The following is a 56930-nucleotide window of genomic DNA, read 5'->3' on the forward strand; positions in this document are numbered from 1 at the left end:
AATGTGGACTCAGCGCGTTCACAACCCGTACTGGAAGAAATTACACGATCACATTGATTCCCGTACCGTCGACAACTGGTGCGACGATCACGATCAGATTCTTAAAGCACTGATTCGTAAAGACCCGCATGCCGCGAAACTGGCAATGTGGCAGCATCTGGAAAACACCAAGCTGATGCTGTTCAACGAAACCAGTGATGACTTCGAATTTAACGCCGACCGCTATCTTTTTGCTGATAATCCGGTTGTTCATCTCGATACCGCATCCAGTCAGGCAAAATAAGTCCCCGCAACGCTGGCAGGCGCACCGCTGCGCCTTCCGGCTCGCTGTGGGTCAGTAAACATATATAGTGTCAGCCTGTGTAAATACCCTCGCGTCAGTTCCTCTCCATAGGCCAAAATCATTTCCCCGGCCGATCGCAAATTCTGTGACGCATTACCTCGGGCTTTGTTACAATTGGATGCAAATTGCATTTTTTAGTTAGTGCTTGCTTACCTAGCCATTTAACAGGGATCAGTTCTGGCCACCACATTGTGTCCGCGAGCGACCATAATGAAATCATAAACGATGTCGCTGAGCTGTTTACCCCGAATAACAGGCGAGACGTTAACCGATTTCCAGGAACACTGAATGGAACTTTTGACCCAATTACTGAATGCCTTATGGGCCCAGGATTTCGAAACCCTGGCCAATCCGTCCATGATCGGCATGCTCTATTTCGTCTTGTTTATGATCCTGTTCCTTGAGAACGGACTGCTTCCTGCTGCCTTCCTGCCCGGCGACAGCCTGTTAGTGCTGGTCGGTGTGTTGTGCGCTAAAGGAGCGATGGCCTTTCCACAAACGGTGTTACTGCTCACTATCGCCGCAAGCCTTGGCTGCTGGGTGAGTTACATTCAGGGACGATGGCTTGGCAATACGCGCATCGTGCAGAACTGGCTTTCTCATCTTCCGGCCCACTATCACCAGCGCGCGCATCACCTGTTCCATAAGCACGGTCTCTCTGCGCTGCTGATCGCCCGCTTTATCGCTTTTGTTCGTACCCTGCTGCCAACCATCGCCGGTCTTTCTGGCCTGAGCAGCGCCCGTTTTCAGTTCTTCAACTGGATGAGCGGCCTGCTGTGGGTGCTGATTTTAACCACCCTCGGCTATCTGCTGGGCAAAACGCCGGTGTTCCTGAAATACGAAGATCAGCTGATGTCCTGCCTGATGCTGCTCCCGGTGGTACTGCTGGTGTTCGGCCTGCTCGGTTCGGTGTACGTCCTGCTGAAGAAGAAATACGGGGCGCGCAATTAATATGGTGATCACGCCGCGTTCCCTGCGCCGCCTGTCTTACGCCCTGATTGCGCTGACGATCCTCAGCGCGATGGTGCTGGTATGGACGGCAGTTCAGCATCAGGAATCGACGCTCGCCATTCGCCCGATGAGCCAGGGCGCCAGCGTGCCGGACGGTTTTTCTGTCTGGCATCATCTGGATGCGAACGGCATTCGCTTCAAAAGCATTACGCCGCAGGACGACGTTTTGCTGATCAAGTTTGACTCCAGCGCCCAGAGCGCTGCCGCAAAAGAGGTCCTCGACCGCTCCCTGCCGCGCGGGTATATCGTGGCGCTGCAGGACGATGAGAGTCAGACAGCACTGTGGTTAACGCGGCTGCGAGACACCTCGCATCGGTTTGGTTAATTACCAGGATTCTGAATCTTTTCACTCACTTTGGTGATTACCCCGTTTACTTACTATGCTTAAGTACGCGGAGCACCCCTCAGAAGTTCTCCGCATGACACTGGAAAAGCGGCATACTCTTTACAAGTGCCGTAACACAATGGAAGGTTTCTATAATGAAATACCGCATCACTCTGGCTTTGGCCCTTTTTTCTTTGAGCACCGCGTCCTTTGCTAACACTCTCTGTCAGGAGAAAGAAAAGGACATCCAGCGCGAGATCACTTATGCCGAGAAGCATAATAATCAGCACCGTATCGACGGTCTGAAAAAAGCGCTGAGCGAAGTGAAAGCCAACTGCTCGGATAGCAAGCTGCGTGCCGATCACCAGAAGAAAATCGCTGAACAGAAGGACGAGATTGCTGAACGCCGTCAAGACCTGAAAGAGGCGAAAGAGAAAGGGGATGCGGAGAAGATTGCTAAGCGTGAAGATAAGCTGAAAGAGGCCGAAGAAGAACTGAAAGCCCTTGAAGCTCGCGATTATTGAGTTAACGGAAATCTCAACAGGAGAGAATTATGTCTAAAGATACGACTTCAGAACATCTGCGCGCTGAGTTGAAATCCCTGGCGGATACCCTGGAAGAGGTACTGAACTCTTCTACCGACAAATCGAAAGAAGAGCTGAGCAAACTGCGCTCCAAAGCGGAAAGCGCGCTGAAAGAGAGCCGCTATCGCCTGGGTGAAACCGGTGATGCGCTGGCGAAACAGACCCGCGAAGCGGCTGCTAAAGCCGACGAATATGTCCGCGATAATCCGTGGACCGGCGTGGGCATCGGCGCGGCCGTCGGTGTGGTTCTGGGCGTTCTGCTGACGCGTCGCTGATTATGGAAGATCCTCGTCACGCACAAGGGCCGGCTAAAAACGTCCTCGGCATTGGCCAGCGTATGTTAACCACGCTGGTCGGGATTGCCGAAACGCGGGTCCGCCTGGCAGTGGTGGAGCTGGAAGAGGAGAAAGCCAATCTCTTCCAGATGCTGCTGATGCTGGGACTGACCATGCTCTTCGCCGCGTTCGGGCTGATGAGCCTGATGGTGTTAATCATCTGGGCTATCGATCCGCAGTACCGCCTGAACGCGATGATCGCCACGACCGTCGTGCTGTTGGTGGGCGCGCTCATTGGCGGGATCTGGACGCTGCATAAAGCACGCAGTTCAACGCTGCTGCGTCATACCCGTCAGGAGCTGGCCAACGACCGCGCGCTGCTGGAGGATGAGAAGCCGTGAGCAGCACAACGGAACGTCGTAAACGCAAAGCGTATCTGTTAAGCCAGATCCAGCAGCAACGGCTGGATCTGACGGCCAGCCGTCGCGACTGGCTGGAGGTCACGCGTTCCTACGATCGCGGCTGGAACACCTTCCTGAGCCTGCGCTCGTGGGCACTGGTTGGCAGCAGCGTGATGGCCATCTGGTCGGTTCGTCACCCCAGCATGTTAGTCCGCTGGGCACGACGCGGCTTTGGTGCCTGGAGTGCCTGGCGTCTGGTCAAATCGACGTTGCGCCAGCAGCAGTTACGGTCTTAGCGTCTGTGGTATTGCCGGGTGGCGCTCACGCTTACCCGGCCTACAAAACCAAGCCGTGCCCGTAGGCCGGGTAAGGCGAAGCCGCCACCCGGCACACTTCCCCGATACCACTCACTCAATATCTTTGAAGAAGATTGACAGTTTTCCTTGCTAACAATTGTCATTCGTCACGTTTATTATCCTCTCCATCGACAGCAAACACGCGGTATCTACCCGGATTTGCACACAAATAATCGTCAGCCGCGTAAGTGGTTTTCTGGAGAGTAAAATGAAAAAATTAGAAGATGTTGGTTTGCTGGTTGCGCGTGTATTGATGCCAATTCTGTTTATCACTGCGGGCTGGGGCAAAATTACCGGTTATGCAGGCACTCAGCAGTACATGGAAGCGATGGGCGTCCCGGGGTTCCTGCTGCCCCTGACTATCCTGCTTGAGTTCGGCGGCGGTCTGGCAGTGCTGTTCGGTTTCCTGACTCGCACTACCGCGCTGTTCACCGCTGGCTTCACCCTGCTGACGGCGTTCATCTTCCACAGCAACTTTGCGGAAGGTATGAACTCCCTGATGTTCATGAAAAACCTGACCATCGCAGGCGGCTTCCTGCTGCTGGCTATCACCGGTCCTGGCGCTTTCAGCATCGACCGTGTTCTGAATAAGAAGTGGTAAGCACGCTATACTGAATAAAAAAGCGAGGAGATTTCTCCTCGCTTTTGCTATCTGAAGTCTGAAGGAGGAAAGAATGGGACAATTAGTTGACGGCGTCTGGCAGGATATCTGGTACGACACCAAATCCACTGGAGGACGCTTCAAGCGTTCTGTTTCGGCTTTCCGTAACTGGCTGACCGCCGATGGTGCACCGGGCCCAAGCGGAGAAGGCGGCTTTGCGGCAGAAAAAGATCGCTACCATCTGTATGTTTCCCTCGCCTGTCCGTGGGCGCACCGCACGCTGATCGTGCGCAAGCTCAAAGGGCTGGACTCCTTAATTCCAGTTTCCGTCGTCAATCCGCTGATGCTGGAAAACGGCTGGACCTTCGACAGCGACTTCCCGGCAGCCACCGGTGACGATCTTTACCACCACGATTTCCTCTATCAGCTCTATCTGCGCGCCGACCCGCACTACACCGGTCGCGTCACCGTCCCGGTCCTGTGGGACAAGAAAAACCAGACTATCGTCAGCAATGAATCCGCTGAAATCATTCGCATGTTCAATACGGCGTTTGACGCCCAGGGCGCGCGGGCCGGGGATTTTTACCCGCCAGAGCTGCGCGATAAGATCGACGAGCTGAACAGCTGGATCTACGACAACGTCAACAACGGCGTCTACAAAGCCGGTTTTGCCACCAGCCAGGAAGCTTACGACGAAGCGGTCGGAAAAGTGTTTGAATCCCTGGCGCGCCTGGAGCAGATCCTGGGCCAGCATCGCTATCTGACGGGCGACCGCCTGACGGAAGCCGACATTCGCCTGTGGACTACGCTGGTCCGCTTCGATCCAGTGTACGTCACCCACTTTAAGTGCGATAAACACCGCATCAGCGATTACCTGAATCTTTATGGTTTCCTGCGCGATATTTATCAGATGGACGGCATCGCTGAGACCGTCGATTTCGATCACATCCGCACCCACTACTATCGCAGCCATAAAACCATCAACCCGACGGGCATTATCTCCATCGGACCGTGGCAGGATCTGGACGAGCCGCACGGCCGCGATACGCGTTTTCGCTAAATTTTAAGGGTATCTTCGGATGCCCTTTTTTAATTCAGAATCTGCGACTATCCTTACCTCGATCGCTTAAAAAACAAGAGATTGTCTGAATATCGAGGCAGAAAATGGATTGGTATCTAAAAGTACTGAGAAATTACGTGGGGTTCAGTGGTCGCGCCCGTCGCAAAGAGTACTGGATGTTCGTTCTGGTGAACTTCATCCTCACGCTCGTGCTGGGGATTGTCGATAAAATCCTGGGATGGGAGCGCGCGGGTGGCGAAGGTATTCTCACCACCATTTACGCGCTGCTGGTCTTTCTGCCGTCGCTGGCGGTGCTGTTCCGCCGACTCCACGATACGGATCGTTCGGCCTGGTGGCTGCTGCTGGTGTTGATCCCGATCGTCGGCTGGCTGATCATTCTGGCCTTTAACTGCCAGAGCGGCACGCCGGGCGAAAACCGCTTTGGGTCGGATCCGAAATTGCAGCCTTGATAATTGTGCCCGGTAGCGCTGAGCTTACCGGGCCTACAAAAGCTACTTATTGTGTGCGAAGAGTTTTGGGATTTCGCGCAGGCACCAGGATTTGGCCTCACCCATGCTGTCGCGACGCCACGCCATGATGATATCCACCTCGTTGGTGTATTCCGGGCTGACTACGCGCAGCCGCCCTTCGGCGATGTCTTTTTCCACAAACGGATAAGGCATCGTCGCCACACCCAGGCCCGCTAACAGCGCCTGACGCTTGTCTTCGAGGGAGGTCACCGTCAGTCGCGGCTGTTTATCCAGCAGCTGCACGGTGAGCACCGGGCGCTCACGGGCGGTATCCGCCACCGCCACGCCGCGATATTTCACGCGAGTCACCTCGGATAACGGCTCCGGCTCCTGATGGATCGGGTGATCCGGCGCGGCGACATAGACGTTCATCACGCTATACAGCTTGCGCGAATTGATTTCAGACGAGGAGCGGAAGTGCATGTCAGGCGCAATGACGATATCCGCCCTGCCCGTCTCCAGCCGTTCCCACGCGCCCGCCAGCACTTCGGTGATGACGGAGAGCTGGGTGTTGGCTTTCGCGGCCAGACGATCCACCAGCGGGAACAGCGCCGATGTCGGCACCAGCGCTTCGGTGACCAGCGTTAGATGAGTTTCCCAGCCGCGCGCCAGGGCTTCGGCGTCGGTGGTCAGCTTATCAGCCGCTTCCAGCAGAACGCGGCCGCGCTCCAGCAGCATGCGCCCGACATTGGTGAATTTTGTTCGGTGACCAGAACGGTCGAAAAGCACCACATCCAGCTCTTCTTCCAGTTTCTGCATGGTGTAGCTCAGGGCAGACGGAACGCGCCCCAGCTCGTCAGCCGCAGCGGCAAAGCTGCCACGCCGGTCTATCGCGTCCATGACGCGCAGCGCCTCAAGCGTCAATGCTCTCTCTTTTGCCATCTGGTTCTCATTCAGGAAATTTGAACATACCGGGCAGAATATCTGGCTAACAATGAAGCGTCCATACCTTTACCATTGTTTTAGTGTAAAGAGAGGTCAGTTTTATGATTACGACAAGAACAGCAAAACAGTGCGGACAAGCCGATTTCGGTTGGCTGCAGGCCCGCTACACCTTTTCCTTTGGACACTACTTTGACCCAAAACTGCTCGGTTACGCCTCACTGCGCGTGCTGAATCAGGAAGTGCTCGCACCTGGCGCCTCCTTCCAGCCCCGCACGTATCCGAAAGTGGATATCCTGAATCTGATACTGGAAGGTGAAGCAGAATATCGCGATAGCGAGGGCAATCATGTCCAGGCGAAGGCGGGCGAAGCGCTGCTGATTTCAACGCAGCCCGGCATTAGCTATAGCGAACATAACCTCAGCAAAGATAAGACGCTGACCCGCATGCAGCTCTGGCTGGATGCCTGCCCGGAGCGGGAAAATCCGCTGGTGCAGAAGATCAATCTGAGCGGCGATAAGCAGCAGCTGATTGCAACGCCGGATGGCAGCAACGGCAGCCTGCAGTTGCGTCAGCAGGTGTGGCTGCACCATATCGAGCTGAAAAAAGGTGAACAGGCGAGCTTCCAGCTCCACGGGCCGCGAGCTTACCTGCAATCTATCCACGGCACGGTGCATGCTCTGACGCACGCGGAAGAGAAAGAAGCGCTCACCTGCGGTGACGGCGCGTTTATCCGCGATGAAGCGAACATTACGCTGGTCGCTGATACCCCGCTGCGCGCGCTGCTGATTGATTTGCCGGTGTAAAAATGACTCTCTCCCGGGCGGGGAGAGAGCCTGCACGTCAGGTCACTTTGTTGGCCATAATCGCAATAATCTGTCGGTCCGTGGCCTGCATCGACTGACAGGCCAGCGAGCATAAATTCGCAATAGAGTGCTCGACATCATCGGCCACAATCCCTTCGTTGCCCGTCACGGCGGAATCATCCAGCGCCATCATCACCGCTTTCCAGGCACTGCTCACGCTGGTTGAGACTTTCATGGCGCAGCTGTTGGAAGCGCCGTCGCAAATCATGCCGCTCACATCACCGATCATGCTGCCAATCGCCATCGACAGCGTTTGATAGCGACCGTCGAACAGCCACGCCATACCCGCAGCCGCCCCCATCGCCGCCGTGGTAGCCGCGCACAGCGCCGACAGACGCGGAAGCTGATTGTGGATATAGATCGCCGCCAGATGCGAAAGCATCAGCGCTCGCGCCAGCTTCTCGTCGTCCACCTTGAGATATTCCGCCACGACCAGTACCGGCATCGTCGCGGTGATCCCCTGATTGCCTGAACCGGAGTTGCTCATGGCCGGAAGCGTCGCCCCGCCCATCCGCGCATCCGACGCCGCACTGGTTCGAATGACAATATCCGAGCCCAAATCCTGCGCCATCAATCCGCGAGAACGCTGCTTATTCAGCGTCGCACCGATATGCAGCCCCCATTGCCCGGTGAGCCCTTCACGGGAAAGGGCGTCGTTCAGGTGCGCGGCCTCAAGAATAAAAGCGATGTCCGAGAACGGCACCTGTTCAACAAACTCAAGGATCTGCGAAAGCGTGGTGCGTGAAAGCATGGCCAGCGGATCGTCGGCGCAACACTCGGGCTGTTCGTCCAGTGTGAACCGGGTCTCACCCTGAACGACTACCTGCACGACGCGCGTATGTCCGCCCGCAATCGTCACCTCAGCCGATTCATCGCTGGCACAGACGCGAGCCCGCGAGTAGAGGATCTCCTCACAGGGCTCCTGCAGTTTCACCTGCACTTTTCCCGCGCCTAACAGCGTTTTCGCCTGCGCAACGGCATCCGCTGAAACGCCTTTGAGCACTTCAAGCCCACCCTGCGCGTTGCCCCCTAACGCCCCCAGCGCCGCAGCAATCGGCAGACCGACCATGCCGGTGCCAGGCACCGTCACGCCGAGGCCGTTTTTCATCAGGTTCGGAGAAACCCACGCCTCAATGTGCGTGACCTCCCCGGACAGCTGCTCTGCGGCAATCGCACAGGCCAGCGCCAGTGAGATCGGTTCCGTACACCCCAGCGCAGGTTTGACCTCTTCCTGCACCGCGCGAATAAAATGGTTCCATAAAGGATTAGTTTGCTCAGACATCGTTACGACCTTAATTGCCCTCAGGAGAACGCGAGGAAAGGAGAAACACAAAGCAGCAGCCCGGTAATAATAATAATCACCAGCGATACGCCTTTATATTTGTGCAGCGCGGGGACTTTATAGACCAGCCACGCCGGAATTAAGCAGCCGACCATGCCAAAGATCGGGCTACAAATAGAGGTAAAACTCAGCACCGGTGCATTGAGAACAATCGCACTCCAGGCCAGCAGAATGGCGAACAGCATAATACCGCGCTGCACCAGACGTTCATTGATCTTCTCTTCGGGTAATTTGCGGCGCAGCACATTCATCACAATGCCCTGCGTGGCTTCACGAAAGCCCAGATAAACGCCAAAGAACGCGGTCATGACGGCAAAAATATTTAAGATAACGCTGACGATTTTGACCCAGCCCGCGCCGTCGCCGCTAATAAACTGCGCGGCAATGGCCAGAGCAGAAATATTTTGCTCGTAGGCTTTTACCGCCTCGTCGTGGCCCATCGCCAGGGTGAACGAGACCGCATAGAAAAAGACCGTCACAAACAGAATACCAAAGGCAATATTCATCGCCCGCAGCGCTTTATGCCGCGCCACTTCAATGGATTTGGCCCGCGAGCGATAAGAGATCACCATCGGACTGAGGGTCTGAATAAAGAGAATCGAGGTTAAGGTAAACGGCAGCGTGATAATGGCATTCTTGATGAGTAAGCCTAATGGCGGCAGCATGCCGACGTTAATCAGTTGCCACATGCCAATCATCGACAGCCCGAGCGCCGCGACCACCAGCAGCTTGGTCAGCACCATCAGGCTCGACACTTTAAACAGCAGCTTTTCACCGCGTGAAGAGATCGCCACCAGAATGCAGATCAGGAATAACCCGTAAAAAGGGTTTTCAGATAACAGACTATCGGTGACGCCAAAGGTATGTAAATACGAGGCGCTGTCGTTGGTGATTGCCGTGGAATAGACAAACATCCAGATGACCAGCATCACGAAATAGAGCGCACCGAGTAAGATCCCCCAGTTCTTGCCGAGATAACCGCTAATCACACTCGGGTAATCTTTGCACTCGGGGGATTCTGCCAGCGTGTTAATAAATAAACGCTGAAAGAGATACATCGCCGGATAACCAATAATCGAAGAGAGCAGAAAAACCCAAAGCCCCATTAATCCGACCTGCACCGGGAGAAAAACAATCCCCGCACCAATCGCCATGCCGATACTCATGATCACCCAACCGGTGTCATTACTGTCGAATTTAATCGCTTCCTGCCACTCGCTTTCACTCATTCCCGCCCGTCTTGCCGCCGGGGAATCAATCACAATAACGCTGTTGTTTGTCGCCGTATCCATAAGGCACTCGCTTATTTTGTAGGGTAAACAGTTATTTTTATGGGTTCCGCTCACCAGCGATAATGAGCCAGAAGAGTACAGGTGCTTATTATTTGAATGGAGAGATGATACCGAGGGCGTAAGAGAAAAAAGTCACAATATTTGTATGGCTTTTGGTTGTGGAGAGGACAATCATGCTCTGAATATGGTGATTGTAGAAATACTTTTCTAACAGTGACGCAGTTCAAAGAAACAAAACGTCCGCGACAAATGCGTGTTGTTGATTGATTTGCCAGTGTGAACGCAATTTCTCTTTGTGGGATCTCTTGAGCAACCCAGGTTGAGGGGACTTTACAAGGTGGTATTTCCCGGCTCATCTCTCCTCTCATTCCTTGATATGTCGGTCCGGAAAAACCACTCGTCATGAGATTTATTTTCAGATTCCATGACATTAACAACAATATTGACGGGAGTAAAAAGGCTACACTCCTGACCTGCTTTATTAATCACATCAATATATTTCATTAATCAATGAAAAGGACGTCATTGAATGAGCAACGTTATCTATTTAACGCTGACGGGAGAGCGTCAGGGGCAAATATCCTCTGGCTGTGGAACAGAAAAATCGATCGGCAACCGCTTTCAGTATCGACACGAAAACGAAATCCTTGTTTATCAGCTCTCATCCAGCAGCGTCAGCACCACAGGTGGTGCGCATCACCAGGGACTGCGCTTCACCAAGCCGGTCGACAAAAGCTCACCGCTTCTGATGGCGGCGATTAATGACAATGAAAAGCTGCGGCTGAGCTTTGATTATTACCGTACCAATCGCTTTGGCCGTCAGGAAAAGTATTTTCATATTGAACTGCGCGGCGCGTCGATTCAGGCTATATCGAGTTCAGTGACGAAGGATATGTTGGATACTGAAAGTATCAGCGTAAGTTATGATTATATTCGCAGTAAACATCTCATTGCGAATACCGAATTCAGCGATCTGGTGTTGCCGGAAAAGTATAATAAACTGTTTCCTCCCGATGAGGAAAAACAGCCTGAAAAACGGGATATTACCCTGACGCTCGGAGTATTTTTTGACGGGACTGGTAATAACGCCGTCAACACGCAAAACATGCTTGCCGCCTGTACCGCCGCGCACTTTGACCTCTCCGACCCGGACGCCGAGAGCATTCTGGCGCGTACAGCGCAGGAGCAGATGGGCGTCTCCGGCACGGGGGCGACCAGCTATACCGGCGGGTACACCAATATTCACTGGTTAAATACCTTGTACAAAACGGATTTGCCCGTGGAATCAGGAATGGCGCAGGCGGCCATTTACGTTGAGGGGATCGGTACTGAGGCGGGTAAGCCGGACAGCATGATTGGGCTTAGTTTAGGCGTGGCGGATACGGGGGTGATTGCTAAGACGGATCTGGCGGTGAAGCAGATTGCGGGAGCGATTAAAAAGTTCTTTGATGATATTAGGGAGTTTGTATCAGTTCCTTCCCTGAAAGTGACTGAGTTTAGATTCGATATCTTCGGTTTTAGTCGCGGTGCAGCGGCGGCACGCCATTTCGCCAACCGCGTTCAGTCGGAAGATCGAGCTATTATCAATGCCATTCGCCAGGGAATGAATAACGTCGAATACGCGGGTGCTCCGGCAGGGAAAACCCGCTTTATCGGTATTTTTGATACCGTCGCCGCCATCGGCACACCGCAAAACGGCCTTAATCCGCACACGGCGAACACCGGCGACGTTAATATCGTGCTGCGCCCCGGCGTGGCAGAGAAAGTATTTCACATCACGGCGCAGCACGAGTGCCGTTTTAACTTCGCTTTGAACAGCGTGCAGCCCGCCTGGCCGGAGCTGGCTCTGCCCGGAGCGCACTCTGATATCGGCGGTGGTTATCTGCCCGTGATGCGGGAAAATATCTACCTCACGCGTCCGGAAGTGGAAACCGTGCCGCTGGATACACCGCTGACGGATACGCGAGCTTACCGGCATGCTATGGAGCAGCTACCGATACTGGAATCTGCTGCGGTCGTGGCACCGCTCATTCGCACCCATGACGTTGCGGCTGATGCCTGGGAGGATACAAGGATGCCAGCCCATCCAAGAAACGGGATGCAAAAGCGCGCGTTTGCGGCTCTGATAATGAAAAAGCGGATCGTGAAGAACGACTGGTCGAAAGTGGTACTACGGGTGATGATCGACGCGGCGCAGGATGCGGGAGTAGTGTTTAAGGAAATTCAAAAAAATGATGCCCTAAATCTCAGCCCAGATCTTTTAAAACTATGTGAAAAATCGATATTAATGGGGCAAGCATGTCGTTCAGGGAAAATTCCGTCAGAATTTAATCAGCAAGAAACTGATTGTATTGCTAAGAACCTTATCCACTGCTCGGCAAACTGGAACAGCATTATTCTTGATAGAACAAAAAAGCCCTACGGTGGAGCCTCAATGTCCGAGACCCTTAGTTTTGTAAACAGGCCAGATGAAAACTGGCAAAGGACAATCTACAACATGGACGGAATTCAAAAATGAGTTATGGAAAACAGTTCCTGTTTGCTTTGGTACTTGCTTTATTCGGGTGCCAATCCGGCAAGTCCATAACACCAGAAGAAACGGGTAAGATGCCTTATGGACTGATTGAATTTGCGTTTTTCACTCCGAAGGCTTTGCCCGCTGATGTTACTTATGTTGGTATCATCGATGACAAAAAAATCCTTTACTCATTCAGGAGTCTGGATGGTATTCAGGACAATTGGGCGACAGTCAGCACATGGAATAATAAAGTCAGACGACATGCACAGTTCAATAAAATCCGGCACCCTCCTGTGACAATGCTGTTTTGTTGGGACTCTATCATTGATAAAAAAACCTACGAAACGCATGTGACTTTTCCCGAATCCGTCAGGCAAAAGATGAGTGTTTCAACAGGGTTAGACGATTATGGTGAGATGGCCTGGTTTAACACTTTACTGTTTGGCTTAGCTCCTGAAGGTAAAGTAAAGGTTTGGCTACAGAACACTGCCAGCGGCAACGGTAGTAGTCCGGTAGAACCGGAAAAAATAATCACATTATCTGGCGAGAAACTGGATGGTTGTAAAGGGATAACTCAACATTCACAGGGTTACGAATATACCAAAGAGACAGAAGAATTTATCAAAGGCAAAACCTACCCCTACGGTGATTGGTAAATTAATTCACTCTTTCTGCGGATACAAAGAATGATCGCCAACATAGCATAAGCATTCCCCACAAACACCACATTAAAACGCCCGCGACGCACGCGGGCGCCCAGGATCACTCGCTCAGCGCATTCGCCATATCGGTTTTGATCTGCTTACGCTGCTCCGGCGTGAGCACCTGGCTGACGTCGAAGTAGTATTTCACACGGTAATAGCGCGCCTGCTCTTCCACCTTACTGAAGGCCGCAAGCTGATTTTTCACCACACTTTCGTTCCATTTTCCGGACTGGAACATATCGATCAGCGCGCCATCTTTCACGCCGGTCATCGGGATCTTGCTGACGTTGTCTTCCAGTTTCTGGTGTAGATCTTCAATTTTCTTCACCTGATCGTTGCTGAGCTTAAGATGTTGAACCAGCGGATCTTGCGAAGGGGACGGTGCAGCCTCAACGTTTGCTGCCTGAGCCGCAAAACTGAAACCCGCGAGGGTGGCGGCGAGCAGGGCAATTCGGGTCATTTTCATCATCTTACTGTCCTTAAATGGTGGTAGGGAAAAGCAGGGGCATTGTTTTTCAAGACCGGATGAAGATGTGTGATCAATTATATAAACAAATTTGTATGTTCAGCGGGCAAAAAAAAGCCCCCTTCAATGAAGGGGGCCGGTTCACAGGTGTTGGCTTAAATCGCCTGGGTAAAGGTTCGTGAAATGACGTCCTGCTGCTGCTCGCGCGTCAGGGCGTTAAAACGGACCGCATAGCCTGAGACGCGGATCGTCAGGTTCGGATAATTTTCTGGATGTTCAATGGCATCCATCAGCATTTCCCGGTTCATGACGTTGACGTTCAGGTGCTGCCCACCCTCGATGGCCGCCTCGTGGTGGAAATACCCGTCCAGCAGGCCAACGAGGTTGGTTTTGCGTACCCCTTCGTCCTTGCCCAGCGCCTGCGGCACAATCGAGAAGGTGTACGAAATCCCGTCTTTGGCGTAGGTAAACGGCAATTTCGCCACCGAGGTTAACGACGCCACCGCGCCTTTGCGATCGCGGCCGTGCATCGGGTTCGCACCCGGCGCAAACGGTGTACCACCGCGGCGGCCGTCCGGGGTATTCCCCGTTTTCTGACCGTAGACCACGTTCGAGGTAATGGTCAGAATCGACTGGGTCGGCACGGCGTTGCGATAGGTTGGCAGCGCCTGGATTTTCTTCATAAAGCGCTCAACCAAATCGCAGGCGATGCTGTCCACGCGGTCGTCGTTGTTACCGTACTGCGGATACTCCCCTTCAATCACGAAATCGACGGCCAGACCCGTGTGGTCACGCACCGGTTTCACGGTGGCGTACTTGATCGCCGCCAGAGAATCCGCCGCCACCGACAGGCCCGCGATGCCGCAGGCCATGGTGCGATGGACGTCGCGATCGTGCAGCGCCATCAGCGAAGCTTCGTAGCTGTATTTGTCGTGCATGTAGTGGATCAGGTTCAGGGCGCTGATGTACTGCACCGCCAGCCAGTCCATAAAGTGGTCGAGGCTCGCCATCACGGTGTCGTAATCCAGCACGTCATCCAGCAGCGGCGCGGTTTTCGGGCCGACCTGGATTTTCAGCTTCTCATCCACCCCGCCGTTGATCGCGTACAGCAGCGTTTTGGCGAGGTTGGCGCGCGCCCCGAAGAACTGCATCTGCTTGCCGATCACCATCGGGCTGACGCAGCAGGCGATGGCGTAATCATCGCTGTCGAAATCCGCGCGCATCAGATCGTCATTCTCGTACTGCAGCGAGGAGGTCGCGATCGACATCTGCGCGGCATATTTTTTGAAGGCAATCGGCAGTTGTTCCGACCACAGGATCGTCAGGTTCGGCTCTGGCGCTGGCCCCATGGTGTTGAGCGTGTGCAGATAGCGGAACGAGGATTTGCTGACCAGCGTGCGGCCATCCAGCCCCATCCCGCCGATCACTTCCGTAGCCCAGATCGGATCGCCCGAGAACAGGGTGTCGAACTCCGGGGTTCGCAGGAAGCGCACCATGCGGATCTTCATGATGAAGTGGTCGATCAGCTCCTGCGCCTGCTGCTCGTTCAGACGCCCGGCCTTCATGTCGCGTTCGATGTAAATATCAAGGAAGGTCGCCGTGCGGCCCAGGGACATCGCCCCGCCGTTCTGCGATTTCACCGCCGCCAGATAGGCAAAGTACAGCCACTGCACCGCCTCCTGGGCATTCATCGCCGGGCGCGAAATATCACACCCGTATTTGGCCGCCATCTCCTGGATTTGCAGCAGCGCGCGGCGGTGCTCGGACAGCTCTTCGCGCAGGCGAATGGTCGCCTCGAGATCTTCTCCGCGCTCCATTCTCGGCTGCAGATCGGTAAACTGTAGCTCACGTTCGCGCACCAGATAGCTGATGCCGTACAGCGCCACGCGGCGGTAGTCGCCGATGATGCGTCCACGTCCGTAGCCGTCCGGCAAACCGGTGAGCACGCCGGATTTACGGCAGCGCATCATCTCCGGCGAGTAGACGTCGAATACGCCCTGGTTGTGGGTCTTGCGCAGATGGGTGAAGAGGTATTCGAACTGCGGATCCATCTCGCGGCCATAGGCTTCAAAGGAGCTGCGGATCATGTTGATCCCGCCATACGGATGCAGGGCGCGCTTCAGCGGACTGTCCGTTTGCAGGCCGACAATGGTTTCCAGCTCTTTCTCAATGTAGCCCGGCCCGTGGGCAGTGATAGTGGTGGCGACGTTAGTGTCGAAATCGACCGGGGCATGGGTGGCGTTCTCCTGACGAATGCCCTCCATCACCTTCTGCCACAGCGCCGTGGTGGCAGGCGTCGCGGGCGCTAAAAAGTGCTCGTCACCCTCGTACGGCGTGTAGTTATGCTGGATAAAATCCCGCACGTTAATGCTCTCTTGCCAGTCGTTACCGCAAAAGCCGGCCCACGCGTCGCTGTAGGGAGCGACACGAATATCGATATTTACCTTCATGAGTTTCTCTCTGTGTCAGGCGATTTCCGCAGCCAGATGGACCTTTCCAAGACGGAGGGCATCCAGTGCGATCATTTTTTCTTCGTTGGTTGGGATCACGGCGCAGGGCACGCGGGACGTGTCTGCGGAGATGACGCGCTCACCGGCGCTGCCGGGCTGGGCGTTTTTCTCTTCATCAAGCTGGATGCCGAGCACCCGCAGGCGATCCGTCACCAGCTGGCGAATCAGCCGGGAGTTTTCACCGATGCCGCCCGTAAAGATCACCCCGTCCAGACGATGCAGGGACGCGGCATGACCGGCGATATGGCGGGCGATGCGGTGGACGAAGGTCTCAATGGCCAGGCGGGCGCGCTCGTGTCCGTCGTGCCAGGCTTTTTCCAGGGTGCGCAAATCAGACGAGAGGCCGGAAAGCCCGAGCAGGCCTGACTCTTTGTTGACGACGCGCTCGAGATCCTCGAACGTCTGACCGGTCTGCTGAGCAATCCACGCCATGGCGCCAAAATCGACATCGCCGCAGCGCGTGCCCATCATCAGTCCTTCCAGCGGCGTCATGCCCATGGAGGTGTCCACGCTGCGCCCGTTGCGAACCGCGCAAATCGATGCCCCGTTGCCGAGGTGCGCAATCACCAGCCCGCTATCCGCTTCGGAAATATTCAGCAACCCATAGGCCTGCTGAGAAACATAGCGGTGAGAGGTGCCGTGGAAGCCGTAGCGGCGCACGCCGAGCTCTTCGAAGAAGCGATACGGCAGACCGTAGAGATAGGCCTGTGGCGCGAGCGTCTGGTGGAAACTGGTATCAAACACCGCGACCTGCTGCACGCCAGGGAACAGTTGCTGCGCGGCTTCCACGCCGCTGAGATTGGCGTAATTGTGCAGCGGGGCCAGAGGCGACACCTGACGGATCTGGTCGATAACCTCATCGGTGATCAGGGTGGACTCACTGAACAGGCTGCCACCGTGAGCGATGCGGTGGCCAATTAAGGCCACGCTGCTCATCAAGTCGCGCTTCTCCAGCTCCAGGGCGATGGCAGCCAGCGCCCCTTCGTAGTCCTTGCGAGCCAGTGCGACTGGCTCGCTCCCGTTCACGGATATAAAGGCATTGTCGGTGTTCACGCCGTCGGCGATGCCGGTCATCAGTGCTTCGCAGCTCGCCGCATCCAGCACCGAAAACTTCACAGAAGACGATCCACAGTTAATGACCAATACAACCGGAAATTCATTCATGTCTTTACTCCGCTCATCCTGAGCTTTGAATCAGAAAAGTTTGTAAACGATATTCAGAATGGTCAGCAGCCCAATCGCGGTGACGAAGATGTTCTCGGTTCTGCCTTTGAATTTCGCCAGCGCTGGCGTTTTGCGGATGGCGTACATCGGCAGCAGGCACAGCAGAGAGGCGATAATCGGTGCGCCCATCGCTTCAATCAGGTCCAGAATGTTCGGGTTGGCGTAGGCCACGACCCAGGTGGAGCCCATGATGAAGATCATGCTGATGGTGTTGAGTTTGCCGACAGACACTTTCTTCTTATCGCCTTTGTAGCCAAACTTCAGCACCAGGCCATTCAGCCCTTCCAGCGTGCCCAGGTAGTGGCCGAAGAAGGATTTGAAGATGGCGACCAGAGCGATGATCGACGCGCCGTATTCCAGTACGGTAGCGAAGGTCGATTTGGTGCCCGAGAGCGACGCGAAGTGGTTCGCCAGGTAAGAGAGCACCGGAATGTTCTGCGCTTTGGCTTCCGCCATGTTCTGCGGAGAGAGCGTGAACAGGCAGCTAAAGGCGAAGAACATCACCACCGCCACCATCAGCATGCTCGCGCGGCCGATGATTTTGGAACATTTCTGCTCGGTGAACTCTTTGCCGAACTCGCCTTCGTACTCTTCACGTTTCGACACCACGAACGAGGAGACGATTGGCGAGAAGTTGAAGGAGAAGACCATGATGGAAATCCCCAGCCAGACGGTGACCAGAATGCCGTCGTGTCCGGTGAAGGAGATGTCACTCAGGTTGACCTGGTCGATCACCGCCGAGTTCCAGTAAGGGATCAGCGACAGGGAGATCAACACCAGGCTGGCGATGAACGGGAACACCAGGAAGCTCATCACTTTCACCATCAGGTCTTTACCAAACCAGATAACGAACGCCATCAGCAGGAGCAGGAACAGGGCCACAAAGCCGCGGTTCAACGCAGGCAGCTGGAGCTGGTTTTCCCAGAAGGTCATGAAGGTGTTAGTAATGGTGACGCCGTAAATCCACAGCAGCGGGCAAATCGCAAAGAAGTAGAGGAAGGTGATGACCACACCGCCGGTCTTACCAAAATGCTCTTCCACCGTCTCGGTGATATTCCCCGACGGATTGCTGCCGGAGAGGCACAGACGCGCCAGCGCACGGTGGCAGTAGAAGGCGATCGGATACGCCAGCAGCAGCATCAGCAGAATCGGGATCAGCCCGCCAAAACCCGCGCGGATGGGGAAGAACAGCACGCCCGCGCCGATAGCCGTACCGAACAGCCCCAGTGTCCAGGTGGTATCTGATTTTCGCCAGGAAGACGTTTTTGTCTGACTGGCAATGATAGTTTCAGAGTTGCTCATAATTTATCCTTATTTATGCATCAACGAGGCCGGTAATTTGGGAAACGCGGGAAAGGTCGATATTGCCGCCGGAAATAATACTAACCGTTTTGCGCCCCTGAATATAATGATCCAGTTTTCCGCTTAATAATGCAGCCGTTGCCAGCGCGCCAGCCCCTTCTGTCACCACTTTATTGCGCTGGATCAGCGCGACCATGCTGTTGCGAATATCGTCTTCGCTCACCAGCACGATGTCGTCGACTAATTCACGGACAATTTCGAAGGTTAAATTACCTGGACGAGAAACATCGCAACCGTCGGCTAATGTCCCGGTTGTGCGGTGATTCATAATTTCCCCGGCGTAGTACGATGCCGCCATACCGTGAACGTTTTCGGACTGCACGCCGATAATATTAATGGTTGGGTTAATGGATTTAATCGCCGTAGCAATACCGGCAATTAATCCGCCGCCGCCGATAGGGACAATAACGTTATCGACATCATATAAGTCTTCGAGAATTTCCAGACCAATGGTGCCCTGCCCGGCAATGACTTTTACGTCGTCATACGGTGGAATAAAGATGCGGCCTTCCAGTTCGACGATTTCGCTGACTTTGGCGATGGTGTCGTTAAAGTTCTCGCCGTGGAGTATCACTTCCGCGGAGTAATCACGGGTGGCGGCCACTTTCGATTTCGGCGCGCCCATCGGCATCACCACTTTGCCGTCGATGCCGAGCATCGCGCAGGAGAGCGACACGCCCTGAGCGTGGTTACCCGCCGAGCACGCCACCACGCCTTTGCGGCGTTCGGCTTCGGTTAACGAGCTTAATTTGTTGAAGGCACCGCGAATTTTAAACGAGCCGGTGCGCTGCATATTTTCAAACTTCAGGAAAATTTCACCTTTGCAGCGCTCGCTCAGATAATTCGAACGCGGCATACCGGTTTTATAAATTTTACCCGCCAGACGTTTGCGAGCATCTTGTATTTCTTCAATCGTTACCGGAAGATCGTAAGTAATGTGCATATAATCCTCTTTATAATAATTCATTTTCTGTAAACAAAATCTGGGTGTCAGCGAGGAATATTCCTCACCGGGTGTTTTAAAATGGATGCTGCTAAAAATATTATTCAGTTAATGTCAGCTGTTTTCGCCTTTCGCTGTTTTGCGCGGAATATTGCTTCGCCAACTCCACTAATACCGAAGCGGATTTTTTAATACGATAATTTTTTGACCAGACGGCGGCATAGCGTGCCACGGGTAATTCATCTTCCACCGGCAGCACCACAAACTGGTCTGAACCGAATGGCGTAATCATGTCTCTCGGGATCACGGTGAGATAATCGGCGTTGAGAACCAGGTTATAGATGGTGACGACGGAATCGGTCTGGACGATGTTTTCGATGCTGATGTGGTTATTCTGAAGGGTGGTTAGTAATTCTTTGTAGTAGCCCATATCGGTTTGCGGCATCACCCACTGCTCATGCGTGAGCGATGCCAGTGTCGTCGTTGTGGTGCACGTTCGTGTTTTACTCGCCACCAGCACAAACTCGGACTCAAACAGCGGCTCGACGTGCAGGTCCTGCAGCAGCATCTCATCGCTCAGGGTGCCGATGGCGAAATCCAGCCGACCGTCGCGGATGGCCGGGAGGAACGAAGAGAGCTGCGCTTCAAACATGGAGACGCGCGCTTTCGGGAACACTTCCTTGAACTTTTTGATCATGCTTGAGAGGAACGTAAAGCCAATCAGCGACGGGTAGCCGAACGAAACGTCGATGACGGTACTGAAGCTCAGGCTGTTCATCTCACTGACCATGTTCTTCATTTCGCGGGTGATGGATTCGGAGTACGCGAGGAGGGTTTGCCCCGCGCTGGTCAGCTTCACGCCGGTGTTTTTGCGCACAATCAGCTCAACGCCAAAGTAGGATTCGATATCGTTGATGATTTTGCTGACGGCCGGCTGAGTCAGGCCAAGTTGTCGGGCGGCAGAACCGATAGATCCACTTTTAATGACTTCCTGAAATACAACCAGATGTTGCGTTTTCGGTAGAATAATAGTGTTCGTCATATTCTGCTCTTATTTCCTTATGCCGTGGCAGAATTCTACTCATTATTGATGACGAGGGTATGTGCTGTTACTCACAGATTACTTTTTCATATTACATAGAGACTCTTCAAACCCCTCATTAACAGCTATAAATCATACACTTACCATTAACGCAATCAATGAAACGCCTGATATTGATCAACAAAAGTCACGCAGATAAATTAAATTTATGGCGATAACCATGATCTATTTATGGCGATAAACCAGAATGAATAAAGGTGATATTTCAGGCAATTAAAGGTGAATAATTAGACGTTATTTGCCTTAAACATTTTTGTATATTATCAAATAAGTTAATAAATACGTGTCAGCATCGGGAAAAGCGTCGAGGGCATCACACATTCACAAGGCAAATGTATTGAACGGAAAGATTTCGTTAATCTATAAGCCATAAATGAGTTACAAACCGACAGCATTCATAACATCCATTCAACACTGAAAAATGGCGAGTTTTCAGCGCGTAATTTTGTGAATGGGATCGCGCGGATTGGGAAAAAATCACCATTGCGACCATAAACAGTGAAATGTGCTATTAGTCGCAAAAATGAGAATTGGTTTGATTTGGCGAGGCAGGTTTCGCGGGCACTCAGTCTCTTTTCCCACATCTTAGGATCTCACGTCAGGCAATTTGCTGCCTGACGTGAGGAAGTAACGTGGTCAGATTCAGAACTGAACCCAGTCGTTTTGTGGCTGCGCGGCTTGTATAACCAGCACAGGCTTGACTGTCTGCGCTTCGCTCGCCCGCTGGGTAGCTGCAGCAGAGACTTTGAACACGGAGACCACTTTTTCCAGCTGGACGGCCTGCCCTTCCAGCGAGCTGGCGGCGGCAGAGGACTCTTCCACCAGCGCCGCATTTTGCTGAGTGGTGGTGTCCATCTCGGCCATCGCCTGGGCAATTTGTGAAATACCGCGGCTTTGTTCGTCCGTAGCGGAAGCAATCTCGCTCATGATGTTGCGCACCTGTGCCACGGAACTTTCAATGCGCGTCATCGCTTCCCCCGCCCCTTCGACAAGGTTAAAGCCTGTATCGACAAACACCGCCGATTCGTTGATCAGGTTTTCAATTTCTTTCGCCGACTGGGCGCTGCGTTGAGCAAGGCTACGCACTTCCGCCGCGACCACCGCGAATCCTTTCCCCTGATCGCCCGCGCGTGCAGCCTCAACGGCGGCATTCAGCGCCAGGATATTCGTCTGGAAGGCGATGCTGTTAATGACCGTGGTGATCTCTGAAATGCGGCGCGAGCTGATACGCACATTCTTCATGGTGTCGATCACTTTCTGCGAGATTTGGCTCCCTTCGCTGGCATTTACTGAGGCTTCCTGGGCCAGTACGCGGGCGTGATTGGCATTTTCTGCGTTCAGGGCCACGGTGGAGGTGAGCTCTTCCATACTGGCTGCCGTTTGAACCACGGCGGCAGACTGCTGCTCGGTACGCGACGACAGATCTAAATTGCCAGCGGCAATTTCCGACGCTGAACGCGCCACGCTGTCCACCCCTTCCCGCACATCACGAATGATGCTTTTCAGGCTTTCATTCATGGTGGCAACCGCCTGCATCAGGAGACCTAATTCATCCTGGCGGGTATGGGTGAGGGTTCCGGTGAGATCGCCTTTGGCAATTTGTTCGGCCACCCGTAAGGTTTCATTGAGCGGGCGGGTGATCGACCGGGTGATCGCCATCGCCAGCAGTACGGCGAGCACGATACCCGCGGCGGCTACGGTAGCCATTTGCCATTGCACGCTAATGACGGCGTCTACCATTTTTTGCTGCTGCAGATTAGAGAGCGCCTGGATGTCCTCCGTCAGAATCTCCGCTTTATCAGTTAAATTATCGGAAAGTGATGTTTGCACGCCCCAGACGTTACGGTAATTTCTCAGCTCCTGACTAATGCGATTGATACTGTCGATGTTGGTCTGCATCATCGCCCGTCGCGCGTCGGGCAGCATTGTTAAAAGCTGCTTAGAGATGGTTTTACCGTTCTGCAGAAACGTCGTGACGACCTTCTGTTGCTCGAGCGTCGGATGCTGTTTATAGAGCGTCAATTGTGAATCAATGTCACTCATCGTGAAGGCCGCTTGGGCGCTCAGTAAGGCTTCTGCAGGCGAGAGCGACGGGTCCCGGCTCTGCTGGATAATGAGAGCGGCATTGCTGGAAAGTATCTGAGAAGAGAGCTGTTCTTCACTCTGCTTTTTTTCCGCAATGGCTTTGTTAAAGGGGGTCAGCGCGGCAATGTAGTCATTCACAGCATCAGTGGTTGTGTTCAGTGCGGCTTTACCATCCACCGACCAGCTAAAGCGGTGCAGCAGGTTAAGGGTCTCCAGTAACTCTCCCGTCCCATCGTTAATGTTATCCAGATATTTTTGATCCATGGTGTACTGGAAATTCGTACGCGCAACACGAATTGACGAAAGGGATTTGTAGAGATTCGTGGCTAAATTGCTTTTGGTCGCTTTATCCTGAATCGCGTTAAGTCCCAGTAAACCCGATGAAAGTATCATGAGGTTAACCAGCAGAATCACCGAAAAACCCAAGAATAGTTTTCGGCTAACTTTTAAATTCACAAAGTGATTCGTTAAGCTCATATATGCTCCTACAATATCGGCTCTTGCCGATGAGAAATACTCTTATTATCTTCCATCATTGATGGAATGGATATTCCCAGACATTAGCTATCAAAATGAAAAAACCTTCACCGAGAGGGTCTGCGTTAACACATTGATAATTAACCCCGTAACGGTAAGGTTTGAGGTTGTCATTAAAGCCAGTAAATATAGTTATTATTAATAATATATAAAATATTTATAATTATAAGAGCATTAGATAAATAACTGAAAAATCAAACCTTTAAACAATGATAAGAAACACTGCATAAAAGAGGCCGGGAAATATCCAGAGAAAATTTCATTTAAATGCTTTTTTTTGTGCGTTACATATTCTTAATACTATTAACGATGCGGATTGTATGGCTGCCATGTAATACAGTCAAGTATTCCGCGAGCCTTAAAAATCGTTTTTTTCGAACATCTAAAATGATTAAAGCTAAATTAAATCACTCCTTCAAAAGCGTGCCCAACTAATACAATAGTGGTATTTCCAGTTAAAAAAACCTGTATTTTCAATTAATATTTAGGTCAATTTTTCATACCGCACCTTCGATCATCGAGCGGTAGGGTTTCGGTATTTGAGCGCATGAGTGACAAAAAAAATAAAGAGTGTGGAAACGGGTTACACGTGAAGTGAACCTTAAGAAAGGCAATTTTCTCGCCCCCAGAAAGCAAAAACCCCGCCGAAGCGGGGTTTTATAAAGAGTTGAAGCTGACCGATAAGGCGGCTTCGTTCAACCATACGTCAGGTATCTGCGGCGCTGGAGTATCTTGTGTCGCAGACTGTATCCCACTTTGTGTTGCAGATAAAGCCAATCAGCGACGGTTCATTCTCTACTCTTTCTTATTGGCTTGCCTGCTTTCCCATTCTTCTCTAGCCAGTTGAAGCCGTTCATCTCTCATCTTTTTTTCATCAATTCTGTCTTCTGAGTCATAGATGTCTGTTTGAATTCGCCTCGTACCTTTCGCGATATGCTTCCAATCTTCACGAATTCCTTTAATTTGTTGTGAAATTTCTGTCATTGGGTTTTTGGCACCCAATTGACTAATACCAGCAAAGGAAGCCATGTCGTATGTATAACTCATGATCTCTTTCACCGTAGAGTTTGGTTTTTTGGTCCAGCTAATGCTGACTTGGAATACCTTACCTTCTATCTGTTTGTATTCACATAGATTGCTGGTCATTTGTTGACCATTTCTTAAGACACTTATTTGCTTTAAAGGGATAGTTTTATCTTTTCGATGGGAGGCATTTTCAAGAGGAGGATCAAATGTGACCTCAATGTTGAAAGCTGGCGCGTTTCCGGTGTTAACGACACTGATATCAAAGTAAAGCATTGACCATGCGTTAGGTTCCAGCGTCGCCACTACTTGAGGCTGCTCGGAAGCGTCGACCATTCGCTTTGTCTCTTCTGCCAAGATACGGGTTACACGCCATAAGAAAAAAGTTGCTATGGCAGTTAACAGTGCAGCAAAAGCAGAAATGAAAGTGCTGATTTTATCAATGTGCTCTAAGAAATATGGAATCATTTTGTTCGTACCCTATGGCTTAACCCCTGTTGATTTTCCCATATTGTATGCTGCTGTGAGTATTAATTTGTTGAAATCTATTCACTTTCACTTACATCAAAACTTTTCGAAAAAGGACAGTGCTTCGATCTGGTGACATAAATAAAGCTGTAGATGCTGTTGGAGTAGACGCACAATGAGTGACCGTTCTCAGTGGTGGACTGTTTCAGGTTGCTCATCGTTATACGGCCTGCGTCAGCGTTGAATGCCGTCAACAGAACACAAAACATAACTGCATAGCCTCGCATCTTCATCTCTCCTATCTCGGGTTTGTTAGTGTATTAGTGGTGTAGCGCACAAATTTTGCACACAAGATTATAGTAACCATATTGATCAATTTTACCGATCGATTTTATAATTTCGATCGATTAAAGTAATTACAAGTCATCAGCGTTGTTGCCGATGACCCACTAAATTATTCGGCTATGGAGGCTGATATGAAGAAGATTCTTGCGGTATTTCTGGGACTTAGTGTTTGTGGCGGGGTTTTTGCTGACGGAGGTTCACCTGAACTCAAGGCAGAGAGCCAATTGGTGATCCGCCAGGCTGGTTACAAGTGCAATACAGTAAATGGAGTTTACCCTGCCGCGTTTGGTGGCTCGGTCAAAGTGTTCTGCGATGATTTATATACTTACATCATTAAAGACCACGGTGGGCGCTATACGGTCGAGGTGGATGATTAATAATCAGGTTTTCTAAGCATCTGCTCTGATTGCTAAATTATGTATCCCTGGAGGTGATCCCCTTCACCTCCTAACTCCCTCAGCCACTCTATCAGCCTCTTCAACGCTAAACCCTGTAACGGTTTCTATTCTCCAAATATCCCCCGAGTGTACGCATATCGATCAAGCACCCCCTCACTGTATGAAAGTTGCACCGTTCATGTTTTCCAAATATCAGAGACCTGTTTCATTGTGCTGATTCACTGGTATCAACAATCGAACGTTTTACGATACCAATCTATCCCCCTCAAAGCTGGCATCAACAAATTAGCCTATTGACATAAAGATACCAATGATAAATTATGATACCGTTAATTGATACCACTTGAGAGGATGTTATGAGCCGCACTTTTGCATATTGCCGTGTGTCCACCAGCGAGCAGACAACCGAAAACCAAATCATGGCGATACGTCAGGCTGGCTATGATGTGCTAGATAGCCGTGTAGTGTCTGAAGTTGTCTCCGGTGGAGTGCAGGCGATGAAGCGTAAGGCTTTCTCCAACCTCGTTAGCCATAAGCTGGAAGCCGGGGATAAGCTAGTTGTGCTCAAATTGGATCGATTAGGGCGTGATAACATCGATGTGCAACAAACAATCTCGATGCTTGTAGACAAGGGAATTGATGTTGTTTCTATGGATCTGCCTGCGAGCAATCTTGCCAGTGCTGAAGGAAAGTTGATGTTGCAAATGTTCTCAGCGTTTGCGGAGTTTGAGAAATCCCGTATCACAGAACGAACTAAAGAAGGCCTAGAGCGAGCAAAGAAAGAAGGCAAGAAGTTAGGTCGTCCTGTGGCAAAAGAAACCCAAAAACGCGTACAGGAAGCCAAGGATAAAGGTCTGAGCCAATCTAAAGCTGCCGCTGAACTTGGATTGAGCCTACCGACCATAAAGAGAAACTGGAACATTAAAATAAAATAATTATCAATGCGCCAATGTAATTGTCATCCTACAATTTATCACATAAAATGCTGTCGAATCACCCCTTTTGCACACTCTCAAAGTGTGTGTATCTAATAAACATAATTAGCGAATATGATTTATGGGCAAACTTACAGAAGATTCGATAGAATTTGCAAGAAAACATATTGAGCATTATTACGATTCTGATTTTTTTCCAAAAGCTTTTGAATTCGAGGCTATCTGGCACTGCTGGGATGATGTTAAAAAACACCTTTTAGCAAGCAATGTCGGGAAACTTAGAACTAAACATCCTTTGACAATGGCGTCAAAAAAACCCTCAGGCAGTTACAGAATCGTCCATCAACTAGAGCCTTTGGATACTATTGTTTATACCGCACTGGCTTATTTGGTAGCTGAGAAAATTGAGCTAGCCAGAGCAGATAAAAATATTGCTTGCTCATATAGATTCGTTCTTGATGAAAGTGGTTTTTTCGATAAAAATGCTGGATTCAAAATTTTTACTGATATGATTGAAAACTTATCAGAGCAACACCAATTTATATTGGTGACTGACATCACTGACTTTTACAATCAGATTTATCTTCACAGGCTTAATAACGCAATAAAATTAGCTGACCCGAGCTTAGATATTATAGCCGATGACACTGAAAGATTTATTTCATCATTGAATGATAAAGCTTCGCAAGGTGTCCCTGTCGGACCAGCCGCAAGTATAATTATGTCTGAAGCAGTATTAATAGACATAGATCAGTACATATCAAACTTTGGAGTCAAACACACCCGATATGTCGATGATATAAGGATATTTTCCAACTCCAAAGATGAACTTGAAAAAATCTTAGAAAAAATCACTCTATATCTGCATGAATCTCATCGATTAACACTTGCATCTGAAAAGACTTTCATTCAAGAAACGGCAGCATATGCTGAGAGCGTTCTGCATAACCAGTATGAAATTGAAAAAGTTGAAATATTCAAGACACTTGAAGTTTTTAATCCATACTCAGGAGTCGTTAAGTATGAAAAAATACGAGTTGAAGAAAAACCAGACCTTGAAGAACATCTAAAATATATATCAGAACAATTATTAAAGCGAGATACTGTTGATTTGGGCCTTGCTCGTGTTTTGATTAGAAAAGCTAAAATCAATCGAATCGAGTTCGTATCCGATCTTATTCTTGATAACTTTGACTTCTTCTCCCCAGTAATAAATGATGTCATTCTTTACTTCCAGACATTATTAAATAAGAATTGGATTTCATTAAACACTGATAAATTAATATCCATCATTCACTCGACCTCAAGCCAGCAGAATATGGTTAGGTACTGGGTTGAGTGGTTTTATTCAACTAATGAATTACTTCTCCAGATTCCAGAAATCCGAAAATTTGTATTTCAAAGCGCTTCAGTAGAAATTCAAGCACTTGCGGCGTTGACATCTAAAAATGTAGCCTGGGTCAGAGATTCTAAAAAACAGGTATATTCCGTAGGTGAAAGAGGAAAAAGGGCTATTCTCCGATCAGCAAAAATTCTGCCCAAAGATGAAAGAGATCACTGGTTAAAAAACATAGCTCAAAGCGCATCTGAAGAGCTTGACATCTGGATTACAAAGTGGATTATCGAAACTGCGTAAGGATTTCCTGTGAATTTGAAGCTATCTAAAAAATATTTTCATAGCTGTATTCCTTCAAAAATTCATCAAGCGACTGACTCAGCCAGCAGAAAAATGTTGTACTCTTAGACAACATTTCTTACTGGTGAATAAAGTTGAGAAAACAAAAAAGGGCTACTGCGATCAAAGCAGTAGCCCATTGTTAATTTTAAAGCAAGATTGAGAATCACAGCCAATAGATTAAATCTGAGAAGAGACAGAGAACAAAGCCTCACGTTAGACAGCCTGTATGACTCTCTGTGATGTTTTTAATATAGAGGTAATGTGATGGTACTGCTAGTGAGTCAAAATTGAATACAGGGCTTCCTGTGAAGGATTTGAATTATTACTTTTTCCTGTTCCTTAATTGGGACGTCGAATGCACCCGGTCGCCTTTACCAGTTTGATACTTTCCACGAACCTTTGCAAGGTATGATACCCAATAAATCGGACCTTCAAGTGTTTCTGGTTTACCACGCTCTATAACATAACTTTTCGGGTACCGTTCATCCTTGCCCAAGAGATCCACCAGCGTCTTCTCTCCACCAGTGAGCTGGCTCCAGATATCCATAATTGAACTACCAGTCCCATATGTCGGGCCACCTATCCGTTGAACCTGACGGTGCGGAAGAGCAATCCAGCAATGGTAATGGTCTTGTTTTGCTCTCTCCTTCTCCCGTACCCAGCCAAATGCAAAATCGTTAATTGGGCTAGTCACACTGTCCGGCCTCTTGTATTTAGATCTGAGGCGTTCACGCAGCTTTTTGAATAACTGACGCACCCATTCATTGCCAATCGCAACAGAAGTGCCGCTAGGCAGACGCAATTCAAAACAAGCGAAAAACACACGGCTATAGGTTGCCAGAACAGCTTCTAGTTCTGCGGCTATTGGAGTGAGGATATCTAACCTTACACCAGAGGGTTCTGTTGCATTGATTAAATATGCGTAGCCGTTATGGTGGAAGCGATCACCGATAATAAGCGGATAACTACCGTAATCGTGAGTGATGGTTTTGTATGGAGTAATAATTGAATCGGTTGATACAGGATACGACTTTTCTATCAAAAGGACCTCCCTCGGTTAGGTACATTAAGGTCTCTCACGCACACACACAGGTAAGTTATTACCATCAGACCACCAGAAAACAAATACCAAGGCATGGCAAAAAGCCCCTTAACGACTGAAGCGCGAGGTGCGGAGCATGATGGATTTTTTCGAACAAAGTTTTTTACATAAATACCCATTATAAATCCTACACTCATCCCCCCCGGGTTTGCAAGCGTAAGTTTCCCTCTGTCCTTTATCGAGAGATATTCAACAGGAAAATGTTACCCATTACGCACAACAACGGAGCGGTATTCTTGGTTGCAACATGGGCAAAAATTATCGTGGTTAGCGGAGACCAAGTACCAGCGAGATACGCCTGAGCGGTCAATGATATAGTCAGCTAACCCAGCCTTAGACAGTACGGATAAATTGCGGTGTGTGGTGGAAAGTGGGACGTTCAGGAGTCTTGAAAGTTCGAGAGCCGTACTTGGGATAACGGTTCTGGTTAGATGGTACAAAACATTAATACGGGAAGTTGTCAGCGTTAACCTGGCTGACTTCAGGATCATTACCATGCGTTTACGTTCATCCAAGGATGGGGGGTTAAACGCAGGCAAATTGAATTCAAGGTTCAATATTGCCTCTCTTCAGCTCTGTTGCATTAGAAGTATATTTTACCACAAAATGCTACAAATGAGAATCATTCCCATTAAATCCAGTCGATACTATCTATCACCGAAATCAAGTCGGAAATCCTCATTCTGCCCGTATAAGTCTGAGTTTCCTTATGACCTGAATGTTCATGCCCAACTGTTTGCTGAACAAGAGTAAGGGCATTATTTTTTGATAAGGCTTCAGTAATAAAGGTATGCCGAAAGCTATGTACAATGCGCCTTTCTTTGAAATCATTGAGATAATCAATTTCCAAGTTGTCTCTTATCGCGTGGAAGATCCGTGTTACCTGATTGCTATACGATATTTCAGGGAATAGCTTGTCGCTACGATGTTTGCCCTCTAGGTAATTCAAAAATCCCATATTGATTAGGCGAATCGAAATAGGAACCTGCCGAATACCAGCTTCCGTTTTGCTGTCCTCAATCATAATGTAGTATCGCTGGCTATCATCGTCTAAGCGAACATCCGATACCTTCAGGTTAGCGATTTCACTTCTACGAGCGCCAGTATATGCCAGCAGCAGGAACCCCCATTTCTTCCAGCCGTCCAACGTTTCGAAATGTGTAACCAACTTTCGCATTTCAGTTTGGCTGTATACGCCGTAACCTTTACTCTTTGATTCATACTTAACATTATTTGTCGGCGATGATTCAAGAACATCAAGTTCGCCAGTCAGGTACGTAGAGAACAATCCTTGACAGAGTTTCAGGTAATCTTTGACGGTTTTTGAGGATACCAGATCATCTTCTGGTACTTCATCCAAGTCCAAACACTGCTGGGCACCCATCCTGTTGTATGGTTTCTTGTTTTGTCGAGGAAGGCCTTCGACCACTTCAAGCAAATTTTTAATATCACGACGGGTAATGCCCGTAACTAGTGTTTCAGCCCCCAGAACAGCCTCAATTACTTCGAAATATTTTTCATTGCCTTGCCGAATTTTAGGTTTCCAGTCTGACTTGAACTCAAGAAATCCGTTCCATGCCTGAGATACTGTCAGTTCGGAGGCCAATGGTTTTTCAGGTTTATCGACCACAGCGGAAGCGTAGTCATTCTCTGGTCGCAAAGAGCTAAGGATCTGCCGATATTCAGAATGTCGGGAATCAAGAAAGGCTACATGTGCATCACAATAATGTTTCCACATTAGGTCATATTCTGAGGCTATATAATCGATCTCCTCCGCCATGCCTGTAATGTCATACTGCCTGCTAAGATGTTCAATAACAGAGTCTTCCGACAAAGCTGGACCTTCAGTTGTGAAAGTATCGCCAAGCACCTCCCCTAAGAGGGTGACGTTACTTTTTTCATAAGTTAATGAAGTCGAGCTACGTAGTCTCTTACGTACAGTTGTTGGAATTTTTTTTGCGGCGGAATAAAAAGCGGCCTGAATACTGAGCAAATAATCATCAATGTCTTTTTGTTCTAATCTCTTCATTTTATGCACTATGTCCAATAGTTGGGCTGGCTCCATCTTGGACGATTTTACAAGAGAAATGAACATAGTGAGACGGGAAGATATAAACTTTGCCCTACTGGCTGAATCGCAACCCAGAGACATGCGAAAAAACCCGCCTGAAGGTAGTCGGAAATGAAGGAAGTAACGGTTGCCACGCTTTAGGATATTCGGGATGGAACAGCCGTTGGTGTGCCTCGTCTGTATCACAGTCTGTGTCACATTTTCACCTATGAAGGCCAGAGACACACCAACGCATTGTTTTAGAAGAAGTTGAAGCTGACCGATAAGCCGGGTTCTGTCGTGGACAGTCATTCATCTAGGCCAGCAATCGCTCACTGGCTCAAGCAGCCTACCCGGGTTCAGTACGGGCCGTACCTTGTGAACCCCTATTTGGCCTTGCTCCGGGTGGAGTTTACCGTGCCACGGACTGTTGCCAGCCGCGCGGTGCGCTCTTACCGCACCCTTTCACCCTTACCTGATCCCGCTTGCGCGGGCCATCGGCGGTTTGCTCTCTGTTGCACTGGTCGTGGGTTTCCCCCCCAGGCGTTACCTGGCACCCTGCCCTATGGAGCCCGGACTTTCCTCCCCTCCGCCCGTCTCCCCCGAGAGGGACGACGACGAAGCGGCGACTGTCTGGTCAGCTTCGGCGCGAAGTATAGAGGGTTTGAGGGCCGCTGTCACCCTTGCGTGCGCATCCCCACCTGCAAAGTCGCCGCGATGTTGCGTGACGAGCGATAAATGTTGTCAAACGCACCGCGGAAAGCCTCTTCCAGCGTGCCAATACTGTTGAGCACGCTGAAGACCGCGTCGATGCCGTACTGATGCACCACACCGACGTCGCTGGTCAAACTGCCCGCAATGCCGATCACCGGTTTGTGATACTTTTTAGCGACGTTTGCCACGCCCACCGGCACTTTGCCGTGAATACTCTGGCTGTCGATTCGCCCTTCCCCGGTCAGCACCAGGGTGCAGTCGTGGATATGCTCTTCGAGGTTTAGCGCCTGGGTGACAATCTCAATCCCGCTGCGCAGCTCTGCGCCGAGAAACGCCATCAGCGCCGCGCCCATGCCGCCCGCCGCACCGGAACCTGGTACATTTTTCACGTCGATCGACAGGGATTTTTTAATCACGTCCGCGAAGTGGCTGAGATTGCGATCGAGCTCGACGATCTTCGCCTCGTCGGCCCCTTTCTGGGGCCCAAAAATGCGCGATGCCCCTTTCTCGCCGATCAGCGGATTGGTGACATCGCAGGCCACGCGAATGGTGCAGCCTTTCAGTCGCGGGTCCAGCCCGGAAATATCGATGTGGTTCAGCGCCATCAGGCTGCCGCCGCCATCACCAATCTCCGTACCGTTGGCGTCGCACAGCTTCGCGCCCAGCGCCTGCACCATCCCGGCCCCGCCGTCGTTGGTCGCGCTGCCGCCAATGCCGATAATAATGTTGCGCGCGCCGTTATCCAGCGCCTGCAGAATCAGTTCGCCGGTGCCACGAGAAGTGGTGATCAGCGGATTACGCTTTGCCGACGGCACCAGCGCCAGTCCGCTGGCGGCGGCCATTTCGATAATCGCGGTTGTGCCATCGCCGGACATTCCCCAGCAGGCCTTCACTTTTTCGCCCAGTGGGCCGGTGACCACGGCATGGTGCTCAGTTCCCTGGGTGGCGGCAATCATCGCGTCGACCGTGCCTTCTCCGCCATCGGCGACAGGCACAGAGACATACTGAGCATCAGGAAAGATTTCCCGAAATCCTTTTTCTATCGCCTGTGCCACCTCAAAGGCGGACAGGCTTTCTTTATAAGAGTCAGGGGCGATTACGATTTTCATAGTGGTAGCCTGTTACTGCACAACGCCGGATGACGTTTCACTTATCCGGCTACAGGGTAGGCCCGGTAAGCGCAGCGCCACCGGGCAGAACGTCATTAGCGAGTGACTTCCACTTTCGCCAGTTTTTCGTAGTAGCACGCAATAGCGCTGTGATCCGCATTTCCCAGACCATCGGCACGCAGGGCCTGCATCATCTCCATCACCGCCGCGGTCAGCGGCAGCTGTGCGCCCACGCCGTGCGAGGTATCCAGCGCGTTCGCCAGATCTTTAATGTGCAGATCGATACGGAAGCCCGGCTTGAAGTTGCGATCCATCACCATCGGCGCTTTGGCGTCCAGCACGGTACTGCCCGCCAGTCCGCCGCGAATCGCCTGATACACCAGATCCGGGTTGACGCCCGCTTTGGTCGCCAGGGTCAGGGCTTCAGACATCGCGGCAATGTTCAGCGCCACAATCACCTGGTTCGCCAGCTTGGTGACGTTACCCGCCCCGATTTCACCGGTGTGCACCACGGAACCGGCCATCGCTTTCAGCAGATCGTAATATTTATCGAAAATCGCTTTGTCGCCGCCGACCATTACGGAGAGGGTTCCGTCGATGGCTTTCGGCTCGCCGCCGCTGACCGGCGCATCCAGCATCTCCACGCCTTTTGCTTTCAGCGCTTCGCTGATTTCGCGGCTTGCCAGCGGGGCGATAGAGCTCATGTCGATCAGCACCAGGCCCGGCTTCGCGCCTTCGATCAGGCCGTTTTCACCCAGCGCCACTTCCTGCACGTGCGGGGAGTTGGGCAGCATGGTGATGACCACGTCGCACTGCTCGGCAATCGCTTTGGCCGTGAGGGCCGTTTCGGCCCCGGCGGCAATCAGCTCGGCGATCACTTCCGGATTACGGTCAGACACCACCAGTGAGTAACCTGCTTTAATCAGGTTTTTACTCATTGGTTTACCCATGATCCCCAGGCCAATAAAACCAACTTTCATCGTCATAACGTTCTCTCTTCTCAGTGGTGATTATTTTTTAAAAGAATCGGCTAATTTCTGCGTGGCAGAGCGGAAGACGCCGAGGTCGCTGCCAACGGCGACAAAGGTCGCGCCCCATTCCAGGTAACGGCGGGTATCAGCCTCGACCGGTGCCAGAATGCCGCACGGTTTCTCGAAAGCTTTAGCACGGGCGAAAATGTGCTGAATAGCACGCTGCACGTCCGGATGGTTGGCGTTGCCGAGGTGACCCAATGCCGCCGCCAGATCGCTTGGACCGACGAAGATCCCGTCCACACCATCGGTGGCGGCGATGGCGTCGACGTTGTCCACGCCCTGCTGGCTCTCAATCTGAACCAGAATAGTGATGTTCTTGTTGGACTGGGCAAAGTAGTCCGGCACGGTGCCAAACATGTTGGCGCGATGGGAAACCGATACCCCGCGAATGCCTTCCGGCGGATAGCGGGTCGAGGCCACGGCCTGCACCGCCTCTTCTACCGTCTCCACAAAGGGGATCAGGAAGTTATAGAAGCCAATATCCAGCAGGCGTTTGATAATCACCGGCTCGTTGGTCGGGACACGCACCACCGGCGCGCTGTGGCTGCCTTTCAGCGCCATCAGCTGCGGAATAAAGGTGCTGATATCGTTCGGCGCGTGTTCACCGTCGAGCACCAGCCAGTCAAAACCGGCCAGCCCCAGAACTTCGGTGCTGATCGGGCTTGCCAGCGCAGACCAGCAGCCAATCTGAATCTCTTTTGCCGCCAGGGCCGCTTTAAATTTATTCGGGAAAATATCGTTACTCATCGCTTTTACCTTCAATGAATCGTGATTGTGGCTATCTCAGTAGGCGTTATCGGCGCTGGCAGTTTGTGCATGGACAGCGCGGAAAAACCGGAGCGTACACGTAGTACGTGAGGATTTTGAGCACTGCCCATGTACAAACTGACAAGCAAGATAGCCTAATGAGATAGACACTTATTTCTGCAATTCCATACGCTTGATATCACCGACAACAAAGACGTAACAGAACATTGCCATCAGAGCAGAACAGCCGACGAAGACCAGCGCCGCATTGAATGAATGCAGTTCACTCACCAGATAACCAATCACCAGCGGGGTGACAATCGACGCCACGTTGCCGAAGACGTTAAACACGCCACCGCACAGGCCTACAATCTCTTTTGGCGCAGTGTCGGAAATGACCGGCCAGCCCAGGGCACCAAAACCTTTACCGAAGAACGCCAGCGCCATCAGCGCGACAACCAGCGCCGTGTTGTTGGTGTAGTTGCACAGAATAATGGAGGACGCCAACAGCATGCCGAGCACGATCGGCAGCTTACGCGCCAGGGTGATCGACTTGCCGGATTTAATCAGATGGTCCGAGAATACCCCGCCCAGCACGCCACCGGCGAAACCGCACAGCGCCGGGATGGACGCCACCATGCCGACTTTCAGAATCGACATCCCCTTCTCCTGCACCAGGTAAATCGGGAACCAGGTGAGGAAGAACCAGGTGATAGTGTTGATAAAGTATTGACCAAAAAACACGCCCAGCATCATGCGGTTGGTCAATAACTGTTTGATGTAATGCAGCTTTGGACCGCTCGCCGCTTTGTCGCCCGGCTTCTTATGATCCATGTCGACCACCGCGCCGCCGTCAGAGATAAACTTCAGCTCTTCGGCAGACATGCGTGGGTGATCGGTCGGGTTATGGATGAACTTCACCCACATCGCGGTGAGGATGAAGCCAATCACCCCCATCACGGTAAAGACATGTTCCCAGCCCCACGCGAAGGTCAGCCAGCCGAGCAGCGGCGAGAAGAGTGCCAGCGAGAAATACTGCGCGGAGTTAAAAATCGCCGAGGCGGTGCCGCGCTCTTTGGTCGGGAACCAGGCCGCCACAATACGGGCGTTAGCCGGGAAGGATGGCGCTTCCGAGAAACCGAGCATGAAGCGCATACAGAACATGGAGATACCGGCCCATGCCAGCGGGAAGAAATCGACAAAGCCCTGCAGGAAGGTAAACAGCGACCAGAAGAACAGGCTGTAGGTATAGACCTTTTTCGAACCAAATTTATCGAGCAGCCAGCCGCCGGGGATCTGCATCAGCAGGTAAGCCCAGCCAAACGCGGAGAAGATATAGCCCATCGATACGGCGCTGAGCTGCAGCTCTTTCGCCACTTCTGTCCCGGCAATCGACAGCGTCGCGCGGTCAGCGTAGTTTACCGCCGTGACGATAAAAATAATCAGTAATATTAAATGACGGGTATGAATACCCTTTTTCGTTTCTACAGCTGTTTCCAGTGACATGTTTATTTCCTCAGGCACATCGATCCAGGTATTTTTATTATTTTTGGAAAAGTCTTTACTGATTATTTATCGATAGCAGGCAATATCCGTTAATTAACCAGATGCATTGAAACCGTGATTCAGTATAAACATCGCCCCGTCCCTGCACATTGTCGCATCGCTCAATTTTAAACGTCCGTATCAACGTTATTTTGAGCATATGCACAAGAGCATGGGCGCTGATGCACAGATTTACGCATTGCCTGCCAGGTGGCGCGGATGCAGACTTAGCGGAGTGATCTTCGTCACATTTTTATCTTTCGACTCCTGACATCCTTTATTCAAGAAGGCAGCGTTTTTATTTCTGACAATAAGAAAATAAATACTCTCATACCGCATTAATATCGAAAGATTTACTGGAGAATAATGAGCAATGGCCGACATCGAAATTCGACAACAGTCGCCGACGGCGTTTTATATAAAGGTACACGACACGGATAACGTGGCGATTATTGTTAACGACAATGGTCTGAAAGCAGGAACACGTTTCCCCGATGGCCTGACGCTTATCGAGCATATTCCCCAGGGCCATAAAGTCGCGCTGGTGGATATTCCTGCCCAGGGTGAAATCGTCCGTTACGGAGAGGTCATCGGCTACGCCGTGCGGGCGATCCCGCAGGGGAGCTGGATTGACGAGTCACTGGTTGAGCTGCCGAAAGCGCCGCCACTGAACACCCTGCCGCTGGCGACCCGCATGCCAGAACCGCTGCCGCCGCTGGAAGGCTATACCTTCGAAGGCTATCGCAATAAAGATGGCAGCGTCGGCACCAAAAACTTGCTCGGCATCACCACCAGCGTGCACTGCGTGGCGGGCGTGGTGGATTATGTGGTGAAAATCATCGAACGCGATCTACTGCCGAAATACCCGAACGTCGACGGCGTGGTGGGTCTGAACCACCTCTACGGCTGCGGCGTGGCGATCAACGCCCCGGCTGCCGTGGTGCCGATTCGTACCATTCACAACATTTCGCTCAACCCGAATTTCGGCGGGGAAGTGATGGTGATTGGCTTGGGCTGTGAAAAACTCCAGCCGGAGCGCCTGCTGCAGGGCACCGACGATGTGCAGGCGATTGCGGTGGATGACGCCAGCATTGTCCGTCTGCAGGACGAGCATCACGTCGGCTTCAAATCCATGGTGGACGATATTCTGCAGGTCGCCGTGCGCCACCTGGAAAAACTGAACAAACGCCAGCGCGAAACCTGTCCGGCATCTGAGCTGGTCGTGGGCACACAGTGCGGCGGCAGCGATGCATTCTCCGGCGTCACCGCTAACCCGGCTGTCGGCTATGCCTCCGACCTGTTTGTGCGCTGCGGTGCGACGGTGATGTTCTCGGAAGTGACCGAAGTGCGCGATGCGATCCATCTTCTGACTCCACGTGCCATCAACGAAGAGGTGGGCAAGCGCCTGCTGGAAGAGATGGCCTGGTATGACAATTATCTCGACATGGGGCAAACCGACCGCAGCGCGAACCCGTCTCCGGGTAACAAAAAAGGCGGGCTGGCGAACGTGGTGGAAAAAGCCCTCGGCTCGATTGCCAAATCCGGCCAAAGCGCAATCTCGGAAGTGCTTTCTCCGGGCCAGCGACCGACCAAACGCGGCCTGATTTATGCCGCGACACCAGCCAGCGATTTTGTCTGCGGCACGCAGCAGGTGGCGTCAGGCATTACGGTGCAGGTGTTCACCACCGGGCGCGGCACGCCGTACGGGCTGATGGCGGTTCCGGTAATCAAGATGGCGACCCGAACCGAGCTGGCAAACCGCTGGTATGACTTAATGGATATCAACGCGGGGACGATTGCGACGGGTGAAGAGACCATTGAGGACGTGGGCTGGAAACTGTTCCACTTTATTCTGGATGTCGCGAGCGGACGCAAGAAAACCTTCTCGGATCAATGGGGATTGCACAACCAGCTGGCGGTGTTTAACCCGGCTCCGGTGACGTGATGCCTTTTGCTGCCTGAAGCCCTCACCCCGACCCTCTCCCACAGGGAGAGGGAGAACACACCAAAACGGCAACACAAGGGTTGCCGTTTGCTTTTACCTTGCCGCCGCCACCCGGCTCAGTTGACACTTACTGTTTCACCCGCACCACTTCAATCCCCGACCGCTGAAGCTCCTGTAAGCTCTCCGCCGGAATGCCTTCGTCGGTGATGACCATATCGATACGCGGGGTATCGATGATTTTATGCAGGCTTGAGCGATTGAACTTGCTGGAGTCGGTGACCACGATAATACGCTCCGCCACTTCACACATCTTCCGATTCAGCCGGGCTTCATCCTCATTATGCGTACTGACGCCACGGTCCGTATCGATGGCATCCACACCCAAAAACAGCAGATCGAAATGATAGTTTTGCAGCGACTGCTCGGCCTGGTCGCCGTAAAACGACTGGGACTGACGACGCAGGTGCCCGCCGGTCATCAGCAGCTCAACCCCTTCCGCCTCCAGCAGTGCATTCGCCACGTTCATGCCGTTGGTCATGGCGATGACGTCCGTGTGCTGGCGCAGCATGCGCGCAATTTCGTAGGTGGTGGTACCGGAGTCGAGAATGATGCGGTGGCCGGGTTTAATCAGGTCCGCTGCCGCCTGCGCAATACTGCGTTTCACCGCCGTATTCAGGGAGCTTTTATCTTCGACGGAAGGCTCAAGGCCCGGCGTGTTACCGTCGCAGATCAGCGCGCCACCGTAGGCGCGAACGGCGATACCCTGTTTTTCGAGGAACGCCAGATCGTTACGGATCGTCACCGTAGACACGCCATACAGCGCTGAAAGATCGTTCACCTGGACGCTTCCCTGCTGTCGCAACCGCTGGATAATTTGTTCACGCCTTTCGCTGGTGCCGGTCACGCGTTTCTCCGCGGAGGATTCGGTGCTGCTCATGCAAGCTCCTTTAAGAAAATCTTTCGTTTCATTTCGTTTGGCCTATTAACGCCTTTCCTTTAGTGGAATGCAAGCCCCATCCGCCTTCCGACTCCCTGCTATCCTCTTGCTGAAACCTTTCATTATGTTTCTTTTGTGAAACAGATCGGAAAACTATTATCTTTCGTTTTATTTTTATAAGACCATCGCGCAGTATAAAGTGAAATAAAACGAAAGATTAGCACTCAAACCATCCAACGTGGAGAGGAAAGTGAAACATCTTATTGAAATGGTGGAATTGCATAAAGCAGGCGCAGGCAACGGTATTTACGCCGTCTGCTCCGCACATCCGCTGGTCCTTGAAGCCGCCATTCGCTTCGCTCGCGATCATCACACCGCCCTGCTGGTTGAGGCGACGTCCAACCAGGTGGATCAGTTCGGCGGCTATACGGGTATGACGCCCGCTGATTTTCACGGCTTCGTCAGCCAGCTTGCCAACAAACTGGATTTTCCGCTCTCGCAGCTGATTTTAGGCGGGGATCATCTCGGCCCGAATCGCTGGCAAAACCTTACCGCCAGTGAAGCGATGGCCAACGCCGAAGATCTGATCAAAAGCTACGTGGCCGCCGGTTTTCAAAAGATCCACCTCGACTGCAGCATGTCCTGCGAGGACGATCCGGTTCCACTGACGGATGAGATCGTCGCCGAACGCGCCGCGCGGCTGGCGAAGATTGCCGAACAGACCAGCCGCGAGCACTTTGGTGAGCCGGATCTGGTGTACGTGATTGGCACAGAAGTGCCGGTTCCCGGCGGGGCTCACGAAGCGCTGACCGAGCTGGAAGTCACCACGCCGGAGGCGGCACGCGCCACGCTGGAAGCCCATCGCCTCGCCTTCGAAAAACAGGGGCTGGCAGATATCTGGCCGCGCATCATCGGGCTGGTGGTGCAGCCTGGCGTCGAATTCGATCACACCCATGTGATTGACTATCGCCCGGAGAAGGCCGTCGCCCTGAGTGAAATGGTGCAAGGCTATGATTCGCTGGTCTTTGAGGCGCACTCCACCGACTACCAGACGCCGCAGGCCCTTCGCCAGCTGGTGAAAGATCACTTTGCCATTTTGAAAGTCGGCCCGGCGCTGACCTTCGCCCTGCGCGAAGCCCTGTTCTCACTGGCCGCCATTGAAGAAGAACTGCTGCCTGCCAAAGCCAGTTCTGGCCTGCGCCAGGTGCTGGAAAGCGTGATGCTCGACCGCCCGGAATACTGGCAAAGCCACTACCACGGAGACGGCCACGCCCGTCGACTGGCGCGCGGCTACAGCTATTCGGACCGCGTTCGCTACTACTGGCCGGACAGCCAAATCGACGACGCCTTCGAACGACTGGTGCGCAACCTGGCCGATGAGCCGATTCCGCTCCCGCTCGTGAGTCAGTACTTACCGCTGCAGTATCGAAAAGTTCGCGAGGAGGCTCTCAAGGCTGCGCCGCGGGAACTCATCATCGACCACATTCAGGACATACTGCGCCAGTATCACGCAGCCTGTCAGGGCGCGTCGTCCCATAACGCATAACAACGAAGAGGATAATGCTATGCCAAACATTGTCTTATGCCGCATCGATGAACGTCTGATCCACGGCCAGGTGGGTGTTCAGTGGGTCGGGTTTGCTGGCGCAAATCTGGTGCTGGTCGCCAACGACGAGGTCGCTGAGGATTCGGTCCAGCAAAACCTGATGGAAATGGTGCTGGCAGAGGGAATTGCCGTGCGCTTCTGGTCCCTGCAAAAGGTGATCGACAACATTCACCGCGCCGCCGACCGGCAGAAAATCCTGCTGGTCTGCAAGTCGCCCGCCGATTTCCTGACCCTCGTCGAGGGCGGCGTGCCGGTGACCCGTATCAATGTCGGAAATATGCACTACGCCAGTGGCAAACAACAAATTGCCAAAACGGTCTCTGTCGATGCCGGTGATATCGCGGCATTTAGCGGCCTGAAAGCCGCCGGGGTGGAATGCTTTGTTCAGGGCGTTCCGACAGAACCCGCTTTGGATCTCTTTAAACTACTCTGAGGGATTCACAATGGAAATCAGTCTGTTGCAGGCATTTGCGTTGGGCATTCTCGCCTTTATCGCGGGCCTGGATATGTTCAACGGGTTAACGCACATGCACCGCCCGGTGGTACTTGGGCCACTGGTGGGCCTGATTCTGGGCGATCTGCATACGGGGATTTTGACCGGCGGGACGCTGGAGCTGGTGTGGATGGGGCTGGCACCGCTGGCCGGTGCGCAGCCGCCAAACGTCATTATCGGCACCATCGTCGGGACGACGTTCGCCATTACTACGGGCGTGAAACCCGAGGTGGCCGTCGGCGTGGCCGTTCCGTTTGCCGTGGCGGTGCAGATGGGGATCACCTTCCTGTTCTCGGTGATGTCCGGCGTGATGGCACGCTGCGACAAAATGGCGGCGAACGCCGATACCAACGGAATCGAGCGGGTGAACTATCTGGCGCTGCTGGCACTGGGGATCTTCTATTTTCTCTGCGCCTTCCTGCCGATTTACTTTGGCGCCGAACATGCGAAAACCGCCATCGACGTGCTTCCTGCCCGTTTGATTGACGGTCTGGGCGTGGCGGGCGGCATCATGCCGGCGATCGGCTTTGCCGTGCTGCTGAAAATCATGATGAAAAATGTCTACATCCCCTATTTCATTCTCGGGTTTGTCGCTGCCGCCTGGCTGAAACTGCCGGTGCTGGCGATTGCCGCCGCGGCGCTGGCGATGGCCCTGATCGATTTTGTGCGCAAAACTTCAGAACCCGCGGCTCCCGTTGCTCAGAAAGAGGAATTCGAAGATGGCATCTAATCACACCACCCTGCCGGCCGTCTCCGATACCGACGAGACGCTTCTGTCTGGCGTGAACGAAAATATCTATGAAGATCAGACGATCGGCGCGGAGCTGACGAAAAAGGACATCAACCGCGTGGCCTGGCGTTCGATGCTCCTGCAGGCGTCGTTCAACTACGAACGTATGCAGGCCTCGGGCTGGCTGTACGGCCTGCTGCCAGCGCTGAAAAAAATCCACACCAACAAACGCGATCTGGCCCGCGCCATGAAAGGTCACATGGGCTTCTTCAACACTCACCCGTTCCTGGTGACCTTTGTGATCGGCATTATTCTGGCGATGGAGCGTTCCAAGCAGGACGTGAACAGCATTCAGAGCACCAAGATTGCGGTGGGTGCGCCGCTCGGCGGGATTGGCGATGCCATGTTCTGGCTGACGCTGTTGCCGATCTGCGGCGGTATCGGTGCCAGTCTGGCGCTGCAAGGCTCAATTCTTGGCGCAGTCGTGTTTATTGTGATGTTCAACGTGGTACACCTGGGGCTGCGTTTTGGCCTCGCGCACTATGCTTATCGGATGGGGGTCGCCGCCATTCCGCTGATTAAGGCCAACACCAAAAAGGTGGGCCACGCGGCCTCTATCGTCGGGATGACGGTCATCGGCGCGCTGGTCGCCACCTATGTGCGGCTGAATACCACGCTTGAGATCACCGCGGGCGATGCGGTGGTGAAACTGCAAACCGATGTGATCGACAAGCTGATGCCCGCGTTTCTGCCGCTGGTCTACACCCTGACCATGTTCTGGCTGGTGCGTCGCGGCTGGAGCCCGTTACGCCTGATCGGCATTACGGTGGTGCTGGGCGTGGTCGGCAAATTCTGTCACTTCCTGTGAATACAAAGAGGTCTTAGATGTTAAGCATTATTTTGACGGGCCACGGTGGGTTTGCCAGCGGGCTGGAAAAAGCGATGAAGCAGATCCTCGGTGAACAGGAGCAATTTGTTGCCATCGACTTTCCCGAAACCTCCACCACCGCGCTACTGACGTCGCAGCTGGAGCAGGCGATTGCCGAATTGGGTGACGCGGAAGATATCGTCTTTCTGACCGATCTACTGGGCGGCACACCGTTTCGCGTGGCCTCAACCATGGCGATGGAAAAGCCGGGCTGGGAAGTGATCACCGGCACCAACCTCCAGCTGCTGCTGGAGATGGTAATGGAGCGCGACGGGCTGAGCAGCGAAGCGTTTCGTTTACAGGCGCTGGAGTGCGGGCATCGCGGGCTGACGAGTCTGGTGGATGAGCTGGGGCGCTGCCGCGAGGAAAAGCCCGTTGAGGAAGGCATTTAACCACTGATTTCATTCCGGGCAGGCTCTCCCCCTTAGCCCTTTCATTGTGCATCACCTTGGCCTTCGGGAAATCCCGCAGGCCTTTCTTTTCCTTTCTTAATCCAGACGCCTTTACCAGCCTGAATTTAAAAAACGATGATTTATCAAGTAAATAGTCAAAGCGCTGTGTTTCATCGATCACAGTTTTCGTTTTATTTCTTTTTGCATGTTGATCTTTCGTTTTCCTTTCGATAGATTTTAATCAATCGAACAAGTGAAACGAAACGAAAGACAAAGGTCACTTAGCCGAAGTCTGACGTGGGATTCACCTTACTAAGGACTGAGTTATGCCAGAAACCCAAACTGCCACCGGCACCTGGACGGAAAAAGAGATCCGTCAGCAACCCGACAGCTGGAGCCGTTCCCTCAAAAATATCGACAATATTCGACAGACGCTCGATCGCTTCCTCTCGCCGTTGCTGCAAAAAGACGATCTGCGGATCGTTCTGACCGGCGCGGGAACCTCGGCATTTATCGGCGACATTATCGCCCCGTGGCTTGCGCGCCACACCGGGAAAAACTTTACGGCGATTCCGACCACCGATCTGGTGACGAATCCCATGGATTATCTGAACGCGGCGCATCCCCTGCTGCTGGTCTCTTTCGCCCGATCCGGCAACAGTCCGGAAAGCGTGGCCGCCGTGGAGCTGGCAAACCAGTTCGTCCCTGAGTGCTATCACCTGTCGATCACCTGCAACGAGGCCGGTAGCCTCTACAAAAACGCCGTCGACAGTGACAACGCCTTTGCCCTGCTGATGCCTGCCGAAACCCACGATCGTGGGTTCGCGATGACCAGCAGCATCACCACCATGATGGCGAGCTGTCTGGCGGTGTTCGCGCCGGACAGGGTCAACAGCAACACCTTCCAGGATGTGGCGGATCGCTGCCAGTCGATCCTCGCCTCACTCGGTGATTTCAGCCACGGCGTGTTTGGTGATAAACCCTGGAAGCGGATCGTCTATCTCGGCAGCGGGGGTTTGCAGGCGGCGGCCCGGGAATCGGCACTCAAAGTGCTGGAGCTGACCGCCGGGAAAGTGGTTGCGTTTTACGACTCACCGACCGGGTTCCGTCACGGCCCTAAATCTCTGGTGGATAGCGAAACGCTGGTGGTGGTGTTTGTCTCCAGTCATCCCTATACGCGTCAGTACGATCTCGACCTGCTGGCGGAGCTGCGCCGCGACGGACAGGCGATGGAAGTGATCGCGATTACCGCTGAGCGCGATCCGGTGACTGACGCGGGCCCTCATATTCTGCTGCCTGCTTCGCGTGAATTCGTCGACGTGGAACTGGCTTTCTGTTTCCTGATCTACGCCCAAGTCTTTGCCCTGACCCAGTCGTTAAGCGTCGGAAATACCCCTGACACCCCTTCCGCCAGCGGCACCGTGAACCGCGTGGTGCAGGGCGTCATCATTCACCCATGGCAGACACCAGGGAGCGCATCATGAGTATTATCTCCACCAAATATCTGCTGCAGGATGCGCAGGCAAAAGGATACGCCGTGCCTGCGTTTAACATCCATAACGCCGAGACGATCCAGGCGATCCTCGAAGTGTGCAGCGAAATGCGATCGCCGGTGATCCTCGCCGGAACGCCGGGCACCTTTAAGCATATCGCGCTGGAAGAGATCTACGCCCTGTGCAGCGCCTACTCCCTCACCTACGGCATGCCGCTGGCGCTGCACCTCGATCACCATGAATCGCTGGATGACATTCGCCGTAAGGTTAACGCGGGCGTACGCAGCGCGATGATCGACGGCAGCCATTTCCCGTTTGAGCAAAACGTGAAGCTGGTGAAATCGGTGGTGGATTTCTGCCATCTCCATGATTGCAGCGTCGAGGCGGAGTTGGGTCGGCTGGGCGGCGTGGAGGACGACATGAGCGTGGACGCCGAGAGCGCCTTCCTGACCGATCCGCAGGAGGCGAAACGCTTTGTCGAACTGACGGGCGTCGACAGTCTGGCGGTGGCCATCGGCACGGCGCATGGGCTGTACACCAAAACGCCGAAAATTGATTTTAAGCGTCTGGGAGAGATCCGCGATGTGGTGGATATCCCGCTGGTGCTGCACGGCGCGAGTGATGTCCCCGATGAGTACGTGCGTCGCACCATCGAACTGGGCGTGTGCAAAGTGAACGTCGCGACTGAGCTGAAAATCGCGTTTTCCGATGCGGTTAAAGCATGGTTCCGCGAAAACCCGCAGGGTAACGACCCACGTTACTACATGCGAGTGGGTATGGACGCCATGAAAGAGGTGGTTAAAAACAAAATTAACGTCTGCGGATCGGCCAACAAACTGGTGCTCGATTCAGCAACCGTTTGATAAAACAACAACACTCACAACCCAACATCGGCAGGAATGAAGACTATGAGTAGCCCCAATATCTTATTGACCCGTATCGATAATCGTCTGGTGCATGGCCAGGTGGGTGTGACATGGACGTCGACCATTGGTGCCAATCTGCTGATCGTCGTTGACGACGAGGTCGCCAAAGACGAGATCCAGCAAAAGCTGATGGGGATCACCGCGGACACCTACGGATTTGGTATCCGCTTTTTCTCCATCGAAAAGACCATCGCCATTATCGAGAAGGCCGCGCCGCACCAGAAAATTTTCCTGATTTGTCGCACGCCGGACATCGTCAGAAAACTGATTGAGGGCGGCGTGCCGCTGAAGGACGTCAACGTCGGGAATATGCACTTCTCGGAAGGCAAAAAACAGATCAGCAGCAAGGTATACGTGGACGAGAGCGATCTCGACGATCTGCGTTTCATCAAGCGCAGCGGCGTAAATCTCTTTATCCAGGATGTTCCGGGGGACGCAAAAGAAGGTATCCCCGATTAGTGGCAGTGTCTCGACATTCAAATAGCTGAAGTCATCATTACGAGGCAAAAAAATGCACGAAATAACATTGATTCAGGGGATATCCCTGGCGGCTTTAGTTTTCTTTCTAGGGATAGATTTCTGGCTGGAAGCGCTGTTTCTGTTTCGTCCTATTATCGTCTGTACCCTCACCGGGGCGATTCTGGGCGATATCCACATTGGCCTCATCACCGGCGGTTTAACGGAGCTGGCCTTCGCCGGTTTAACGCCTGCCGGGGGCGTGCAGCCGCCGAACCCGATCATGGCCGGGGTGATGACCACCGTCATTGCCTTTTCGACCGGCGTCGACGCCAAAACCGCCATCGGCCTCGGGCTGCCGTTTAGCCTGCTGATGCAGTACGTGATTCTGTTCTTCTATTCGGCGTTTTCGCTGTTTATGTCGAAGGCCGATAAGTACGCGAAAGAGACCAACACCGCCGCTTTCGCGCGCCTTAACTGGACGACCACGCTGATCGTGGCCTGCACCTACGCGATTATCACTTTCCTTTGCACCTACCTCGCACAAGGGGCGATGCAGGCGCTGGTCAAAGCGATGCCCGCCTGGCTGACCCATGGCTTCGAAGTGGCGGGCGGTATTCTGCCTGCGGTAGGTTTTGGCCTGCTGCTGCGTGTGATGTTCAAGGCGCAGTACATCCCTTACCTCATCGCCGGGTTCTTGTTTGTCTGTTACATCCAGGTGAGCAACCTGCTGCCGGTGGCCGTGTTAGGGGCCGGATTTGCGGTGTATGAGTTCTTTAACGCCAAAGCCAAAAACGCCGCGCAGCCAGCCGCAACGGCTGCGAAAAAAGATGAAGAGGATTACAGCAATGGGATCTGAAATCAGTAAAAAAGACATCACGCGCCTGGGGTTCCGATCCTCTCTGTTGCAGGCGAGCTTTAACTACGAACGCATGCAGGCGGGCGGCTTTACCTGGGCGATGTTGCCGATCCTGAAAAAGATCTACAAAGGCGACAAAGAAGGGCTCAGCGCGGCGATGAAGGATCATCTGGAATTTATCAACACCCACCCGAATCTGGTCGGGTTCCTGATGGGGCTGCTGATCTCCATGGAGGAGAAAGGCGAAAACCGCAGCACCATCAAGGGGCTGAAGGTGGCACTGTTTGGCCCAATCGCCGGGATTGGTGACGCGATTTTCTGGTTTACGCTGCTGCCGATCATGGCCGGGATTTGTTCCTCCTTTGCCAGCCAGGGCAACCTGCTGGGGCCGATTTTGTTCTTCGGCGTTTATCTGGCGATCTTCTTCCTGCGCGTCGGCTGGACGCATGTGGGATATACGGTGGGGATCAAGGCGATCGATAAGGTGCGAGAGAACTCGCAGATGATCGCCCGCTCGGCAACGATTCTTGGGATCACGGTGATCGGCGGGCTGATTGCCTCATACGTGCATATCAACGTCGTCACCAGCTTCGCCATCGACGCTACTCACAGCGTGGCGCTGCAAAAGGACTTCTTCGATAAGGTGTTCCCGAACATTTTGCCGATGGGCTATACCCTGCTGATGTACTACCTGCTGCGAGTGAAGAAAGCCCATCCGGTGCTGCTGATTGCCGTCACTTTTGTGCTGGCGATTGTCGGGTCGGCATTGGGGATATTGTAACGAAGGGCGTGCCGGGCGGCGCTGCGCTTGCCCGGCCTACAATTAGCGGATTTCTTCCGACATTTCTTCCGACATTTTATGTCGGATAGGAAGCAACATTATTCCCCCTGCTGCTCCAGCGCATGCTTGTACAGCGCATTCTTTTTCACGCCGTGGATTTCGGCGGCAAGCGCGGCGGCTTTTTTCAGCGGCAGTTCGGCTTGCAGGAGTGCCAGGGTGCGCAGCGCTTCGGCGGGCAGTGCGTCTTCCTGCGCTTTATGACCTTCAACGATCAGGACCATCTCCCCTTTGCGGCGGTTTTCGTCCTCTTTCACCCACGCCAGCAGTTCACCGACCGGCGCGCCGTGGATGTTTTCCCAGGTTTTGGTCAGCTCGCGGGCCAGCACCACGTAACGGGATTCGCCCCAGACGGCGACCATGTCTTCTAAACTGTCCAGCAGACGGTGGGTTGATTCGTAGAAAATCAGGGTGCGCGGTTCGGCTTCGAGATCTTTCAGTACGTCACGACGGCCTTTGGATTTAGCCGGTAAAAAACCTTCGTAGCAGAAACGGTCGGAGGGCAGACCCGCGGCGCTCAGGGCGGCAATGGCGGCGCACGGTCCAGGCAGCGGCACCACGCGGATACCGGCTTCGCGGCAGGTACGCACCAGGTGATAGCCAGGGTCGTTAATCAGCGGTGTCCCGGCATCGGACACCAGCGCGATGTTCGTCCCTTCCTTCAGTTTCGCTACCAGCGATTCGGCTTTTTGTTGCTCATTGTGATCGTGTAAGGCGAACATTTTGGCGCTAATGGCGAAATGTTGCAGCAGCAGGCCAGTGTGGCGAGTGTCTTCGGCGGCAATTAAATCAACAGCTTGTAAAACGGTGAGCGCACGTTGGGTAATATCAGACAAATTCCCGATAGGAGTAGGTACAATATAAAGCTGGCCTTGAGAATTATCTGCCGTTTCGTGTTGTTTCATTGTTTAGTCCGTATTGCCGATTTAATATTGAGCATTGCCTAAAAAATATCACTGGATACAGTATGGTACCCTTAACGTTTCTTCGAACAAAAGCTTCGCGCAGCCTGCCCATTGTGCTGGCAGCCTTGATTTTCGCAGGCTGTGGCACTCAGGCGCCCGATCAGACTGCTGCCCATATGGAGGGTACTGCGCAGGCTGATTCCGGCTATTATCTGCAACAGATGTCGCAAAGCTCAGATGATACCAAGACCAACTGGCAATTACTTGCCATTCGTTCACTGCTGAAAGAGGGCAAAACCCAGCAGGCGGTCGATCTGTACAACCAGCTGCCGCAGGAATTGAACGATACCCAGCGTCGCGAACAGACTCTGCTGTCAGCGGAAGTGAAAACCGCGCAGAAAGATTTCGCGTCCGCGAAAAAAATCCTCGCCGACATCGACGTGAAAGCGCTGGATAACAACCAGCAGGCGCGCTACTGGCAGGCAACCATTGCCGCCGAACAGGGCCGCCCTTCCCTGCCTCTGCTTCGCGCTCTGATTGCGCAGGAGCCGCTGCTGAGCGGCGATGCTAAGCAGAAGAATATCGACGCCACCTGGCAGGCGCTGTCGGCCATGACGCCGGAGCAGGCGCAAACGCTGGTGATCAACGCCGACGAAAACGTGCTGCAGGGCTGGCTGGATCTGCAGCAGATGTGGTTCACCAACCGTAGCGATCCGAAGATGCTGAAAGCCGGGATCACCGACTGGCAGACCCGCTATCCGCAAAACCCAGGCGCGAAAATGCTGCCCACGCAGCTGGTCAACGTGCAGAACTTCAAACCCGCGTCGGTGAATAAAATCGCCCTGCTGCTGCCCCTGAACGGTCAGGCTGCGGTGTTTGGTCGCACCATTCAGCAGGGCTTTGAAGCGGCTAAAAACGGCACCACCGCGGTAGCGGGCAGTGCTGTTCCAGCGCAGGCGGCGCAGGCCGCGAACATCAATGACGTCATCAGCCCGTCGGCGGCGGAAACTACGGATTTAACCACCACGCAGGCGCCTGCTCAGGGCACCATGCAAAACCCGGTTACTGCGCCAACGACGCCTCCGGCAACGGCTCCGGCACAACAAACTCCAGCTCCGGCGGCACAGCCCGCGCCAACTGAAACGCCAGCCGCGCCGACAACAGATGCTGCCGCGACTCAGCCGCAAACCGCAGCCCCAGAACAACAGCCCGCCGCACAGCCGCAGGCCGTTGTTGCCGCTGCTGCCAATCCAGGCGCTGAGCTGAAGATTTATGACACCAGCTCGCAGCCGCTCGATCAGGTTCTGGCGCAGGTTCAGCAGGATGGGGCCAGCATCGTGGTCGGCCCGCTGCTGAAGAACAACGTTGAAGAGCTGATGAAGAGTAACACCACCCTGAACGTGCTGGCGCTTAACCAGCCTGAACAGGTACAGAATCGCGCGAACATCTGCTACTTCGCCCTTTCTCCGGAAGATGAGGCCCGCGACGCGGCGCGTCATATTCACGAGCAGGGAAAACAGGCTCCACTGCTGCTGACGCCGCGGAGCGCACTCGGCGATCGCGTGGCAAATGCCTTTGCTCAGGAGTGGCAACAGCTGGGCGGCGGCGTTGTGCTGCAGCAGAAATTTGGCTCAACCTCAGAACTGCGTGCGGGCGTTAACAGCGGCTCGGGTATCTCGCTCACCGGCAGCCCGGTGACCGCCAGCCTGCCTCAGCAGCAGGGTGTCACCATCGGCGGCCTGACCATTCCGGCTCCACCGACTGACGCGCAAATCAGCGGCGGCGGTAAAGTGGACGCGGCCTATATCGTCGCTACGCCAGAAGAGATCGCCTTTATCAAGCCGATGATCGCCATGCGTAACGGCAGCCAGAGCGGTGCAACCCTGTACGCCAGCTCGCGCAGCGCGCAAGGCACCGCGGGCCCGGATTTCCGTCTGGAGATGGATGGCCTGCAGTACAGCGAAATCCCGATGCTGGCGGGCAGCAACCCGGCGCTGATGCAGCAGGCGCTGAGCAGCGTGCGTAACGACTACTCCCTCGCCCGTCTTTACGCCATGGGCGTGGATGCGTGGGCGCTGGCGAATCACTTTACCCAGATGCGCCAGGTGCCGGGCTTTGAGCTTAACGGCAATACCGGCGATCTGACCGCCACTCAGGATTGCGTGATTAACAGGAAGTTATCATGGCTCAAATACCAGCAGGGGCAGATCGTCCCGGCCAGTTAAGCCGCAAACAGACCGGCGACGCGTGGGAGTTAAAAGCGCGTCGCTGGCTGGAAGGCAAAGGACTGCGTTTTATCGCCGCCAACGTTCGTGAACGGGGCGGCGAAATTGATCTGATCATGAAAGAGGGTCAGGTCACCGTGTTTATTGAGGTCCGTTTCCGACAGTCGTCCCGCTTTGGGGGCGCTGCTGCCAGCGTGACGCTCGCCAAACAACGAAAATTATTACAGACTGCGCTCTTGTGGCTCGCCCGCCATAATGGGAGTTTTGATACTGTGGATTGCCGGTTCGATGTGGTAGCCTTCACCGGAAACGACGTAGAATGGCTGAAAAACGCCTTTGGCGAAGACGTCTAAAACAAAGTTTTAAAGGGATAACGTGCTCGAAAGAATTAAGGTTTGTTTCACAGAAAGCATTCAAACTCAGATTGCAGCGGCGGAAGCCCTCCCGGATGCTATTTCTCGTGCCGCGATGACGCTGGTACAGTCCCTGCTGAATGGCAACAAAATCCTCTGTTGTGGCAATGGCACATCGGCCGCCAACGCACAGCATTTTGCTGCCAGCATGATCAATCGTTTTGAAACAGAACGCCCAAGTTTACCCGCCATTGCACTTAATACCGATAATGTGGTCTTAACGGCGATCGCCAACGATCGTCTGCATGACGAAATATACGCAAAACAGGTGCGCGCCCTTGGGCATGCCGGGGATGTTCTGCTGGCGATTTCCACGCGCGGTAACAGCCGCGATATCGTCAAAGCCGTGGAAGCGGCCGTGACGCGCGATATGACTATCGTCGCGCTGACGGGCTACGACGGCGGCGAACTGGCGGGTCTGTTAGGGCCGCAGGATGTGGAAATCCGCATTCCTTCTCATCGCAGCGCGCGCATTCAGGAAATGCACATGCTGACGGTGAACTGCTTATGCGATCTGATCGATAACACGCTTTTCCCTCACCAGGATGATTAAGGAGTACTAATGAAGGCATTAACGCCCCTCGCAGTCCTTATTTCTGCGCTGCTGCTTCAGGGATGCATCGCGGCGGCCGTCGTCGGTACGGCGGCTGTTGGCACCAAAGCCGCAACCGACCCGCGCTCTGTGGGAACCCAGGTGGACGACGGTACGCTGGAACTTCGCGTGAACAGCGCCCTGTCGAAAGACGAACAAATTAAGAAAGAAGCGCGCATTAACGTGACCGCTTATCAGGGCAAAGTGCTGCTGGCAGGCCAGGCGCCGAATCTGGATCTCGCCTCCCGCGCGAAACAGATCGCCATGGGCGTCGAAGGAACCACCGAGGTGTATAACGAAGTGCGTCAGGGCCAGCCGATTGGCCTGGGTACCGCGTCGTCTGACACCTGGATTACCACCAAGGTGCGCTCCCAGTTGCTGGGCAGCGATCAGGTGAAATCCTCTAACGTGAAAGTTACTACCGAGAATGGCGAAGTGTTCCTGCTCGGCCTGGTCACCGACCGGGAAGGCAAAGCGGCAGCGGATATTGCCAGCCGCGTGAGCGGCGTGAAGAAAGTCACCACCGCCTTTACCTTCATCAAATAAGAAAATCCCCGGCACTGACCGGGGATTTTTTTGTCCTACAGTAGCGCAATACTGCCGGTTATCACCCCACTCAGTGCCACCAGCCCGCCCGTCAGCCACAGGGCTTTTGCCGGGAATGACTTACGCAGCATGATCAGCGACGGCAAACTGACCGCAGGCAGCGTCATCAGCAGCGCCAGCGCAGGTGCCGCGCCCATTCCGGCGAGCATCATGGTTTGCACGATCGGGATCTCCGCCGCCGTCGGAATGACGAAGAGACATCCGGCGACCGCCATCGCAATCACCCACAGCAGGGAATTATCGATTGCCCCGTCCGCGTGCGGGAAGAGCCAGACGCGCGCCGCGCCCAGAACCAGCACCGCCAGAATATAGACCGGGATGGTGCTCCAGAAGAGTTGCCATAGCGCTTTGCCCCAGCGGGAGAAAAACGCGCCCTGGTGTTCAGACATATCAACCTCAACTGACGCGGGCTGGACGTTCTGATCTTTCACCAGACGCTGCACCAGCGAAGCCACCACCAGTACCATGATTAGCCCCGCCACCAGCCGGATCAGCGCAAAATGCCAGCCAAGCACAAAGCCCATAAACACCAGCGTGGCCGGATTAAGAACCGGATTGCCCATCCAGAATGCCAGCGCGCCGCCCATGGATACATTCTGACGCCGCATACCTGCCGTGACGGGTGCGGCGCAGCAGGAGCACATCATCCCCGGCAGCGAGAAGATCGTGCCGAGCAGCGTCCCCTGAAAGCGCGGTTGCCCGAGGGTTCGCAGTAACCACTGGCGTGGAATGAGAACCTGAATCAGCGACCCCAGCAGCACGCCCAACACGGCGGCTTTCCAGACGGCGAGGAAGTAGACCATGGCGTAATCCCACGCCGCCTGGAGCGGGCTGGCGTCGGCCTGGGCGAGGATCGATTTGCCGATGGTATGGGTTTCAGCTGCGGTGAAGGCTTTGCCGTAATAGGGCTGCCACTTCACATACCAGAGACCGATAATAACAACGAGAAAAAAGAGTGCGGGCTTCCACCACTGAAATGGCGTTGCCGCCTGAGATGAAGACTGACCAGTCATAGCATTCCCCGGGAGTGAGATTCATTTAGCCCGGGGAGTTTACGCCTCGCCTTTTGCGATTTCACGCAGTTTAGCCGACGGGATGATATTGACGCCCTCCTTTGAGGGGGAGCGAGCTTCGTGGAGCATGGCGCTGGCCACATCACGCGCCTGAATGGATTTCCAGTTGCCGGGAAAAAGCTGGAACAGTGGCGCAAAAATCGACTCATTAAAACGCTGCTTTTCACGATCGCCCAGCAGCATCGACGGGCGCACAATCGTGAGCCGCTCCCAGTTCTGCGCGATCAGGGCGTCTTCCATTTTACCTTTCACTTTGTTGTAGAAAAACGGCGAATTCGCGTTCGCGCCCATCGAGCTGACCACTAAGAAGTGCTTCGCCCCCAGCCGCTTCGCAGTGAGCGCCGTGTCCACCACCAGCGTGTAGTCGGCGTGGATAAAGGCCTCTTTGCTGCCGGCTTCACGGCGGGTAGTCCCCAGACAGCAAAAGGCGATATCAATTGGATCCTGCACCTGGGCGAGGGCATCCGTCAGCTGCGGATCGTGAGGATTGTATACGCCCGAGATGTCCGCTAACGGGCGTCGGGTGGGCGCGGTGATGTAATTGATCCTCGGCTCCCGGATCAGCATTCTCAGAAGGTGATCGCCCACCAGCCCGGTGGATCCTGTGATTAATACCTGGCTCATTTTCTCTCCTTTGCAGATTAGTCCGTTTGCGATTTCAGCCTGCTTAGCCACACTTAAAAGTCTGTTACGGGTAAGTATTTACCACAAACGGAAAAAAATCTGTCTGAAGCCAAAACAACGGAGGAAACATGGGCAAGAAAATAGCCGTATTGATCACCGACGAGTTTGAAGATTCAGAGTTCACCTCACCCGCCGAGGCATTTCGCAAAGCCGGGCACGAGGTGGTAACGATCGATAAGCAGGCCGGAAAAACGGTAAAAGGCCATAAGGGCGAGGCCAGTGTGACCATCGACAAAGCCATTGATGAAGTGCGCCCGGCAGACTTTGACGCCCTGCTGTTACCTGGCGGTCACTCCCCGGATACGCTGCGCGGCGACGAGCGCTTTGTGACGTTCACACGTGATTTCGTCTCCAGCGGCAAACCTGTTTTCGCCATCTGCCACGGGCCGCAGCTGTTGATCAGCGCAGAGGTGGTGCGGGGGCGCAAACTGACCGCGGTTAAACCGATCGTTATCGATCTGAAGAATGCGGGAGCAGATTTCTACGATCAGGAAGTGGTCGTCGATAACAATCAGCTGGTCACGAGCCGGACGCCGGACGATCTTCCGGCCTTTAACCGCGAAGCACTACGCCTGCTCGGATCGTAGCCAGTGAAGCTTCTTACCGAAGCCCAGCGTGTTGTCGGTAAATTTCAGCTCATCGAGGCGAATTTCCCATACCGGCGCTGACATGGTGAGAGCCATCGGGAAGCGGCGCGTGTAGCGCTTGCGCATTGCGTCGCTCTCCTCCCCTTCCAGACGACGAATCTCACCTTTAAACTGCACGCCGCGGATCAGCGCGACATTTTTCGGCTGACCGTTGATCGTCCCTGCGACCGGCGCGATGGGCCCGGACATCTGCGCATGGCGGGTTTTGTCTTCGCTCAGGACGTAAAACGCCACGCGCTCGGGATCGTAATAATAAAACGCATTCGCGCACCACAGATCGCCCTCACGGTGGACACACCAGGTGACGACGTGCTGCTTTGCCAGCCAGCGGCTGATGGCGGCCAGAGTTTCCATTATTGTTCCCTCTCATGCTATGGTGCGTTCACCTTAACATACTGAATCTATGAACCGTGTGCTGGTTTCTTTATCTTGTCCGAACGGCCAACAATGCGCTCTACACCGGGATTACCACCGATGTGCCGCGGCGCTTCCTTGAACATCAAACGGGAAAAGGCGCCAAAGCGCTGCGGGGGAAAGGTGAGCTGACGCTGGCCTTTTCGGCGCACGTGGGTGAGCGCTCGCTGGCGCTGAAGATGGAGTACCGCATTAAACAGCTGACGAAGCGCCAGAAAGAGCGCCTCGTCGCCGGGGATGGGTCGTTTGAGGCCCTACGCGAGAGCCTGCAAACGGCACCAGTTAAAAGCGATTGAAGTGATCGTGATACTCAACCAGACCGCTGACGCCGTTCAGGGCGTCATCCGCCAGGCGATGCACCTGGAAGGCGGTTTCGGTGTCCGGCCAGCGGCAGTGCAGATCGTAAGGCGCGGCAGGCTCAAACCCTAAGCGACCGTAGAACGCCGGATCGCCGAGCGTCACCACTGCGGCGTAGCCAAATTCATTCAGCGAATCGAGCCCTTCATACACCAGCTGGCGCGCCAGCCCCTGACCACGATAGTTTTCATCCACGGCCAGCGGGGCCATTCCGACCCACTGCAGATCTTCACCCTGAACGGCTACCGGGCTGAACGCCACATAACCCACGACCTGTCCTTCATCGTCCGTCGCGACCAGACCGAGCGTCACCAGACCGTCTTCGCGCAGATCGTGGACCAGTCGGGCCTCGCCGTCTTCCGGGAACGACCGACGTAATAATGCATCAATACCTGGGGCATCAATCCCAATTTCAACTCGAATCAGCATGGCTCACCTACTGAAGTGTGTTTACTTTCAGGCGGGTTTTTCAGACCAGCCTCAACGAAATCGGCCATTTGCATCAGCACCGTGCGCAGCGCCTTCGGCATCTGATCCAATTCAATGGCATCCATTAAATTTTTGACGTACAGGCCAAGCTCGGTATCGCCTTCAATCACCAGACGACGCTGGAAGAAGAGGGTATCCGGGTCCTGCTTACGGGCGGCAATCATCAGCAGATCGCTGGCGTTCGCACTGAAACTGACATCCGCCGGGGCGGAATCACTGACCAGCAGCTTGCCGTTCTCCACGGAGGTAAACCAGCGCAGTCCAATGTCACGCACCTCGATACTCAGCCAGCGGCCTTCCAGAAACTCTAGCTCGCCCTCTTCCAGCGCCTGGCGGAACTGCCAGCTTAGCACCTGTTGAAGCACCTGACGCTTAAGGGCGAACGGTGTCAGTTTGACCGGCACGCTCAGCATTGATGGACCAAATTGTACGAGGCGTGAACGCAGTTTTTCCAG

At 53.4% G+C, this 56930-nt stretch carries 58 protein-coding genes and 1 other RNA gene (2 of these 59 cut by a window edge); 33 read left to right on the forward strand and 26 right to left on the reverse strand.

Annotation, left to right across the window (positions count from 1 at the left end; genetic code table 11):
- The 10 genes from exuR to AC3WS9_RS19045 all read left to right on the forward strand — a co-directional run.
- On the forward strand, positions 1–283 hold the end of the coding sequence (exuR, locus tag AC3WS9_RS19000; protein ID WP_282491747.1) for a transcriptional regulator ExuR. Its footprint begins 494 nt before the window's first position; 283 of the gene's 777 nt are visible here — the last part of the coding sequence; its start codon lies beyond the left edge, outside the window; the stop codon is at positions 281–283.
- Between the two features lie 348 nt (positions 284–631).
- Complete coding sequence (yqjA, locus tag AC3WS9_RS19005) at positions 632–1294, forward strand: DedA family general envelope maintenance protein YqjA (RefSeq protein ID WP_282491748.1); 663 nt, start codon at positions 632–634, stop codon at positions 1292–1294.
- 1 nt (position 1295) lies between these two features.
- Positions 1296–1679, forward strand: coding sequence for an EnvZ/OmpR regulon moderator MzrA (gene mzrA, locus AC3WS9_RS19010; protein ID WP_285157402.1), 384 nt, complete (start codon positions 1296–1298; stop codon positions 1677–1679).
- 155 nt (positions 1680–1834) lie between these two features.
- The gene (locus AC3WS9_RS19015; protein ID WP_282491750.1) at positions 1835–2203 is read left to right on the forward strand and encodes a DUF1090 domain-containing protein; all 369 of its coding nucleotides are present in this window, start codon (positions 1835–1837) and stop codon (positions 2201–2203) included.
- Positions 2204–2232: 29 nt separating this feature from the next.
- Positions 2233–2538: an ElaB/YgaM/YqjD family protein gene (locus tag AC3WS9_RS19020; protein WP_282491751.1), complete on the forward strand. Its 306-nt coding sequence runs from the start codon at positions 2233–2235 to the stop codon at positions 2536–2538.
- A gap of 2 nt (positions 2539–2540) precedes the next feature.
- Positions 2541–2939: a phage holin family protein gene (locus tag AC3WS9_RS19025; protein ID WP_282491752.1), complete on the forward strand. Its 399-nt coding sequence runs from the start codon at positions 2541–2543 to the stop codon at positions 2937–2939.
- Positions 2936–3235, forward strand: coding sequence for a YqjK-like family protein (locus AC3WS9_RS19030; protein ID WP_282491753.1), 300 nt, complete (start codon positions 2936–2938; stop codon positions 3233–3235). The genes AC3WS9_RS19025 and AC3WS9_RS19030 overlap by 4 nt, the downstream gene beginning before the upstream one ends.
- A gap of 268 nt (positions 3236–3503) precedes the next feature.
- Positions 3504–3896, forward strand: a complete 393-nt coding sequence (locus tag AC3WS9_RS19035; RefSeq protein WP_282491754.1) for a DoxX family protein — start codon at positions 3504–3506, stop codon at positions 3894–3896.
- A gap of 73 nt (positions 3897–3969) precedes the next feature.
- Complete coding sequence (locus AC3WS9_RS19040; protein ID WP_282491755.1) at positions 3970–4956, forward strand: glutathione S-transferase family protein; 987 nt, start codon at positions 3970–3972, stop codon at positions 4954–4956.
- A gap of 104 nt (positions 4957–5060) precedes the next feature.
- The gene (locus AC3WS9_RS19045; RefSeq protein ID WP_492489877.1) at positions 5061–5426 is read left to right on the forward strand and encodes a DUF805 domain-containing protein; all 366 of its coding nucleotides are present in this window, start codon (positions 5061–5063) and stop codon (positions 5424–5426) included.
- Between the two features lie 42 nt (positions 5427–5468).
- Here AC3WS9_RS19045 and AC3WS9_RS19050 read toward each other — a convergent pair whose 3' ends face one another.
- Positions 5469–6368: a LysR family transcriptional regulator gene (locus AC3WS9_RS19050; RefSeq protein ID WP_282491757.1), complete on the reverse strand. Its 900-nt coding sequence runs from the start codon at positions 6366–6368 to the stop codon at positions 5469–5471.
- Positions 6369–6472: 104 nt separating this feature from the next.
- Between AC3WS9_RS19050 and AC3WS9_RS19055 the strand changes: the two genes are divergently transcribed.
- Positions 6473–7174 (forward strand): pirin family protein, encoded by a 702-nt coding sequence (locus AC3WS9_RS19055; RefSeq protein ID WP_285145789.1) that lies wholly within the window; start codon positions 6473–6475, stop codon positions 7172–7174.
- A 37-nt stretch (positions 7175–7211) separates the two neighbouring features.
- On the opposite strand, the gene AC3WS9_RS19060 is transcribed toward AC3WS9_RS19055, so the two are convergent.
- A complete protein-coding gene (locus AC3WS9_RS19060; RefSeq protein WP_492489880.1) occupies positions 7212–8516 on the reverse strand; it encodes an L-cysteine desulfidase family protein in 1305 nt (434 codons plus the stop codon).
- 20 nt (positions 8517–8536) lie between these two features.
- Positions 8537–9868, reverse strand: coding sequence for an SLC5/6 family protein (locus tag AC3WS9_RS19065; protein ID WP_282491761.1), 1332 nt, complete (start codon positions 9866–9868; stop codon positions 8537–8539).
- A 529-nt stretch (positions 9869–10397) separates the two neighbouring features.
- Here AC3WS9_RS19065 and tssD point away from each other — a divergent pair.
- Both tssD and AC3WS9_RS19075 read left to right on the forward strand, forming a co-directional pair.
- Positions 10398–12386 (forward strand): type VI secretion system tube protein TssD, encoded by a 1989-nt coding sequence (gene tssD, locus AC3WS9_RS19070; protein ID WP_492489882.1) that lies wholly within the window; start codon positions 10398–10400, stop codon positions 12384–12386.
- Positions 12383–13042 (forward strand): DUF2931 family protein, encoded by a 660-nt coding sequence (locus AC3WS9_RS19075; RefSeq protein ID WP_492489883.1) that lies wholly within the window; start codon positions 12383–12385, stop codon positions 13040–13042. The genes tssD and AC3WS9_RS19075 overlap by 4 nt, the downstream gene beginning before the upstream one ends.
- A gap of 106 nt (positions 13043–13148) precedes the next feature.
- On the opposite strand, the gene AC3WS9_RS19080 is transcribed toward AC3WS9_RS19075, so the two are convergent.
- The 9 genes from AC3WS9_RS19080 to AC3WS9_RS19120 form a co-directional block, all read right to left on the reverse strand.
- Positions 13149–13559, reverse strand: a complete 411-nt coding sequence (locus tag AC3WS9_RS19080) for a Spy/CpxP family protein refolding chaperone (RefSeq protein WP_492489885.1) — start codon at positions 13557–13559, stop codon at positions 13149–13151.
- A 152-nt stretch (positions 13560–13711) separates the two neighbouring features.
- Positions 13712–16006 carry a formate C-acetyltransferase gene (gene pflB, locus AC3WS9_RS19085; protein ID WP_492489887.1) on the reverse strand — a complete coding sequence of 765 codons (2295 nt, stop codon included), beginning with the start codon at positions 16004–16006 and terminating at the stop codon, positions 13712–13714.
- A gap of 15 nt (positions 16007–16021) precedes the next feature.
- The gene (tdcD, locus tag AC3WS9_RS19090) at positions 16022–17230 is read right to left on the reverse strand and encodes a propionate kinase (protein ID WP_492489889.1); all 1209 of its coding nucleotides are present in this window, start codon (positions 17228–17230) and stop codon (positions 16022–16024) included.
- Positions 17231–17260: 30 nt separating this feature from the next.
- Positions 17261–18592: a threonine/serine transporter TdcC gene (gene tdcC, locus AC3WS9_RS19095; protein ID WP_282491768.1), complete on the reverse strand. Its 1332-nt coding sequence runs from the start codon at positions 18590–18592 to the stop codon at positions 17261–17263.
- A 13-nt stretch (positions 18593–18605) separates the two neighbouring features.
- Complete coding sequence (gene tdcB, locus AC3WS9_RS19100) at positions 18606–19595, reverse strand: bifunctional threonine ammonia-lyase/L-serine ammonia-lyase TdcB (RefSeq protein ID WP_282491769.1); 990 nt, start codon at positions 19593–19595, stop codon at positions 18606–18608.
- Positions 19596–19695: 100 nt separating this feature from the next.
- Positions 19696–20637: a transcriptional regulator TdcA gene (gene tdcA, locus AC3WS9_RS19105; RefSeq protein WP_282491770.1), complete on the reverse strand. Its 942-nt coding sequence runs from the start codon at positions 20635–20637 to the stop codon at positions 19696–19698.
- A 702-nt stretch (positions 20638–21339) separates the two neighbouring features.
- Positions 21340–23175, reverse strand: a complete 1836-nt coding sequence (locus AC3WS9_RS19110) for a methyl-accepting chemotaxis protein (RefSeq protein WP_492489892.1) — start codon at positions 23173–23175, stop codon at positions 21340–21342.
- A 939-nt stretch (positions 23176–24114) separates the two neighbouring features.
- On the reverse strand, positions 24115–24810 hold the full coding sequence (locus AC3WS9_RS19115) for a DUF8453 domain-containing protein (RefSeq protein ID WP_039260457.1): 696 nt from the start codon (positions 24808–24810) through the stop codon (positions 24115–24117).
- A gap of 77 nt (positions 24811–24887) precedes the next feature.
- Entirely contained in the window at positions 24888–25079 is a 192-nt protein-coding gene (locus AC3WS9_RS19120; protein WP_492490346.1) for a hypothetical protein, read from the reverse strand.
- A gap of 207 nt (positions 25080–25286) precedes the next feature.
- Between AC3WS9_RS19120 and AC3WS9_RS19125 the strand changes: the two genes are divergently transcribed.
- From AC3WS9_RS19125 to AC3WS9_RS19135, 3 genes are all read left to right on the forward strand, one after another.
- Positions 25287–25532 (forward strand): hypothetical protein, encoded by a 246-nt coding sequence (locus tag AC3WS9_RS19125; RefSeq protein ID WP_039260456.1) that lies wholly within the window; start codon positions 25287–25289, stop codon positions 25530–25532.
- A 377-nt stretch (positions 25533–25909) separates the two neighbouring features.
- Complete coding sequence (locus tag AC3WS9_RS19130; protein WP_492489895.1) at positions 25910–26488, forward strand: recombinase family protein; 579 nt, start codon at positions 25910–25912, stop codon at positions 26486–26488.
- A gap of 121 nt (positions 26489–26609) precedes the next feature.
- Positions 26610–28124, forward strand: coding sequence for an RNA-directed DNA polymerase (locus AC3WS9_RS19135; RefSeq protein ID WP_492489897.1), 1515 nt, complete (start codon positions 26610–26612; stop codon positions 28122–28124).
- 364 nt (positions 28125–28488) lie between these two features.
- Here the strand turns inward: AC3WS9_RS19135 and AC3WS9_RS19140 are convergent, their stop codons facing one another.
- The 7 genes from AC3WS9_RS19140 to AC3WS9_RS19170 all read right to left on the reverse strand — a co-directional run bounded on the left by AC3WS9_RS19140 (position 28489) and on the right by AC3WS9_RS19170 (position 36428).
- A complete protein-coding gene (locus AC3WS9_RS19140) occupies positions 28489–29208 on the reverse strand; it encodes a YagK/YfjJ domain-containing protein (RefSeq protein WP_492489899.1) in 720 nt (239 codons plus the stop codon).
- 691 nt (positions 29209–29899) lie between these two features.
- On the reverse strand, positions 29900–31297 hold the full coding sequence (locus AC3WS9_RS19145) for a tyrosine-type recombinase/integrase (RefSeq protein WP_492489901.1): 1398 nt from the start codon (positions 31295–31297) through the stop codon (positions 29900–29902).
- A gap of 289 nt (positions 31298–31586) precedes the next feature.
- Positions 31587–31963: RNase P RNA component class A (gene rnpB, locus AC3WS9_RS19150), an RNA gene on the reverse strand.
- A 32-nt stretch (positions 31964–31995) separates the two neighbouring features.
- The gene (gene garK, locus AC3WS9_RS19155; protein ID WP_285153862.1) at positions 31996–33141 is read right to left on the reverse strand and encodes a glycerate 2-kinase; all 1146 of its coding nucleotides are present in this window, start codon (positions 33139–33141) and stop codon (positions 31996–31998) included.
- 95 nt (positions 33142–33236) lie between these two features.
- A complete protein-coding gene (gene garR / locus AC3WS9_RS19160) occupies positions 33237–34127 on the reverse strand; it encodes a 2-hydroxy-3-oxopropionate reductase (RefSeq protein ID WP_285145796.1) in 891 nt (296 codons plus the stop codon).
- 24 nt (positions 34128–34151) lie between these two features.
- Complete coding sequence (gene garL, locus AC3WS9_RS19165; protein ID WP_492489903.1) at positions 34152–34922, reverse strand: 2-dehydro-3-deoxyglucarate aldolase; 771 nt, start codon at positions 34920–34922, stop codon at positions 34152–34154.
- 171 nt (positions 34923–35093) lie between these two features.
- Positions 35094–36428, reverse strand: a complete 1335-nt coding sequence (locus AC3WS9_RS19170) for an MFS transporter (RefSeq protein WP_282491775.1) — start codon at positions 36426–36428, stop codon at positions 35094–35096.
- Between the two features lie 412 nt (positions 36429–36840).
- Here AC3WS9_RS19170 and garD point away from each other — a divergent pair, with 412 nt between their 5' ends.
- A complete protein-coding gene (gene garD / locus AC3WS9_RS19175) occupies positions 36841–38412 on the forward strand; it encodes a galactarate dehydratase (protein ID WP_492489906.1) in 1572 nt (523 codons plus the stop codon).
- A gap of 127 nt (positions 38413–38539) precedes the next feature.
- Here garD and AC3WS9_RS19180 read toward each other — a convergent pair whose 3' ends face one another.
- Positions 38540–39349, reverse strand: a complete 810-nt coding sequence (locus tag AC3WS9_RS19180) for a DeoR family transcriptional regulator (RefSeq protein WP_285148163.1) — start codon at positions 39347–39349, stop codon at positions 38540–38542.
- Between the two features lie 250 nt (positions 39350–39599).
- Between AC3WS9_RS19180 and kbaZ the strand changes: the two genes are divergently transcribed.
- The 10 genes from kbaZ to agaD all read left to right on the forward strand — a co-directional run bounded on the left by kbaZ (position 39600) and on the right by agaD (position 48013).
- A complete protein-coding gene (gene kbaZ, locus AC3WS9_RS19185; RefSeq protein ID WP_285145799.1) occupies positions 39600–40895 on the forward strand; it encodes a tagatose-bisphosphate aldolase subunit KbaZ in 1296 nt (431 codons plus the stop codon).
- Between the two features lie 19 nt (positions 40896–40914).
- On the forward strand, positions 40915–41388 hold the full coding sequence (gene agaV, locus AC3WS9_RS19190) for a PTS N-acetylgalactosamine transporter subunit IIB (protein ID WP_282491779.1): 474 nt from the start codon (positions 40915–40917) through the stop codon (positions 41386–41388).
- Between the two features lie 10 nt (positions 41389–41398).
- Positions 41399–42178, forward strand: a complete 780-nt coding sequence (gene agaW / locus AC3WS9_RS19195) for a PTS N-acetylgalactosamine transporter subunit IIC (protein ID WP_492489909.1) — start codon at positions 41399–41401, stop codon at positions 42176–42178.
- Complete coding sequence (agaE, locus tag AC3WS9_RS19200; RefSeq protein WP_285153857.1) at positions 42168–43046, forward strand: PTS N-acetylgalactosamine transporter subunit IID; 879 nt, start codon at positions 42168–42170, stop codon at positions 43044–43046. Before agaW ends, agaE begins: the two co-directional genes overlap by 11 nt.
- A 17-nt stretch (positions 43047–43063) precedes the next feature.
- Positions 43064–43498, forward strand: a complete 435-nt coding sequence (gene agaF / locus AC3WS9_RS19205; RefSeq protein ID WP_282491782.1) for a PTS galactosamine/N-acetylgalactosamine transporter subunit IIA — start codon at positions 43064–43066, stop codon at positions 43496–43498.
- A gap of 326 nt (positions 43499–43824) precedes the next feature.
- Positions 43825–44982, forward strand: coding sequence for an SIS domain-containing protein (locus AC3WS9_RS19210; protein ID WP_492489911.1), 1158 nt, complete (start codon positions 43825–43827; stop codon positions 44980–44982).
- On the forward strand, positions 44979–45854 hold the full coding sequence (gene kbaY / locus AC3WS9_RS19215) for a tagatose-bisphosphate aldolase subunit KbaY (RefSeq protein WP_492489913.1): 876 nt from the start codon (positions 44979–44981) through the stop codon (positions 45852–45854). The genes AC3WS9_RS19210 and kbaY overlap by 4 nt, the downstream gene beginning before the upstream one ends.
- A 45-nt stretch (positions 45855–45899) precedes the next feature.
- Positions 45900–46376 carry a PTS galactosamine transporter subunit IIB gene (agaB, locus tag AC3WS9_RS19220; RefSeq protein WP_285145805.1) on the forward strand — a complete coding sequence of 159 codons (477 nt, stop codon included), beginning with the start codon at positions 45900–45902 and terminating at the stop codon, positions 46374–46376.
- A gap of 52 nt (positions 46377–46428) precedes the next feature.
- Positions 46429–47232 (forward strand): PTS galactosamine transporter subunit IIC, encoded by an 804-nt coding sequence (gene agaC, locus AC3WS9_RS19225; RefSeq protein WP_285153855.1) that lies wholly within the window; start codon positions 46429–46431, stop codon positions 47230–47232.
- Complete coding sequence (gene agaD / locus AC3WS9_RS19230) at positions 47222–48013, forward strand: PTS galactosamine transporter subunit IID (protein WP_282491787.1); 792 nt, start codon at positions 47222–47224, stop codon at positions 48011–48013. Before agaC ends, agaD begins: the two co-directional genes overlap by 11 nt.
- A 98-nt stretch (positions 48014–48111) precedes the next feature.
- Here the strand turns inward: agaD and rsmI are convergent, their stop codons facing one another.
- Complete coding sequence (gene rsmI, locus AC3WS9_RS19235) at positions 48112–48975, reverse strand: 16S rRNA (cytidine(1402)-2'-O)-methyltransferase (protein ID WP_103947034.1); 864 nt, start codon at positions 48973–48975, stop codon at positions 48112–48114.
- 62 nt (positions 48976–49037) lie between these two features.
- Between rsmI and AC3WS9_RS19240 the strand changes: the two genes are divergently transcribed.
- Genes AC3WS9_RS19240 through dolP form a run of 4 tightly spaced genes read left to right on the forward strand, consistent with a single transcriptional unit; the run spans position 49038 to position 52751 of the window.
- On the forward strand, positions 49038–51200 hold the full coding sequence (locus AC3WS9_RS19240) for a penicillin-binding protein activator (RefSeq protein WP_492489916.1): 2163 nt from the start codon (positions 49038–49040) through the stop codon (positions 51198–51200).
- On the forward strand, positions 51158–51553 hold the full coding sequence (locus AC3WS9_RS19245) for a YraN family protein (RefSeq protein ID WP_282491789.1): 396 nt from the start codon (positions 51158–51160) through the stop codon (positions 51551–51553). The genes AC3WS9_RS19240 and AC3WS9_RS19245 overlap by 43 nt, the downstream gene beginning before the upstream one ends.
- A 22-nt stretch (positions 51554–51575) precedes the next feature.
- Positions 51576–52166: a DnaA initiator-associating protein DiaA gene (diaA, locus tag AC3WS9_RS19250; RefSeq protein ID WP_003861754.1), complete on the forward strand. Its 591-nt coding sequence runs from the start codon at positions 51576–51578 to the stop codon at positions 52164–52166.
- A 9-nt stretch (positions 52167–52175) separates the two neighbouring features.
- Positions 52176–52751: a division/outer membrane stress-associated lipid-binding lipoprotein gene (dolP, locus tag AC3WS9_RS19255; protein ID WP_492489919.1), complete on the forward strand. Its 576-nt coding sequence runs from the start codon at positions 52176–52178 to the stop codon at positions 52749–52751.
- A 35-nt stretch (positions 52752–52786) separates the two neighbouring features.
- Here dolP and AC3WS9_RS19260 read toward each other — a convergent pair whose 3' ends face one another.
- Positions 52787–53824, reverse strand: coding sequence for a permease (locus AC3WS9_RS19260; RefSeq protein WP_492489921.1), 1038 nt, complete (start codon positions 53822–53824; stop codon positions 52787–52789).
- A 39-nt stretch (positions 53825–53863) separates the two neighbouring features.
- Entirely contained in the window at positions 53864–54508 is a 645-nt protein-coding gene (locus tag AC3WS9_RS19265) for an NAD(P)H-binding protein (RefSeq protein ID WP_492489923.1), read from the reverse strand.
- Between the two features lie 128 nt (positions 54509–54636).
- On the opposite strand from AC3WS9_RS19265, the gene AC3WS9_RS19270 reads away from it, so the two are divergent.
- Positions 54637–55155: a type 1 glutamine amidotransferase domain-containing protein gene (locus AC3WS9_RS19270; protein WP_103948848.1), complete on the forward strand. Its 519-nt coding sequence runs from the start codon at positions 54637–54639 to the stop codon at positions 55153–55155.
- Here the strand turns inward: AC3WS9_RS19270 and AC3WS9_RS19275 are convergent.
- Complete coding sequence (locus AC3WS9_RS19275; protein WP_492489925.1) at positions 55135–55569, reverse strand: YhbP family protein; 435 nt, start codon at positions 55567–55569, stop codon at positions 55135–55137. The two genes, AC3WS9_RS19270 and AC3WS9_RS19275, sit on opposite strands and share 21 nt — an antisense overlap.
- A gap of 56 nt (positions 55570–55625) precedes the next feature.
- On the opposite strand from AC3WS9_RS19275, the gene AC3WS9_RS19280 reads away from it, so the two are divergent.
- A complete protein-coding gene (locus AC3WS9_RS19280) occupies positions 55626–55925 on the forward strand; it encodes a GIY-YIG nuclease family protein (RefSeq protein WP_285145811.1) in 300 nt (99 codons plus the stop codon).
- On the opposite strand, the gene AC3WS9_RS19285 is transcribed toward AC3WS9_RS19280, so the two are convergent.
- Both AC3WS9_RS19285 and ubiT read right to left on the reverse strand, forming a co-directional pair.
- On the reverse strand, positions 55912–56415 hold the full coding sequence (locus AC3WS9_RS19285; protein ID WP_492489927.1) for a GNAT family N-acetyltransferase: 504 nt from the start codon (positions 56413–56415) through the stop codon (positions 55912–55914). The genes AC3WS9_RS19280 and AC3WS9_RS19285 overlap by 14 nt on opposite strands.
- On the reverse strand, positions 56409–56930 hold the 3' portion of the coding sequence (ubiT, locus tag AC3WS9_RS19290; protein ID WP_282491797.1) for a ubiquinone anaerobic biosynthesis accessory factor UbiT. The gene runs 3 nt beyond the window's last position; 522 of the gene's 525 nt are visible here — the last part of the coding sequence; its start codon lies beyond the right edge, outside the window — the gene reads right to left on this strand; the stop codon is at positions 56409–56411. Before ubiT ends, AC3WS9_RS19285 begins: the two co-directional genes overlap by 7 nt.

This window comes from Lelliottia sp. EB106-05-01-XG201 (assembly GCF_058791735.1).

Bases quoted from the DNA above. Each gene is read 5' to 3' on its own strand.
- pflB (WP_492489887.1), bottom strand. From the start codon at position 16,006: ATGAAGGTAAATATCGATATTCGTGTCGCTCCCTACAGCGACGCGTGG.
- tdcB (WP_282491769.1), bottom strand. From the start codon at position 19,595: ATGCACATTACTTACGATCTTCCGGTAACGATTGAAGAAATACAAGAT.
- tdcD (WP_492489889.1), bottom strand. From the start codon at position 17,230: ATGAATGAATTTCCGGTTGTATTGGTCATTAACTGTGGATCGTCTTCT.
- mzrA (WP_285157402.1), top strand. From the start codon at position 1,296: ATGGTGATCACGCCGCGTTCCCTGCGCCGCCTGTCTTACGCCCTGATT.
- AC3WS9_RS19260 (WP_492489921.1), bottom strand. From the start codon at position 53,824: ATGACTGGTCAGTCTTCATCTCAGGCGGCAACGCCATTTCAGTGGTGG.
- agaE (WP_285153857.1), top strand. From the start codon at position 42,168: ATGGCATCTAATCACACCACCCTGCCGGCCGTCTCCGATACCGACGAG.
- AC3WS9_RS19285 (WP_492489927.1), bottom strand. From the start codon at position 56,415: ATGCTGATTCGAGTTGAAATTGGGATTGATGCCCCAGGTATTGATGCA.
- AC3WS9_RS19130 (WP_492489895.1), top strand. From the start codon at position 25,910: ATGAGCCGCACTTTTGCATATTGCCGTGTGTCCACCAGCGAGCAGACA.
- AC3WS9_RS19110 (WP_492489892.1), bottom strand. From the start codon at position 23,175: ATGATACTTTCATCGGGTTTACTGGGACTTAACGCGATTCAGGATAAA.
- AC3WS9_RS19050 (WP_282491757.1), bottom strand. From the start codon at position 6,368: ATGGCAAAAGAGAGAGCATTGACGCTTGAGGCGCTGCGCGTCATGGAC.
- AC3WS9_RS19135 (WP_492489897.1), top strand. From the start codon at position 26,610: ATGGGCAAACTTACAGAAGATTCGATAGAATTTGCAAGAAAACATATT.
- dolP (WP_492489919.1), top strand. From the start codon at position 52,176: ATGAAGGCATTAACGCCCCTCGCAGTCCTTATTTCTGCGCTGCTGCTT.
- AC3WS9_RS19015 (WP_282491750.1), top strand. From the start codon at position 1,835: ATGAAATACCGCATCACTCTGGCTTTGGCCCTTTTTTCTTTGAGCACC.
- garD (WP_492489906.1), top strand. From the start codon at position 36,841: ATGGCCGACATCGAAATTCGACAACAGTCGCCGACGGCGTTTTATATA.
- AC3WS9_RS19120 (WP_492490346.1), bottom strand. From the start codon at position 25,079: ATGTTTTGTGTTCTGTTGACGGCATTCAACGCTGACGCAGGCCGTATA.
- agaW (WP_492489909.1), top strand. From the start codon at position 41,399: ATGGAAATCAGTCTGTTGCAGGCATTTGCGTTGGGCATTCTCGCCTTT.
- agaF (WP_282491782.1), top strand. From the start codon at position 43,064: ATGTTAAGCATTATTTTGACGGGCCACGGTGGGTTTGCCAGCGGGCTG.
- AC3WS9_RS19240 (WP_492489916.1), top strand. From the start codon at position 49,038: ATGGTACCCTTAACGTTTCTTCGAACAAAAGCTTCGCGCAGCCTGCCC.
- AC3WS9_RS19145 (WP_492489901.1), bottom strand. From the start codon at position 31,297: ATGAAGAGATTAGAACAAAAAGACATTGATGATTATTTGCTCAGTATT.
- agaB (WP_285145805.1), top strand. From the start codon at position 45,900: ATGAGTAGCCCCAATATCTTATTGACCCGTATCGATAATCGTCTGGTG.
- tssD (WP_492489882.1), top strand. From the start codon at position 10,398: ATGAGCAACGTTATCTATTTAACGCTGACGGGAGAGCGTCAGGGGCAA.
- AC3WS9_RS19035 (WP_282491754.1), top strand. From the start codon at position 3,504: ATGAAAAAATTAGAAGATGTTGGTTTGCTGGTTGCGCGTGTATTGATG.
- AC3WS9_RS19040 (WP_282491755.1), top strand. From the start codon at position 3,970: ATGGGACAATTAGTTGACGGCGTCTGGCAGGATATCTGGTACGACACC.
- AC3WS9_RS19245 (WP_282491789.1), top strand. From the start codon at position 51,158: ATGGCTCAAATACCAGCAGGGGCAGATCGTCCCGGCCAGTTAAGCCGC.
- garR (WP_285145796.1), bottom strand. From the start codon at position 34,127: ATGACGATGAAAGTTGGTTTTATTGGCCTGGGGATCATGGGTAAACCA.
- AC3WS9_RS19210 (WP_492489911.1), top strand. From the start codon at position 43,825: ATGCCAGAAACCCAAACTGCCACCGGCACCTGGACGGAAAAAGAGATC.
- agaV (WP_282491779.1), top strand. From the start codon at position 40,915: ATGCCAAACATTGTCTTATGCCGCATCGATGAACGTCTGATCCACGGC.
- AC3WS9_RS19275 (WP_492489925.1), bottom strand. From the start codon at position 55,569: ATGGAAACTCTGGCCGCCATCAGCCGCTGGCTGGCAAAGCAGCACGTC.
- agaD (WP_282491787.1), top strand. From the start codon at position 47,222: ATGGGATCTGAAATCAGTAAAAAAGACATCACGCGCCTGGGGTTCCGA.
- tdcA (WP_282491770.1), bottom strand. From the start codon at position 20,637: ATGACGAACACTATTATTCTACCGAAAACGCAACATCTGGTTGTATTT.
- AC3WS9_RS19025 (WP_282491752.1), top strand. From the start codon at position 2,541: ATGGAAGATCCTCGTCACGCACAAGGGCCGGCTAAAAACGTCCTCGGC.
- AC3WS9_RS19125 (WP_039260456.1), top strand. From the start codon at position 25,287: ATGAAGAAGATTCTTGCGGTATTTCTGGGACTTAGTGTTTGTGGCGGG.
- AC3WS9_RS19115 (WP_039260457.1), bottom strand. From the start codon at position 24,810: ATGATTCCATATTTCTTAGAGCACATTGATAAAATCAGCACTTTCATT.
- garL (WP_492489903.1), bottom strand. From the start codon at position 34,922: ATGAGTAACGATATTTTCCCGAATAAATTTAAAGCGGCCCTGGCGGCA.
- AC3WS9_RS19055 (WP_285145789.1), top strand. From the start codon at position 6,473: ATGATTACGACAAGAACAGCAAAACAGTGCGGACAAGCCGATTTCGGT.
- AC3WS9_RS19270 (WP_103948848.1), top strand. From the start codon at position 54,637: ATGGGCAAGAAAATAGCCGTATTGATCACCGACGAGTTTGAAGATTCA.
- AC3WS9_RS19075 (WP_492489883.1), top strand. From the start codon at position 12,383: ATGAGTTATGGAAAACAGTTCCTGTTTGCTTTGGTACTTGCTTTATTC.
- AC3WS9_RS19060 (WP_492489880.1), bottom strand. From the start codon at position 8,516: ATGTCTGAGCAAACTAATCCTTTATGGAACCATTTTATTCGCGCGGTG.
- AC3WS9_RS19020 (WP_282491751.1), top strand. From the start codon at position 2,233: ATGTCTAAAGATACGACTTCAGAACATCTGCGCGCTGAGTTGAAATCC.
- AC3WS9_RS19180 (WP_285148163.1), bottom strand. From the start codon at position 39,349: ATGAGCAGCACCGAATCCTCCGCGGAGAAACGCGTGACCGGCACCAGC.
- AC3WS9_RS19065 (WP_282491761.1), bottom strand. From the start codon at position 9,868: ATGGATACGGCGACAAACAACAGCGTTATTGTGATTGATTCCCCGGCG.
- agaC (WP_285153855.1), top strand. From the start codon at position 46,429: ATGCACGAAATAACATTGATTCAGGGGATATCCCTGGCGGCTTTAGTT.
- AC3WS9_RS19170 (WP_282491775.1), bottom strand. From the start codon at position 36,428: ATGTCACTGGAAACAGCTGTAGAAACGAAAAAGGGTATTCATACCCGT.
- kbaY (WP_492489913.1), top strand. From the start codon at position 44,979: ATGAGTATTATCTCCACCAAATATCTGCTGCAGGATGCGCAGGCAAAA.
- garK (WP_285153862.1), bottom strand. From the start codon at position 33,141: ATGAAAATCGTAATCGCCCCTGACTCTTATAAAGAAAGCCTGTCCGCC.
- AC3WS9_RS19265 (WP_492489923.1), bottom strand. From the start codon at position 54,508: ATGAGCCAGGTATTAATCACAGGATCCACCGGGCTGGTGGGCGATCAC.
- tdcC (WP_282491768.1), bottom strand. From the start codon at position 18,592: ATGAGCAACTCTGAAACTATCATTGCCAGTCAGACAAAAACGTCTTCC.
- AC3WS9_RS19080 (WP_492489885.1), bottom strand. From the start codon at position 13,559: ATGATGAAAATGACCCGAATTGCCCTGCTCGCCGCCACCCTCGCGGGT.
- yqjA (WP_282491748.1), top strand. From the start codon at position 632: ATGGAACTTTTGACCCAATTACTGAATGCCTTATGGGCCCAGGATTTC.
- rsmI (WP_103947034.1), bottom strand. From the start codon at position 48,975: ATGAAACAACACGAAACGGCAGATAATTCTCAAGGCCAGCTTTATATT.
- AC3WS9_RS19045 (WP_492489877.1), top strand. From the start codon at position 5,061: ATGGATTGGTATCTAAAAGTACTGAGAAATTACGTGGGGTTCAGTGGT.